This is a genomic window from Clostridium sp. AM25-23AC, from assembly GCF_003435125.1.
GTDB classification, from domain to species: domain Bacteria; phylum Bacillota; class Clostridia; order Lachnospirales; family Lachnospiraceae; genus Pilosibacter; species Pilosibacter fragilis.
In genome coordinates, this window is sequence record NZ_QWGI01000014.1 from 1 (window position 1) to 57340 (window position 57340).

Consider the following 57340-nt stretch of genomic DNA (forward strand, 5'->3'; position numbering starts at 1 on the left):
CTTATTAGCCACTACTGTTACAACGTTAGTATAGCACTTCATACGTTGAGTCCGGCGATTTAAAGGTTCTTGCAGTTATGAACGACAAACGTCTTGATTCCATTCCGGACGTTCCGACATGCCAGGAAGCTGGTTACGATGTAGTTCTTGGTACATGGAGAGGTCTTGGTGTTCCGAAGGATACTCCGGACGAGGTTGTTGACCAGCTCTATGAGATCTTCTCTCAGGCAGCACAGTCTGACGCATTCGTTGACTTCATGAACAAGTCCAACAACGTGATCGACGTTCTTGACGGCGCTACATTTGAGGAGCGTATCAAATCTGACCTTGAGACATACACAGCTCTGGTTACAGATCTTGGTCTGAAAGTACAGTAATGTAAACTGACTTAACGGGGAGTGGGAAACCCACTCCCCGGTTTTGTCTGCGAGGGCTTTCCCCAGGGAGACCTCTGTGAGACAGTTGTTTTAGAATGGAGTTTCAATATGAGAAAAGGAAATATTATCGCAGGTCTGATCTGCGCAGCTTTAGCTGTTTATGTGATCGTTACCTGTCTTGGCTATCCGAGAGCAGAAGCTTACGGTACAGGCGTTCCGGGTCCGGGACTCTGGCCGGGCATCATCGCAGCACTTCTTCTGATCTGTTCCGTAGGCCTTATCGTCGTTACCCTGATGATGAAAAAAGACCAGTTCCCGGAGCTTCCGATGTGGACACCGGGTACAAAACGTGTATACATTTCCATGGCGATCCTGCTTGTATACATGCTGGTATTATCTACACTTGGATTTATCATCCCGTCAGTGATCATGCTGTTCGCGTTCTGCCAGTGGTTCCATAAAGGCGCTTTCTGGAAAAACGCACTGATCTCCGTGATCGTAGTCCTGGCAATTTACTTTGTTTTCAAGAACTTCCTGAATGTGCCGATCGACTTCGGTATGTTCAGCATTTAAAGAAAGGGGTAGCAGAATGAGTTTCTTTTTAGAAGTATTTCAGAGCGCGTTCAGCCCCATGGTACTGTTCTACATGATCGCAGGCGTAGCAGCCGGAATCTGTATCGGAGCACTGCCGGGACTTACCGCAACTATGGGTGTAGCCCTTCTTCTGCCGCTTACATTCGGTATGGATGCCACAGCAGGTATCCTCATGTTACTTGGAATTTACGTGGGAGCAATCTATGGCGGATCTATTTCCGCGATCCTTTTACATACACCGGGTACACCGGCCTCTGCTGCAACCGCTATTGATGGATATCAGTTCTCCAAGCGCGGTGAGGCAGGACGTGCACTCGGTATCGCAACACTTTCCAGTTATGTGGGCGGTGTTGTCAGCGTTCTCTGCTTATGGCTCATCAGCCCGCAGCTTGCGAAGCTTGCATTAAAGTTCAGCTCTGCTGAGTTCTTCTTACTCGCGGTATTCGGACTCTGTATCATTGCCAACATCTCCGGCGAGAATATGGCAAAGGGCCTGATCTGCGGATTCTTAGGAATCTTAACAGCTACTGTCGGTATCGACAGCGTAACAAGCTACATCCGTTTCACAGACAACGCAAACCTTCTCTCCGGTATCCAGTACATTCCGGTCATGATCGGCCTCTTCGCGATGAGCCAGGCTTTCGAGACCATTGAGGATATCTACAGCACGGATGAGATCGATGCGAGCGTAACAAGACTTCTTCCGACAAAGGAGGATGTGAAGACGATCCTTCGTGTTGCTCCGGTTACGGGCCTCATCGGAACCATGATCGGTATCATCCCTGGTGCCGGTGCCGATATCGGATCCTTCGTTGGATACAACACTGCCCGCGGCATGTCCAAACATCCGGAACAGTTCGGTAAAGGAAGCCCGGAGGCAGTAGCTGCTTCTGAGGGTGGTAACAACGGTGTAACCGGTGGTGCCATGATCCCGATGCTGACACTCGGTGTTCCGGGTGATGCCGTAGCAGCTATCATGATCGGTGCGTTGACGATCCAGGGTCTTACCCCGGGACCGATGCTCTTTAAGACAAACAAGGTCCTCGTTTATACGATCTTCCTTGGAATGTTTGTGGCAAACACCATCATGGTACTCCTCGGATTCTCCTGCATCCGCCTTTTCACAAAGGTATTGAGCGTTCCGAAGACGATCCTTACACCGGTCATTTTCATCCTCTGCGTCGTAGGAAGCTACGCGATGAGAAGTAACTTCTACGATGTGGGAACGATGTTGATTGCAGGCGTGATCGGCTGGCTCATGGGTAAAGTAAAGATCCCGACAAGCCCGGCGATCCTCGGCCTGATCTTAGGGCCGATGGCTGAGAAGAATTTCCGTACCGCACTGTTAAAGTCCAGCGGTAACCCGGTCGTATTCTTCAACACCCCGATCTGCTGGTTCTTTCTTGCCCTGATCGCGTTCACACTGTTTGGTGCGATCCGCGGACAGTTAAAGAAGAAAACAAATTAAAAATTGTGAATTTTTAAGCCGCGTCTGCTCTCCGGTTTTGTGCCGGGGAGAGGGGCGGCTTTTGTAATAGAAAATTTTGAGGAATTTCCTGTATATGGCGAAAGGATGCCGGTTGACAGAAGGCAGGAAAGAATAATGGAAAGACATGGCGCATAAGATTTTGCAAGGCATAATTCGGCGGAGTAAGACATGAGAGGGCAGAAAAACGATGATGTTACCCGGACGGACTCCGCCGGGGTGTTTGCGGACGCATTGGGCGGGGAGACGCTTTTGACGCTCATCGGGACACGGGCGGTACATATTGAAAATTACAGGAGCATTCTTGTATACACGGATACGGAGATCAGAATCCAATGCAGGCACTATATTCTTTCTGTCTCCGGGAAAAAGTTAAAGATCTGCTATTACGATAAAGATGAGATGAAAATATCCGGCCGCCTGGAGGTGATCCGGTTTGAATAGATTTGAAAAATTGTGGGAGGGAAGCGTGAAAGTCCGGATCGATGGGAGAGGGATGGAGCGCTTTTTTAATATCGCGGCGCAGAGAGGGATCGTGATCGAAAAAATCGAGACAAAAGAGATCCCTGCTGCGGAATATGACGGCAATCGGCATGATCGATATGATAACCATGTTGAAAAGAAAGAATTGGAAAAAGAGGACAAGAAACAGGGGAAAACTGTCTGCTTCGAGATATCACCGAGAAACTTTAAACGTCTGAAGCCGATCGCCCGGAAAACAGATGTCCGTCTGCGGATCACGGAAAAGCACGGTTTTCCATTCTGGCTGATCCTGGGCCGCCGCAGAAGTCTCTGGGCCGGAGGTCTGGCAGCCTTTTTTCTGCTGATCTATCTTTCATCTTTTTATGTGTGGGACATTTCCTTTGATGGAAATCATCGTTTTACGGATGAGATGCTGCTGCATTTCATGGACACGATTCCGGTGCAGTGTGGGATGAGAAAAAAAGAGATTTCCTGTGGGGATCTGGAAAAACAGATCCGGAACGCGTTCCCGGAGATCGGCTGGGTATCCGCAGAACTGACCGGCACAAGGCTTACAGTCCATGTGCGGGAAAATGACGGGATCCTGAAGGCGGAGACCGGATCAGATGCGCCCTGTGAGCTCACAGCAGGATCAGATGGCACCGTGACAAAGATCATCGTCCGGAACGGGATTGTCAGGGTGAAAGCCGGGGACGAGGTGAAAACCGGGGATATCCTGGTCTCGGGGAAGCTTCCGATCTACGATGATTCCGAGACACTTGTGAAGACAAACTTAGTCCATGCGGATGCGGAAGTCTACGCAGAAACAACGAGAACGGTTACATGGAAGATCCCGGTTGTGGAGGAGATCCGTGCGGGAACAGGAAAGAAACGCATGGGCGTGTTCTTTAAATTTCTGGATACGGAATTCTGTTTCCTGATGCCGGACCTAAAAAAAGAAAGCAGCTGGGAACTTTTCATGGAAGAATCCCAGCTCAGATTTTCGAAAAATTTTTACCTTCCGGTCTACGGCGGGATCCTCGCTGCCAGGGAATATATTCCCTACGAAAAAGTCCTCACAAAATCAGAAGTTTCGGATTCTGCTGACCGGTATTTGAACGAATATATGCAAAATCTCACCGAAAAAGGTATACAAATCCTTGGTAGTGATGTTAAAATAGAGAGAAGTGAATCACACTGGAAGATTCATGGAACACTGACGGTGGTGGAGGACATCGCGAAAGAATCCCCCATGCCGGAAGATCAGGAGGAGATTCAGACAGTAGATGAGCATCATTGAGACAATCATAGACATTCCGGCAGAACATGAACGGAAAGTCTGCGGACAGTTTGACAGTTATCTGAAAAAAATCGAGCGGACACTTCACGTATCCATGGTGGCGCGGGACGGAGAGATCAAGGTCATCGGACCGGATCACGCAGTAAAGCGCGCAAAGAGCGTGTTTTCGACACTTCTGGAGCTCTCGAAGCGCGGCGAGGAGATCGGGGAACAGAACGTGGACTACGCTCTGGCGCTATCCTTTGACGATAAGGATACGGAAATGCTTTCCCTGGACCGCGATATCATCTGTCACACCATAAATGGAAAACCGGTAAAACCGAAGACTCTTGGACAGAAGCAGTATATCGATCTGATCCGGAAAAAGATGATCGTGTTCGGCGTGGGACCTGCGGGAACCGGAAAAACGTATCTTGGCATGTCCATGGCAATCCAGGCCTTTAAGAATGGAGAGGTGGGCAGGATCATCCTGACACGTCCGGCCATCGAGGCGGGAGAGAAATTAGGCTTCCTTCCGGGCGACCTTCAGAGCAAGATCGATCCGTACCTGCGCCCACTTTACGACGCCCTCTACCAGATCATGGGCGCGGACAGCTATCTTCACAATTCAGAGAAAGGCCTGATCGAGGTGGCGCCTCTCGCCTACATGCGCGGACGTACCTTAGATAACGCCTTTATTATCCTGGATGAGGCCCAGAATACGACCCAGGCACAGATGAAAATGTTCCTTACAAGGATCGGTTTCGGTTCCAAGGTCATCATCACCGGCGACCAGTCCCAGAAGGATCTGCCTGCAGGCCAGGTATCCGGCCTCGACGTGGCGCTTAAGGTACTGAAGAATATCAACGATATCGGAATCTGCCGATTCTCCAACGAGGACGTGGTAAGACATCCGCTTGTCCAGAAGATCGTAAAGGCATATGATGAATATGAAGGCCGTGAGAAACCGGAGAGAAGATCTTACACGGAACATGGAAAAAGCGGCCGGGAAGGACGGGAACAGAGATGACAGTGACAGTGGAGTACGAAGCGGAGGAAAAACTGGATCTTCCGTACGAAGAGATCATTAAAAACGTGATCGAGGAATCCCTGGATTATGTAGAATGCCCGTATGACGCGGAGGTGAATGTCCTCCTTACGGATAATGCCGGGATCCACCAGATCAACCTTGATATGCGCGGGATCGACAACCCGACAGACGTTCTGTCGTTCCCGATGTGCGATTTTGAGACACCGGGTGACTTTTCCCATCTTGAAGAAACACCGGAGGAATACTTTGACCCTGACACAGGGGAGTTACTTATGGGGGATATCGTAATTTCCGTGGACAAGGTGAAAGAGCAGGCTGAGAAGTATGGCCACTCTCAGACGAGAGAGCTGGCATTCTTAGTAGCGCACAGCATGCTTCATTTATCCGGCTACGACCATATGGAGGATGAGGAGCGGATCCAGATGGAGGACATGCAGAGAGAAATTCTGGAACGGAGGGGTTACAGGAGATGAGAAAACGGGGCAGAGCATTTATTATTGGTATTGGAATCATGATGGCAGCGGCAGCTCTTTCCGGGTGCGGAAAGAAGGCTGAGGAAGCAGCTGTGACAACGGAGGCGCCCACAGAGACGCCGGAAGAGACGAAGACCATCGTTCTTGAGACAGAACCGACGACGGAGGCGGAGACGGAGCCGGAAGGCCCGGAGGAGCGCAAAGAGGTCGACGGAAAGATCCAGAGTTACCTGACCGGTGAGATGGTGGACGTGGCGAAGGCCAACAGACGGCCTGTCGCGGTCATGATGAGCAATGATAAGGCATCCCTGCCTCAGTACGGCATCAACCGGGCAGATGTGGTCTACGAGGCGCCGGTGGAGGGCGATATGAACCGCTACATGGCGATCTTCGAGGACTATGATGATATCGAGCGGATCGGTTCCGTCAGAAGCTGCCGTACCTACTATACATATTTCGCGAGAGAGTACGATGCGATCTATGCCCACTACGGACAGAGCACCTTCGCAGTTCCGTATCTGAAAAATGTGGACAACATCAACGGTGTCGATGGCACAGGCGGAAATGCGTTCTACCGCACAAAGGACAAGAAGGCACCGCATAACGCCTATACAAGTGGCGCGAAATTAAATAAGACCATCGGCCAGCTGGGCTACCGCACTTCCTACAGCGATACCTACACGGGACATTTCCAGTTCTCGAAGAATGCGTATGTCCCGGCGGAATCCGACGCGAAGGACGCGTACAAGTTCTACCCGTCCTACACGATGAATAATCCGTGGTTCGAGTACAATGAGAGTGACGGAAAGTATCACCGTTTCCAGTACGGCGGAAAGCACAACGGCGACGGCGGGCAGATTGCGGTCAATAATGTCATTTTCCAGTATGTGGAGTGGGGACATTACGCCAGCACTGATTACCTCAATATCAATGTCCATAAGGGCGGAGCGGGTTATGTATTTACAGGCGGAAAGTGCGTTCCTGTGTCCTGGAAGAAGGACGGGGACTTCGGACCGACCCGCTACTATGACTCTGAAGGAAAGGAAGTCATGCTTAACAAAGGAAAGACCTGGATCTGCATTGTAGGCGCAGACAGGTACAGTAAAGCTGAGATTTATGGAAAGTAACAGACAGAAAAAGAAAAAGGAATCCAATTTCGTTGTCCAGGGAAGTATCCTGGCAGTGGCATCTATCGTCGTGAGGATCATCGGAATCGCTTACCGTATTCCGATGATCAACATCATCGGCGATGAAGGAATGGGATATTACGGAACAGCATTTAATGTATACAATATTGCACTGCTTCTCTCATCCTACAGCCTGCCCCTCGCTGTGTCGAAAATGGTTTCCGCGAGACTTGCGGGAAAGCAGTACCGGAACGCAGCGAGAATCTTACGCGCGGCGCTCTGTTATGCCACCATCGTGGGTGCCTTTGCGGCTGCGGTGATCTGGTTCGGTGCTGATTTCTTCGCGAAAGACGTATTTTTTATGCCCTATGCGGCATTCGCGCTAAGGACATTAGCCCCGACGGTATGGATCATGGCCTATCTCGGCGTGTTCCGCGGATATTTCCAGGGACAGGGCACCATGGTGCCCACCGCCTTTTCCCAGGTCTTTGAGCAGATCGTAAACGCCATCGTCAGCGTTGCGGCGGGAAGCTTCCTCTTTAACGAGGCGTTAAAGACAGAAGTGTTAAAGAATCAGACGGGAGACGGATATTCCAACGCCTGGGGCGCTGCCGGCGGCACCATCGGTACAGGTGCGGGCGCGTTTACCGCATTGATCTTCCTGCTGTTTTTATTTGCAGCCTGCGCAAAGATGAGAAAGCGCCAGATCAGGAGAGACCAGACGGAGATCCTGGAGAGCTACAGGGACATCACAAGAATCCTGTTCTTCACGGTAGTTCCGGTCATCTTGAGCTCCGCGATCTACAACTTAAACAGCGTGCTGGACAACGGAATCCTTGCGTACAATTTTAAGACTCTCGGACAGGGGGATGAGTTTGCCTCCATTTGGGGTGTGTATACAGGAAAATACCATCTGCTGATCAACGTGCCGATGGCGATCTCAAATGCCCTTTCTTCCTCTCTGATCCCGTCCGTATCAAGGGCGGTGGCTATGGGAGATAAGAAACTTGTGAGAGGGCGCGTGGCATCCGCGATCCGGTTCTCCTGTATCGTTGCGATCCCGTCTACGGTGGGACTCACGGTGCTTGCGGGACCGGTAAACAACCTTTTGTTCTCCGGGGATAATTCCCTGGCGATCCGGATGACGATTTACGGTTCCCTTGCGGTGGTATTCTACTCCGTGTCCACGGTCACAAACGCGATCCTTCAGGGCATCGATAAAATGCGCCTTCCGATCTTCCACGCGGTGATCTCCCTGGTGCTTCACCTGATCGCCCTGGAGATCATGGCTCTCGGATTCCACATGGGAATCTACAGCATGGTATTCTCGAATATCCTGTTCGCGCTCTTCATGGTCTTGATGAACGCGAGATCAATCCGGAAGCTTCTCGGCTACCGGCAGGAGATGAAGAAAACGGTGATCATTCCGGTGATCGCCTCCGCGGTGATGGGAATCTTCACCTTCGGTTCCTACCAGCTCGCGCATCTCGCGGTGAAGAGCAACGCGATTTCTACGTTGTTTGCGATGATGATCGCAGTAGTTGTTTATGGCGTGCTGCTTATTAAGCTTGGGGCATTGTCCGCGGCAGAGTTAAAGACGATGCCGGGCGGAACGAAGCTCCTGAGAGTGTTCAGAAAACTGCATCTGATGTAGAGGCGGAAAGTACAGAAATAAACCGGGACAGCTGACTGTCAGTGCATGGACAAAAATTTGGTTTTTATGTGTTTAAAAATAGAAAAGAAAGCAGATAATACTTTCAAAGGAGGAATATTCCTATGAAAAAGTATGTATCCTGCTTTCTTTTCTTTTTCTTACTGACATCCGCGAGCTTGATCACATTGTTTCTCATGACGGTCGGGGAGGAAGCCCAGAGGGCGGAAGAGGTACAGATGCAGGAATCTGTGGAGGAACCGGTATTTGCGAAGGAGACAAAAGAGGAGATCCATGTGGTCTTGAATATGGAGCAGGTTGAAAATCAGACCGTGGCGGAGGATGAGGAACGGTATTTCCTTGTGGCGGAGGAAGGTTATCTCATCGTTTATGATAAAGGACAGGAGACCACAGACCTCTTCACCCATATGCCCCTGGCGGAATTCCCGGCGGAGGAGCAGGAGCGGCTGATGACGGGGATCTGGTTTCCGACAATGGCTGAAATTTTCAGTTATCTGGAGTCTTACAGCAGTTAAAATTTCGCCCGGAAAGTCAATTTGAGGTACTTTTTGCCTGAAATGGGTAAGATGCGGAACAGTTACTACTTGAAATTTTTGCGTCAGGTCGATATACTAGTATAAAAATTGTGTAATTGCCTGGCAGGTCTGCGCATTTGCTGCGCTGACTGTGAGAAAACTTGGCGAAATTGTTTGATACTGGGGCAGTAGTCTTAAAGTCTGGAAATCGGTCTCAGATCACAGGAGAAACCGGAGACAGGGAGAAAAAGAATGGCGGAGAACTTTAGAGGACGGAAAGGAATCATTATCGGCGGCGGCGCATCGGGACTTATGGCTGCGATCACGGCGGCAGAGCAGGGCGCGGCTGTTACAGTAATCGAGCACACGGCCCGTCCGGGAAAGAAGATCCTGTCCACAGGAAACGGAAAATGCAATCTGACGAACCTCTATATGGATCCGTCCTTCTACCGGAGCGATGAAAAGGGCTTTTGGGGGACTGCGATCCGAAATTTCCCGCCGAAGGCAGCAGTCGCGTTCTTTCGGAATCTCGGAGTCCTGACCATGGACCGCGGCGGATATATCTACCCTATGTCCGGTCAGGCGCAGACGGTTCTGGATGCACTTTTAAGGGGTGCGAAAAGAGCCGGCGTTAAGATCGTCACCGGGTGCGAAGTGGAAAAGGCGGGAAGAAAAAAAGAACACTTTGAGGTCACAACGAATCTGGGAACCTTCACAGGGGATTTCCTGATCCTCGCCTGTGGATCGAAGGCAGCAAAGGCTACCGGATCCGACGGTAGCGGCTATGAGCTGGCGAAGCAGTTCGGACACCGGATCATAAAGCCTCTCCCGGCGCTCGTACAGCTCCGCTGTGAGGGAGATCTTCTCCCAAAAGCGTCCGGTGTCCGGGTGGATGCCCTTGTGAGCATCCAGACGGCGGATGGAAAGACGGCAGCAAAGGACCGCGGGGAACTGCAGATTACAGACTACGGAATCTCCGGCATTCCGGTATTTCAGGTGAGCCGGTACGCCGCAAAACTGCTGGACCAGAAAAAGAAAGTTCTGGCATCTTTAAATTTTCTGCCGGATCTTGATGAGACGAAGGTCCGGTATCTCTTGAGAGAACAGCGGGAAGTCCTTTCCGGGGAAACGGCGGAGGACTTTTTAAGCGGTATTTTTAATAAGAAATTAGCGTCGGTGCTTTTGAAGGCGGCGAAGATCCAGACGGACAAAAAAGCGGGTCTTCTGACATCGGAGGAGCTGGAACGTCTGGGTGCCACGATCCGGGAATTTAAGATCCCGGTGAAGGAGACAAATTCCTTTGAACAGGCCCAGATCTGCACCGGTGGTGTCGACACGGCAGAGATAGAAGTGGAGACCATGCAGTCGAAACGTGTTCCCGGCCTTTATATAGTCGGGGAGCTCCTGGATGTAGATGGAATCTGCGGCGGATATAATTTACAGTGGGCATGGTCCTCCGGGTACGCAGCCGGATGCCATGTGGCAGCAGGAATCGTTCCCGGGTATTTAAAAAACAGCCGTGCAGCAGGAAAAACGATGACGTTTTCCGGTGCGGAGGGAAACAGGACCCAGGGAAAACAGGAAAGGAAAAAACATACATATGATCCGGATCAATCAGCTCACACTTCCCGTGGACCACGGGGAAGAGGCCATAAAGAAAAAGGCGGCAAAGCTTCTAAAAGTCGATGAATCGGCGATCGGGGAGATCAGGATCGTCCATAGATCCATCGACGCGAGAAAGAAGCCGCAGCTGTTATTCAGCTATATTGTAGATGTGATGCTCGCGAACAGTAAAAGAGAAGGTACTGTCATCAAAAAGGCGGCGAACCAGAACATCCGGGCCGAAGGCTTCCGTCCATATGCGTACCCGGAGCACGGAACTGCGGAAATGAAAAAGCGCCCGGTGATCATCGGCGCCGGTCCTGCCGGAATGTTCGCGGCCCTGGCACTCTCCGAGAACGGCTGCGCTCCGATCCTTTTGGAGCAGGGAGATGCCGTGGAGGAGAGGACGAAAAGAGTAGAAGATTTCTGGAAGAACGGGGATGAGGCCCTGGATATCCGATCCAACGTCCAGTTCGGAGAGGGCGGAGCCGGAACATTCTCCGACGGAAAGTTAAATACACTGGTAAAGGATACCTCGGGAAGAAACGGGAAAGTTCTCTCCACGTTTGTGGAGATGGGAGCCGATCCTTCGATCCTTTACGACCATGCCCCACATATCGGAACAGATGTGCTGCGGGGTGTGGTTAAAAATATAAGAAACCGGATCATCGCCGGCGGCGGAGAGGTGCATTTCCGGACGGAAGTCACGAAAATTCTGGAAGAGAATGGAAGAGTCACCGGCGTGATGACTGCAGATGGCGCTGTGATTGAGACAGATCATGTGATCCTGTCCGTAGGACACAGTGCGAGAGACCTGTTCGCGGAGCTTGATCGGATGAAGGTCTTTATGGAACCGAAGCCGTTCGCGGTGGGACTCCGGATCCAGCACCCCCAGGCGCAGATCAATAAGAACCAGTATGGAATGGAGGACGCTGGAAAGCTCGGAGCGGCGCCCTATAAAGTGACGGCAAAGACCACCAGTGGCCGCGGTGTGTATTCATTCTGCATGTGCCCGGGCGGAATGGTGGTGAACGCGTCCTCAGAAAAGGGACATCTCGCTGTCAATGGAATGAGCAATTTTAAGAGAGACAGCGGTATCGCGAACAGTGCCCTGATTGTGGCCATCACCCCGGCGGATTTCCCGGAAGCAGGACCTTTGGGCGGCATCGCGTTCCAGAGAAGCCTGGAAGAGCGTGCGTTCGCCCTCGGCGGAGGAAAGATCCCGATCCAGCTCTACGGCGATTTCGCCGCGAACCGACCGACGGTGGCCCTGGGAGACGTAAATCCTGTGTTTTGCGGAGGTTTCTCCTTCGCGAACTTGCGGGAGCTGATGCCAGAGGCCTTAAACGGAGCGTTTCTGGAAGGAATGGAACAGTTCGGAAGACGGATCAAAGGGTTTGACCGTGCCGATGCTGTCCTTGCGGGAATCGAGAGCCGTACGTCATCACCGCTCAGGATCTGCCGCGATGAGAGCCTTCAGAGCAGTTTGAAAGGGCTTTATCCATGCGGCGAGGGAGCCGGGTACGCCGGGGGGATCACATCGGCGGCCATGGACGGCCTGAAGGTTGCGGAAGAGATCATAAAGCGATATGCGGCGGTCAGGTAGTCAAACGTAAACAGTCAGCAGTGCGTTAAATAGCACTGAGGATTCCGCTGAAAGGAGACTTTTCATATGACAGAGAGAGAATTATTAAAAGATAAAAAGAGAATCGTGATCAAGATCGGATCTTCTTCACTGACACACGCGGAGACAGGCGATCTGAATCTTGCAAAGATCGAGAAGCTTGTCCGCATCATCAGTGACATGAGAGGCATGGGAAAAGAAGTGATCCTTGTTTCCTCCGGTGCCATCGCCACAGGACGCCAGACTCTCGGCGGAAAGAAACCGGAGACGGTTGCCGAGAAACAGGCATACGCAGCTGTGGGCCAGGCACGTCTCATGATGGTGTACCAGAAGCTTTTCTCCGAGTACAACCAGACTGCGGCACAGATCCTGATCACAAAGGCGACGATCCTGGATGATACCTCCCGCACGAACGCGAAGAACACGTTCAATGAACTTTTAAAGCTCGGAACGGTGCCGATCGTAAATGAGAACGATACCGTATCTACATATGAAATTAAATTCGGTGATAACGACAGACTGTCTGCCATCGTTGCAGCCCTCGTGGAAGGCGACCTGCTATTCCTTCTCTCCGATATCGACGGCCTCTACACCGACGATCCGAAGAAAAACCCGGACGCGAAGTTCATCAGCCAGGTGGATGATCTTACCGATGAATTTATGGCTATGGGTAAGGGAACCACAGGAAGTGACGTGGGAACCGGTGGAATGGCGACGAAGCTCCATGCGGCAAAGATCGCGACGGAGAGCGGAGCCGACATGGTGATCGCCAACGCGGACGATCTGGAAGTTATGTGGCGGATCTTAAAGGGCGAGGAGATCGGAACGCTCTTTAAAGCGAATAAGAGCAGTGAATTTGCGCTGTTGGATTATATCCAGAGCATTCACGCGTAATATGGGCTCTGAAAAGAAACTGAGAGGACAAGAGAAACAAATATGAAACAGGAACAGATCGACAGAATCAATGAGCTTTACCATAAATCCCAGGCCGTAGGACTTACGGACGCGGAAAAAGAGGAACAGGCAGCTTTGAGAAAACAGTATGTTGCCGATATCAAGGCGAGCCTCAGAGGCCATTTAAACAATATCTCCATCGTTGAGAAGGATGGCTCCGTGACAGATCTTGGAAAGAAATACGGAAATGTTGGAAAAACAGAAAGCTGATCTTAGAAAAGAAATACGAGGCCAGTTAAGGTTACTGCCGGAGGAAGAAAAAGAGATCCTGGACCGCCAGATCGCGGAGCGGGTCCTGACTCTTCCCGCGGTCACTGATGCCGGGGCAGTTTACGGATATGCGTCTTTAAACTGGGAGACTGGGACTGCGGAGATCTTAAAAGAGCTTTGGAAGAAAAAATGCATTGTCTGCCTTCCAAGAGTCATGGGTGAGACGATGGAGTTTTTCGTGACTGACTCAGAGGATGATCTCACTGAGGGCGCGTTTCACATTATGGAGCCTAAGAACGGATGCCGGAGCGCAGAAGAGTACCATTCGGAAAAGATGGACCAGGAATTTCATCAGAAATCCAGGTATATTTTTTCGACAGCACCGATCCTGGTGCCGGGCATGGGATTTACGGAAAACGGCGTCCGCCTTGGAAAAGGCGGCGGATATTATGACCGGTATCTGGAGACGCATCCCGGTCATAAGACCATTGCCCTGGCATACGAGTTCCAGATCCTTCATGAGCTCCCGGCGGAGCCGTATGACAAGAGCGTGGATATGATCGTGACAGAAAAACGGGTGATCCGGTGCAGCATTAAGTAACAACATACAGACTGATATTTTTTGGACCGAAAATACCGTATGATACATTGCATGATCAGGCTCATAAATCAGGGAGGAAACAGTCATGTTAATAGAAATCGGACAGAAAGCAAAAGAAACTTCCTATATCCTCGGAAAAATGGGGACAGACTTAAAGAACGCGGGACTTCTGGCTGCGGCCCAGGAGATCTTGGATGAAGAGGATGAGATCTTAAAAGCCAACGCGGCGGATGTCGCAAAAGCGAAAGAAAGAGGAATGGCTCCGGGACTTGTGGACCGCCTGGAGCTGAACCACAAGCGGATCGAGGGAATCGTGGAGGGCATGCGCCAGGTCGTAGGTCTCGAGGATCCGGTGGGAGAGGTGATCTCCATGAAGAGGCGCCCGAACGGACTCTTGATCGGCCAGAAACGGGTGCCCTTCGGTGTTATCGGAATCATCTACGAGGCGAGACCGAACGTTACGGCAGATGCTTTTGCGCTCTGCTTTAAGACGGGAAACGCTGTGATCCTTCGCGGCGGCAGCGACGCGCTGGAATCCAACAAAGCCATCGTCACAGCGATCAGGAATGGTTTAAAGAAGGAAGGAATCCCGGAGGATGCCATCTCCCTGATTGAGGACACAAGCCATGAGACCGCGAGAGAGTTCATGCGGATGAACGGATATCTCGATGTCCTGATCCCGAGAGGCGGGGCAGGTCTGATCCGTACCGTTGTGGAGAACAGCACGGTTCCGGTGATCGAGACGGGTACCGGAAACTGTCATATCTATGTGGACGAGAGCGCGGATTTCGATATGGCGTTAGATATCATCTTTAATGCGAAGACCCAGAGGATCGGTGTCTGCAACGCCTGCGAATCCACCTTGGTACATAGAAAGATCGCAAAGGAATTCCTGCCGCTGATGAAAAAGCGTCTCGATGAGAAAAACGTGGAGATACGCGCTGACGAGGGGGCCCGCTCCATCGTGCCGGAATTTACGGCGGCCACAGAGGAAGACTGGGGAAAAGAGTACCTGGATTATATTCTTTCCTGCAAGATCGTGGACTCCGTGGATGAGGCTATCGCCCATATCAACCGGTACAATACGGGACATTCCGAGGCCATCGTGACAAAGGACTACGAGAACGCCCAGAAATTCTTAAATGAGGTGGATGCGGCGGCAGTTTATGTCAATGCCTCCACGAGATTTACTGACGGATTTGAGTTCGGCTTCGGCGCTGAGATCGGTATCAGCACCCAGAAGCTCCATGCGAGAGGACCGATGGGACTTCTGGCGCTGACATCCACGAAGTATATTATTTACGGGGATGGACAGATCCGCAAATAGAAATACAGGCTGTAAAGCATTCCGGCGGATTTCCGCTGACGTTGGTCATGGGCGGAGAAGTAAAAAACAACGTAACTGTTCAGTAGGTCTGCGCACTTGCTGCGCTGACCGTAAGAAAACATAGGCTGGAAGGCAAAAATCCCATCAGCGAAGCTGATCTGGAATGGATTTTTGCACGTAACTATGAAGGTACTGAATAGCTACAAAACAACAAGGTTGCATTTTCGGGGAATCTTGGGTATAATCATTCAGGACAGTTCAGCCAGGGACGTTTATGCCAAAAAGAGAACGGCTGAACATAAAGGTTTATAAAAATAGTTGGAGAAATATCAGAATGACAGATAAAAATATTATCGCAGGTGCCCCGACAGAGGAACCTGCGAGACAGCAGTACTTTATGGAACAGGTGAAGAAGCTCGTGGAGGCGGAGAGCGCGAAAAAAGGCCGTCCGCTCACCTGTTTTATCAACACCTTCGGGTGCCAGATGAATGCCAGAGACTCCGAAAAACTCCTTGGAATCTTAAAGGAAGCCGGTTATGAGGAGGGAACCGATGAGAATTCAGATTTCGTCCTCTACAATACATGCACCGTTCGTGAGAACGCGAACTTAAAGGTTTATGGCCGCCTTGGATATTTAAGCGGTGTAAAGAGAAAGAACCCGGATATGATGATCGCCCTCTGCGGCTGCATGATGCAGGAGCCGGAGGTAGTCGCAAAGATCAAGAAGAGCTACCGCCATGTGGACCTGATCTTTGGAACCCACAATATCTTCAAGCTTGCGGAGCTGCTCTACGAGCGCTTCATGGAGAAGAAGATGGTGGTCGATGTATGGGAAGGAACAAACGAGATCGTGGAGGAACTCCCGATCGAGAGAAAGTATCCGTTCAAATCTGGTGTCAACATCATGTTCGGCTGCAACAACTTCTGCAGCTACTGCATCGTGCCGTATGTGCGCGGACGCGAGAGAAGCAGAGAGCCGGAAGATATTATCAAGGAGATCGAGGGTCTTGTAGCTGACGGTGTCGTGGAAGTCATGCTTCTGGGACAGAACGTCAACTCCTACGGAAAGAACCTGGAACAGCCAATCACATTTGCGGAACTCCTGAGAAGAGTGGAAAAGATCGAGGGACTTGAGCGGATCCGCTTCATGACTTCTCATCCGAAGGATCTCTCCGATGAACTCATCGAGACCATGAAGAACTCCAAAAAGATCTGCAGCCATTTGCATCTTCCGCTTCAGTCTGGCAGCAGTGAGATCTTGAAGAGGATGAACCGCAAATACTCGAAGGAACAGTACCTCGCCCTGGTGGAGAAGCTCCGTGCGGCGATGCCGGATATTTCCCTGACCACCGATATCATCGTGGGATTCCCGGGAGAGACAGAGGAGGACTTCGAGGAGACCATGGATGTGGTGAGAAAAGTGCGTTACGACAGTGCTTTCACCTTCATCTACTCCAAACGTACCGGAACACCGGCGGCTGCTATGCCAAACCAGGTTCCGGAGGACGTGGTAAAGAACCGTTTCGACCGCCTGCTTAAGGAGGTCCAGGACATCGCGGCTGAGGTCGTAAAGCGCCACGAGGGAACAGTACAAAAAGTCCTTGTGGAGGAGATCGATACTCACGAGGCAGGCTTTGTGACAGGAAGACTTTCCAACAACACAGTCGTACATTTCGCTGGAGACGCATCTCTGATCGGAAAGATCGTTGATGTCTCCTTGGACGAGGCAAAGGGATTCTACTATATGGGATCTCTTGTAAAATAAGATGAAACACATGTGACGCCCGGAGCCGAGTGCTTCGGGCGCTGTGGGCATGTTAAGGAATAGGAGAAAAGACGTGGGACAGATTTCACCAATGATGACACATTATCTCGAAACAAAAAAACAGTATCCGGACTGTATCCTTTTTTACCGGTTGGGTGATTTCTACGAGATGTTTTTTGAGGATGCCAAGACGGTTTCAAGAGAACTGGAACTGACACTGACGGGAAAGGACTGCGGCCTGGAAGAGCGGGCACCGATGTGCGGTGTGCCATTCCACGCGGTGGAAGGTTATCTCACGAGACTTGTCCAGAAAGGCTATAAGGTCGCTATCGCGGAGCAGATGGAGGACCCGAAGCTCGCAAAGGGCCTCGTAAAGCGCGAAGTCATCCGCGTTGTGACACCGGGAACCATCACGAGCTCCCAGGCCCTGGATGAGACAAAGAACAACTACCTGATGGCGGTTGTGTATACTGGAAACAATTACGGAATTGCGACGGTCGACATTACGACCGGCGATTTTTTTGTTACAGAAGTGACGAGCGAGCGGGCACTGCTTGATGAGATCAATAAGTTCACACCGTCGGAGCTCGTGTGCAACGAGGCACTCTTTATGTCCGGGCTGGACATGGATGAGTTAAAAGAACGGTATCATTTTGCCGTGACCGCCCTGGAAAACAGGTTTTTCTCGGACGATGACTGCAGAAAGATCTTAAAAGAGCACTTCCATGTGATGAGTCTGGAAGGACTGGGCCTGGGCGACTACGAGAACGGAATGATCGCCTCCGGTGCTGTTCTTCAGTACCTCTATGAGACGCAGAAGAATGACCTGTCCCATCTGACGAAGATCACACCGTATACGACAGGTCAGTTCATGATGATCGACACCTCCACGAGACGAAATCTGGAGTTAGTTGATACCTTAAGGGAAAAACAGAAGCGCGGATCCCTGCTCTGGGTTCTCGATAAGACAAAGACGGCCATGGGAGCGAGACTTCTCCGTTCTTTTATTGAACAGCCGCTGATCGATAAAGAGGAGATCGAGCGCCGTCAGCAGGCCATCGAGGAACTGAACATGAACTATATTTCCAGGGAGGAGATCCGGGAATACTTAAATTCCGTCTACGACCTGGAACGCCTCATGGGCCGCATCAGTTACAAGACAGCGAACCCGAGAGACCTTCTCTCCTTTAAGAATTCCCTGGAGATGCTGCCGTATATCAAAGATATTCTCGGAGAATTCTCCTGCGAGCTCTTAAAAAAGATGAATGAGGACCTGGACCCGCTCCGGGACCTCTATGAGCTGATCGACCGCTCCATTGTCGACGAGCCGCCGATCACGGTCCGCGAGGGAAACATCATCAAGGACGGATACAGCGAGGAAGCCGACAAGTACCGGAAGGCGAAGACTGAGGGGAAGGCATGGCTGGCGGATCTTGAGACGGAGGAGAAGGAAAAGACAGGGATTAAAAATCTGAAGATCAAGTACAACAAGGTGTTCGGCTACTATTTTGAGGTGACGAACTCCTTCAAGGACTTAGTTCCGGAGTACTTTATCCGTAAACAGACGCTGACAAACGCAGAGCGGTACACCACAGACCGCCTGAAAGAGCTGGAAGACATCATCATGGGCGCGGAGGACCGCCTCTACACCTTAGAGTATGACCTGTTCTGCGACGTGCGTGATCAGATCGCGGCGGAAGTCCTGCGGATCCAGAGTACCGCGAAGGCTATTGCGGGCATTGACGTGTTCACATCCCTGTCCACGGTGTCCATGAGAAATAACTATGTGAAGCCGAAGATCAACGAAAAAGGCGTTATCAACATCAAGAACGGACGCCATCCGGTGGTTGAGAAGATGATCAAGGACAGTCTGTTTGTCGCAAACGATACATATCTGGACAATGGAAAGAACAGGATCTCCGTCATCACGGGACCGAACATGGCCGGTAAGTCCACCTATATGAGACAGACAGCCCTCATCGTCCTCATGGCACAGATCGGAAGCTTTGTCCCGGCGGACGAGGCTAACATTGGAATCTGCGACAGGATCTTTACGAGAGTCGGCGCCTCCGATGACCTGGCTTCCGGCCAGAGTACGTTTATGGTTGAGATGACAGAGGTGGCGAATATCCTGAGAAACGCCACAAAGAACAGTCTTCTTGTCCTCGATGAGATCGGCCGAGGTACGAGTACCTTCGATGGCCTGTCCATTGCCTGGGCGGTCATCGAGCACATCAGCAACCCGAAGATCCTCGGCGCGAAGACATTGTTTGCGACTCATTACCATGAGCTCACGGAACTTGAGGGAACCATAAGCGGAGTTAACAACTACTGTATCGCCGTTAAGGAACAGGGGGACGATATCGTGTTCCTCAGAAAGATTGTAAAGGGCGGAGCAGACAAGAGTTACGGAATCCAGGTAGCGAAGCTTGCGGGAGTACCGGAGCCGGTCATCGCCCGTGCGAAGGAACTCGTGGAGGAGCTTGCCAGTGCCGACATCACGGCCCAGGCAAAGGAGATCGCCCAGATGAGTGCGTCCCCGCAGCACAAGGCGGTGGCAAAGCCGGACGAGGTGGATCTCAACCAGATGTCGATCTTCGATACGGTGAAGGATGACGATATCATAAAGGAACTCGGGGATCTGGAGCTTTCCAGCATGACCCCGATCGATGCGTTGAATACGCTGTACAGACTGCAGACGAAGCTTAAGAACCGCTGGCAGTAATGATACGAAAAAACCTTGTGGGTGCGGGTTTTCGCATGAAACGGCATGAAAGACAAATACCAGCGAGGGTAAAATATGAAAGAGAGGGAGAGAGACTATGCCGATTCAGGTGCTGGATCAGAGTACGATCAACCAGATCGCTGCGGGAGAGGTTGTGGAGCGGCCTGCTTCCGTGGTGAAAGAGTTAATGGAAAACGCCATTGATGCCGGTTCCACGGCGATCACCGTGGAGATCCGTCAGGGCGGTATCGGGTTTATCCGGATCACGGACAATGGATGCGGGATCAAGAAGGAAGAGCTTCCGTTAGCGTTTCTTCGCCACTCCACCAGTAAGATCCGGACAGCGGAAGATCTGCTCACGGTCTCTTCCCTTGGATTCCGTGGCGAGGCACTTTCCAGTATCGCGGCCGTCTCTCAGGTGGAACTGATCACAAAGACCTCTGGCAGCCTCACGGGATCCAGATACAGGATCGAAGGCGGCGAGGAGAAAGGCCTTGAGGAGATCGGTGCGCCGGACGGAACCACATTTATCTCCAGGAACCTCTTTTTCAACACACCTGCCAGACGGAAATTTTTGAAGACGGAGACCACGGAAGGGGCACACGTGACAGATCTCGTGGAAAAGATCGCCCTGTCCCACCCAGAGATCTCCATCCGGCTTATCGTGAATAACCAGAGCCGTCTCCACACCTCGGGGAATCACAACCTGAAAGACATTATCTACACCGTCTACGGGAGGGAGATCGCGGCAAACCTTCTCCCGGTGGAGGTGTCAAACGGAATCGTGAAGATCTCCGGATTTATCGGAAAGCCGGTGATCGCCCGGGGAAACAGAAATTTTGAGAATTATTTCATCAACGGGCGGTACATTAAGAGCGGACTCGTGTCCAAGGCCATCGAGGACGGGTACAAGAGCTATATGATGCAGCACAAATATCCCTTCACGCTGCTGCACCTCACCGTGGAGCCGGAGTTTATCGATGTGAACGTACATCCGTCAAAGATGGAGCTTCGCTTCAAGGACGGTGAGAACATGTACCGGGTGATCTGCCAGGCGGTGGTGGACGCCCTTTCCGGGAAAGAATTGATTCCGAACGTGAGCCTCATGTCGGAGCGGGAAGAGCGCGAGCTTGAGAAAAAAGAGACTGCCGCGGCGGGAAATCCGATCCCGGGAAGCGGGATGAGTGAGCCCGTAAAGAACGCCCGCGGTCCGGAACCTTTTGAGCACCGGCGCATGGAAGCCATGGGCATCCGCGAGGAACGACCGGCCTACGGGGAGAAGAAGCAGAAGAGCGAATGGATCCTGCCGCCGAAACCGCTGACAAGGGAACTGCCGCCGGAACGCGCACAGGCACAGCAGCCAAACGAGACAGGAGCGGCAGCGATGCCTGCGGATTTGGAAGAGAAAGCTCCGGAGACGACAGGTGCGGCTTTGGCTGCGAAGAAAGCGGTCCCGGCTGAGAAAGAAGCACCTCTGGCAAAGAAGGAAGCGCCTCCTAAGCAGATGGAGATGTTCGACAACCGCCTTCTCTCGGAAACCGCGAGAAAGCGCCACCGTCTGATCGGTCAGGTTTTCGAGACTTACTGGCTTGTGGAGTACGACGGCAGTCTCTACATTATCGACCAGCATGCCGCCCACGAGAAGGTCCTCTTCGAGAAGAACTTCGCGTCCCTAAAGACGAGGGAATACACCTCCCAGCTCGTGAGCCCGCCGATCATCCTGACACTTTCCTTACAGGAGGCGGATCTCTTAAAACGCCACATGAAGGTGTTTACGGACATTGGCTTCGAGATCGAGCCTTTCGGCGGAAACGAGTACGCGGTGCGGGCGGTGCCGGACAATCTGTTCTCCCTGGCGAAAAAGGACCTTCTGATGGAACTCATCGACGGACTCTCCGATGAGAGTATGGGAAAGAATGTGGAGTCCATCTACGACCGGATCGCCACCATGTCCTGCAAGGCGGCGGTAAAGGGAAACAACGAGCTGTCCTTCGCCGAAGCGGATAAGCTCATCGATGAACTGTTAAAACTGGAGAATCCATATAACTGCCCGCACGGAAGACCGACGATCGTCGCGATCAGCAAATATGAGATGGAAAAGAAATTCAAGAGGATCATATAATGAAAAAGCCTTTGATCATAATCACCGGGCCGACGGCGTCCGGAAAGACCGCCCTGTCGGTGGAACTCGCGAAAAAGGTCGGCGGCGAGATCATCAGCGCCGATTCCATGCAGGTGTACCGCCACATGGATATCGGTTCCGCAAAGGTGACGAAGGAGGAGATGGACGGTGTCAGACATCACCTGATCGATGTTCTGGATCCGTGGGATGAATTTAACGTGGTCGTTTTCCAGAGACTCGCAAAGCAGGCCATGGAGGAGATCTACGCCGCCGGACATATCCCGATCATCGCTGGAGGCACCGGCTTTTATATCCAGGCACTGGTGAACGATATCGATTTTACGGAAAATGACAGTGATACGGGATACAGGGAAGAATTGGAGTGTCTGGCGGCAGAAAAAGGCGCGTCCTGCCTTCACGATATGTTAAAGGAAGTGGACCCGGAGTCCGCAGAGGCGATCCACGAGAACAACGTGAAGCGTGTAATCCGCGCCCTGGAGTTTTACAAGAAAACCGGGACAAAGATATCCGAACATAACGAGGCGGAGCGGCAGAAAGAATCGCCATACAACTTCGCTTACTATGTACTGAACATGGATCGCGAACGCCTGTATCAGAGGATCGACCTGCGGGTGGATCTCATGATGAAGAACGGCCTGCTGGCGGAAGTGGAAAAGTTGAAGGAGATGGGCTGCACGAGAGATATGGTGTCCATGCAGGGGCTTGGATACAAAGAGATCCTGGATGCCCTGGATGGAACGATCTCCTTAGATGAGGCGGTCTACATCATTAAGCGCGACACCAGACACTTCGCGAAGCGCCAGCTCACCTGGTTTAAGAGAGAAAAAGAAGTTACCTGGGTGGATCAGGGAAACTTTGATTTTGATAGAGAAAAGATCCTCGTGTGGATGCTTGAGGATCTGCGCGAAAGAAACATTATGGCAGTTAGAAAAAAGGAGAAATCATGGAACTTATAAAGATGTACGGAGAGCTTGGAATCTCTGAGAAGGTTTTAAATTATGGAAGAGAGATCGAGAAAAGCCTGCACGACCGTTTCGAGGCCATCGATAAGACAGCAGAATACAATCAGTTAAAGGTCATTAAAGCCATGCAGGAGGCGAGAGTCAGCGATATCCATTTCGCCGGAACTACGGGATACGGCTACAATGACCTTGGACGTGACACGTTGGAGGAAGTCTATGCGAAGGCATTCCACGGCGAGGACGCCCTTGTCCGCCCACAGCTGATCTCCGGAACCCATGCGCTTACCATTGCTCTTTCCGGAAATCTCCGCCCGGGTGATGAGATCCTTTCCCCGGTAGGAAAACCGTACGATACTTTAGAGGAAGTCATCGGAATCCGTGATTCTGTCGGTTCCTTAAAGGAGTTCGGCATTACCTACAGCCAGGTGGATCTTCTTCCGAACGGTGATTTCGACTTTGAGAACATCAAAAAAGCTATCAATGAGCGAACAAAACTCATCGAGATCCAGCGCTCCAAGGGATATGCCACAAGACCAACCTTATCCGTAAAGCGTATCGGCGAGCTGATCTCCTTTATCAAGTCTATCAAGCCGGATGTGATCTGCATGGTAGATAACTGCTACGGCGAGTTCGTGGAGGAGATGGAGCCGACAGATGTGGGAGCGGACATGATCGTCGGTTCCTTAATTAAGAACCCGGGCGGCGGACTTGCCCCGATCGGCGGCTATATCGTCGGACGGAGGGACTGCGTGGAGCGGGCGGCATACCGCCTGACAGCTCCGGGTCTCGGAAAAGAGGTTGGTGCCAGCCTCGGTGTCAGCCAGTCTCTCTACCAGGGACTTTTCCTGTCTCCGACCGTTGTTGCGGGTGCATTAAAGGGCGCGATTTTCGCAGCAAACGTGTACGAGAAGCTGGGCTTCGGCGTCGTTCCGAACGGCACTGAGAGTCGTCACGATATCATCCAGGCCATCACCTTCGGAACACCGGAAGGCGTCATCAAGTTCTGCGAGGGCATCCAGGCGGCAGCGCCGGTGGACAGCTTCGTGACTCCGGAGCCGTGGGCGATGCCGGGATACGATTCTGATGTCATCATGGCAGCAGGAGCGTTCGTTCAGGGGTCCTCAATCGAACTTTCCGCAGATGGTCCGATCAAGCCGCCGTACGCGGTATACTTCCAGGGCGGACTCACATGGTATCATGCGAAGCTCGGTATCTTAATGTCCCTTCAGAAGTTAGTGGATGCAGGGATCGTGACACTGTAAGAGTGTGAACTTTTTCTTAACTCATTGTTTTTGGGCGTGAAATATGCTAAAATTTCCTGCATAGGCGAAACAAACAGCCGCCGGGACTGACGATCATGCGCAGTTCCAGCGATCGAGAGGAATGAAACAGTATGAAGAGTAAAAGTTCCTGGGCGCTGCTTCTCCTTCTGCTTTCCGGAATCGTTCTGGGAGGCTTTATCGGGGAGATGACAGCGAAGGTGCCGGGACTTTCCTGGTTGAATTTTGGAGAATCCTTTGGTCTTAACGATCCACTGATCCTTAACCTCGGGATCCTCGTGATCACGTTCGGACTCAGCATCCGGATCACGATGGCGAGCATCATCGGCGTGATCATTGCAATTTTAATTTACCATTTTCTGTAGGAAAAGGGGACATCTGCCGTATCGTGTACTTGGAGAGACAGGAAAGGCGGAATGTCAGTATGGAAAAGAAAAATGGAAAGACAATGAAGGGGCTTCCGATCTCAGAACGCCCCTATGAGAAGGTGCTGGAGAAAGGTCCGGTATCCCTCTCGGACGCGGAGCTTCTCTCCGTGATCCTGCGCTCCGGGACGAAAAATATCCCGGTGCGGGACATGGCGGAGGAAATCTTAAATGCCGGAAATCCGCCGGGACTCGCAGGACTTCTCCATGGAACAGTGGAAGACTATAAGGAGATCCGCGGTGTCGGTGAGGTGAAGGCGATCCAGCTTGCCTGTATCGGAGAACTCTCCGCCAGAATCTGGAAGGCGGCGGCATCGGAGAAGACCATCGTCTTTGACGCACCGTCGAAAGTGGCGGCTTTTTATATGGAGGAAATGCGCCATTTAGAGCAGGAGAACTTAAAGCTTCTGCTTCTGAACACGAAAAATATTCTGTTGAGGGACATCACAGTCTCCAGGGGAACGGTGAACGCATCCTGCGCGACACCGCGGGAGATCTATATCGAGGCGCTGCGCTTCAGGGCCTGCGGGATCATCCTGCTCCACAACCATCCCAGCGGGGACCCGGCACCCAGCCGGGAAGACTGCCTCTTCACAGAACGGGTCCGGGAAGCAGGGAGTCTTGTGGGAGTCCCGCTTTTAGACCATATCATTATCGGAGATAATTCCTATGTGAGCCTTAGAGAACGGGGAATTTTTGAAACATGAAAAACAATACGAAATATTTTCTATTTGGACTGTCGCTTCTCTGCGTCTGCATGATCGGAATCACGACCATCAAGGGAAGCATCTTAAACCCGCTGAGAACCGCGGTGGGCTATGTGCTGGTGCCGATCCAGTCCGGCGTGAACCGGGTTGGCGGCGGCCTCTACAATGAACTGAGCAGTGTCGGAAAGCTTAAGACGGCACTGGCGGAGAATGAGACCTTAAAGACGAGAGTGGATGAACTGACGGAAGAGAACACGAGACTCCGCTCCGAACAGTTTGAGTTAGAGCGTTTAAGAAGCCTCTACGAGCTGGATCAGGAGTACATGCAGTACCATAAGATCGGTGCCCGGATCATCGCAAAGGACTCCGGCTCCTGGTTTTCCGTATTTCGCATCGACAAAGGGTCTGATGACGGAATCAAGGAGGACATGAATGTCATCGCAGGCGGCGGTCTTGTTGGCATCGTCACAGACGTGGGCGCGAACTACGCCACGGTCCGCTCCATCATTGATGATTCCAGCCGTGTGAGTGCCATGGCACAGCAGTCCGGGGACTCCTGCATCGTGGCAGGTGATCTGCAGCTCTTTAAAGAGGGCCGCTTAAAGCTTTCTTACATGGAAAAGGACGATGATATCAAGGACGGCGACATGATCGTCACCTCTAATATCAGCGGAAAGTTCCTGCCGGGAATCCTAGTGGGATATGCCACGGACATCACGGTAGACTACAATGACAACCTGACAAAATCGGGATACCTGATTCCTGCCGCGAGGTTCGACAGACTTCAGGAGGTCCTGGTGATCACAGACTTAAAGGATGCGGGGCCGGAGATCAATGAATAGCAATATGAAACGGATCATCGTAAACTTTGTTCTGGTGATTCTGGCATTTATCGTGCAGACGTGTATTTTTCCGCTGCTGCCGTTCCTGGCGGTATACCCAAACCTCATGGTGATCCTGGTGTTCTCCTTTGGATTTATCAGGGGAAGCGCATGGGGGATGGGCTACGGTCTGATCGTAGGACTTTTGATGGATCTGTCATCCGGAGGTCCTTTGGGGTTCCATACGCTTGTCTTTATCTGGATGGGCTATGTAAACGGAATCTGTACAAAATACTATTATGAGGACTATATTACGCTGCCGCTGGTGCTTTCGGCGCTGAACGAAGTATTTTATAATTTCTATCTTTATGTATTCGGCTTTCTGGTGCGGGGAAGATTGAATTTCGGTTATTATTTTATCAATATTATCCTGCCGGAGACGATCTTCACCGTTGTGACAACACTGATCCTGTACCGGCTGTTCCTGTATATCAGCCGCAAACTGGAAGAGATGGAAAAAAGGAGAGACACAACGATTGTTTAACGATTTTTCTGAGATCCTGAAAGAGTTTTTGAAAAAGCTGCTGTCGTCAAGACTTGTGATCCTGTCGGTGGTATTTGTGGGCCTTTATGCGATCCTGGGCATGCGCCTGTTCAAGCTGCAGATCATTGAGGGAGAGCAGTTCCAGGAAAACTATATGGCAAAGACGGAGAAAAAGATCAGTCTTACCGGTACCCGTGGAAATATTTATGACAGAAACGGGAATGTTCTTGCATATAATAAACTGTCGTACAATGTGACGCTTCAGGATAACGGAGATTACAAGAGATCCAATGACAGAAACCGGATGCTTTTAGAGCTTGTCCGGATTTTGAACCGCCATGGCGAGAGCGTGGAAGGTGATTTTTCCATTGGATATGATTCCTCCGGCGAGATGATCTTCACGACAACCAGTGAGACGGCAAGAAGACGTTTCCTGAGCGATTACTACGGATTAAAAAAGACGGACGAGCTGGATGACGCGGAAGGAAAATATCCTTCCGATGTGACGGCGAGGGAAGTCTTTGACGACAGGGTGAAGTACTACGGTCTTGACCAGCTGAAGGATGACAACGGAGCTCCTATCGAGTTCACCGACGAGGAAGCTCTCGGGATCATCAACATCCGCTACACGATGGGACTCACTGCATACCGGAAATATGAGTCCACGACGATCGCCTCCGATGTCAGCAAGGAGACCATGACGGATATCCTGGAAAACTCCGGAAACTTAAAGGGTGCAGAAATCGAGGAATCTACGATCCGTGTATACAATGATAGTGTATATTTTGCGCCGATCATCGGCTATATCGGAAAAGTCTGGGATGATGAGCTCGGAAAACTGCGGGAGACGAACCCGGATTACGAGCTGACAGACCTTGTGGGTAAGACCGGAATTGAAGCGTCCATGGAGACGGAACTTCAGGGCAAGAAAGGTTCCCAGACCATGTATGTGGACAGTATGGGACGGATCCTGGAGGTTGTTAAGAGGACGGAGCCGGAGGCCGGACATGACATCTACCTGACGTTGGACCGTGATCTTCAGATCGGTGTGTACCATATTCTGGAACAGCAGCTCGCCGGTATCATCACGGACAAGCTTGTAAACCGTGACCTGGATGACAACGATTACAAGAAAGCGGCGAATATCCCGATTCCGGTGAAGGATGTTTACTATCAGCTGATCAACAACAATGTTCTGGATCTTTCTGCGTTCTCCGCGCCGGAGGCATCCCAGACAGAGAAAAATATTTACGCGAAATACAGTCAGTCGAGAGAGCAGATCCTGGCTCAGATCAGGAGCGAGCTCACGGACGGATCCGCAAGAAAGATGGTGGACCTGCCGGAAGATATGTTTGCCTATATGCAGTATATCTACACGCTGCTTTCCGAACGTCAGATCATCAAGACGGATAAGATCGACCAGGAGTCCGACACCTACAAGGCATGGAAAGACGATTCCATCAGCCTCAGGGATTACCTGTACGATGGAATCGCTGAGAGCTGGATCGACACGACAAAGTTAAAGATCGAGTCCAGATATTCCGACGCGGACAGCATTTACCGGACCATCGTGGATTATGTGCTGGATGACCTGCAGAACGATGCGGCCTTCACAAAGAAGATCTTCCGGTATCTCGTAAACAACGGCACCGTATCCGGAAAGGAACTCTGCCTCGCCCTCTATGACCAGAATATCCTGGCATACGACGAGAATGAAGTCCGGATGCTGGAGGCGGGAGGAGACGAGTACGCGTTCCAGTTTATCAGAAAGAAGATCTCCGATATCGAGATCACACCGGCCCAGCTGGCTCTGGATCCGTGTTCTGCCAGCGCGGTCATCACGGACGTCCACACCGGTGAGGTGCGGGCGCTGGTGACATACCCGAGCTACGACAATAACAAGTTCTCCGGAACTGTGGATGCGGAGTATTACAATAAGTTAAATAATGACCAGTCCCTGCCACTCTTCAACAATGCCACTCAGGCACAGAAAGCGCCGGGTTCCACCTTCAAACCGATCATCGCGGTAGCGGCTTTGGAGGAGGGAGTCATCGGATTAAACGACACGGTGAACTGTACCGGCATCTATAAGGAGATCTCACCGGCGTTGAGATGTTGGATCTATCCGGGACAGCATGGACCTCTCGATGTGGTCCACGGTATCCAGAACTCCTGCAACGTGTTCTTCTCCGAGATGGGACACCGTCTCTCCATGGACGAGAACGGCAACTATTCACCGGAGCTCGGTATCGAGAAGATCCGGAAATACGCGTCACTGTTCGGTCTGGATGAGACATCTGGAATCGAGATCGCTGAGAGAGAGCCGCAGATGACAACGGAGAAGCCGGAGGCGTCCTCCATCGGACAGGGTAAGAACTCTTACTCTAACGTCCAGCTTTCCAGATATATCACGGCTGTGGCCAACAAGGGAACAGTCTTCAAACTGAGTCTTCTCGATAAGATGACAGATTCTCAGGGAAATCTCTTAGAAGATTTCACTCCGGAGGTCCGCTCTGTCATCGATGTGAAGGATTCCACATGGAACGCGGTCCACACCGGTATGCGCCGGGTTATCTCCGACGGTTCCGCGAGAAAGATCTTCAGCGATCTTGAGGTGGATATCGCCGGCAAGACAGGTACCGCCGAGGAGATCAAAAACGGACACCGCATCAACCATGCGTTCTTCGTTTCCTTTGCACCATACCAGAATCCCGAAATCGCGGTGACGGTAAATATTCCCTATGGATATTCGTCATCCAACGCGGCGACGGCCGCGAAAAATATATATCGTTTCTACTACGGATATACAGACCTGAATTACATTCTGAATAACAGTGCGTTGAACTCTTCGAACGTAGAGATCGGAGACTAATCCACGCACTGCACAAACAAAAAGCTGCAGCCCGGCGAATCTGCCGGGCTGTAAGGCGTTGACGGACCGGCGGTCTGGTTTACCTGCCGAAGTTACATAAAGGGGGATTTCAAGATGAAAGATGCTGTCGTAATCAAGGGAAATAAAGCGGGAATGACGGTCTATCTGGAGAAAGACCTGGATTTTGATGAGGTTCTTCAGGCAATCGCAAAGAAATTCAAGGCGACGGCGAAATTCTGGGGAGCTGCCCAGATGACACTGACACTGGAAGGACGGGATCTGACACCGGAGGAGGAGTACCGCGTCGTTCAGACTATCACGGATAATTCTGATATCGAGGTGCTGTGTCTTCTCGACACGGACGGAAACAGGACAAAGAAGTGTGAGAAAGCGCTGAACGAGAGGTTGATGGAGCTGTCGTCCCTCACGGGACAGTTTTACAAGGGAAATCTCCGGGACGGGGATGAACTGGAATCGGAAGCCAGTATCGTCGTGATCGGTGACGTGGAAAAGGGAGCGAAGGTCAGCGCGAAAGGAAATATCGTCGTCTTAGGGGCGCTCCGCGGAGCGGCTTACGCAGGTGTCTGCGGGAATGAGGACGCGGTGATCGTCGCCTTCGAGATGGCACCGATGTCTGTGCGGATCGCCGGGCTTTCCCTGAAAAAAGCCGGGAACGGACGTCACCTGGGACGGGGGCCGATGATGATCCTGTCTGAAAACGGGAAAGTTGTAGAGGAGCCGATCAAGAAGAGCTTTCTGAGCGCACTGAATTTTATTTAAGCCAAATGCCTAACCGTCCTTGCGTGCAGGCACGCAGTCCGTTTAGTTGCTTGACAACCTTTAACTGTAAATTTTTTATAAACTCTATTTTTTACTGGAATTTTTTGCTTTTTTCATGTAAAATATATTTTGTGGATTTATGTCCAGGCAGCGCCATTCTCAGATAATAGAACCGCTGCGGTACATTACAACTGAATACAGGAGGATATTCTTATGAGTGAAGTCATTGTTGTTACATCCGGAAAAGGGGGTGTTGGCAAGACGACGACCTCAGCGAATGTCGGTACAGGACTTGCCATGCTTGGGGAAAAAGTAATTCTGATCGATACAGATATCGGTCTGAGAAACCTCGACGTGGTGATGGGACTGGAGAACCGCATCGTCTACAACCTTGTGGACGTCGTGGAGGGAAACTGCCGTCTGAAGCAGGCACTGATAAAAGACAAAAGATATCCAAACCTGTTTTTACTTCCGTCCGCCCAGACCAGGGACAAGTCTTCCGTGACTCCCGGCCAGATGCGAAAGCTGGTGGATGACCTGAGAGAAGAGTTTGATTATGTACTGTTAGACTGTCCTGCCGGAATCGAGCAGGGATTTAAGAATGCCATCGCCGGAGCGGACCGTGCCTTTGTGGTGACGACTCCCGAGGTGTCAGCAATTCGTGACGCTGACCGGATCATCGGTCTTCTGGAAGCAGAGGAGATCTCAAAGATGGATCTCATCGTAAACCGGATCCGGATGGATATGGTCCGGCGCGGGGATATGATGTCAATGGAGGACGTGACGGATATTCTCGGAATCCCAATCCTCGGCGCGATCCCGGACGATGAGGAGATCGTGATCTCCACGAACCAGGGGGAACCTCTGGTGGGAATGAATTCCTTTGCCGGACAGGCTTATCTTAATATCTGTAAGCGGATACTTGGTCAGGAGGTGCCGCTTATGGGGCTTGAGAAAAATAAAGGATTCTTCCATATGTTTAGCGGTCTCTTAAAACGGGCATAAATGAAGAAGAGGCTATTCCATATCCTGACAGGAAGAAATTCCGGAAACATAGCAAAAAAACGGCTTGAATTTCTGCTGATCGCAGACCGGGCCGGATGTACGCCGGAGATCCTCGAGATGTTAAAAAACGACATGATAAAAGTCATATCAAGATATATGATGATCGATCCGGAGCAGCTGGAGGTCAAGGTGATCCATATGGACCACAAAAGGGTGGGAGAGAAGCTCCCTGTCCTGTACGCCAGCATCCCGGTTCGTGAACTGCTAGTTAAGGGGACATTTTAATACATGTTTTCAGAATACAATTTTAAAAACTTCAATTTCCGCCTGCTGTTCTATGCCCTGGCATTAAACGCCATCGGGCTTCTCGTGATCAACAGCGCGGTAAACGGAGACAGAAGCTATATCAACCGCCAGTTGATCGGCCTTTTCGGCGGACTGGTGATCATGCTCTTCCTGGCTCTGACAGATTACCACAAACTGATGCGCTGCACCGGCGTGATCTACCTTGGATGTGTGGCGATCCTTCTCGCGATCATCGTTGCGGGACAGTTCGGAGGAGCCGGAACCGGTGCGAGACGCTGGATCACGCTTCCTGTTATCGGACGTTTCCAGCCGTCGGAATTTGTTAAGATCGGTCTGATCATTTTCTTCTCCTGGTTTCTGCAGCGAAATCAGGAGAAGATCAATAATCTCCGCACGTTGATCATCGTCGGAGCGTTTGCTGCTGTTCCGCTGCTTCTAATTATGAAGCAGCCGGATCTGTCCACGAGTATCGTTATCATGTTTATCATCGTATGCCTGATCTTTGTCGCGGGACTCAGCTACAAATGGATCGTCGGCGCTGCCGCCGTCGTGATCCCGGGGCTGGCCCTCACGGTATTTCTCGCCGAGCGGGGCGCTGTGCCGTTTCTGACAGGATACCAGGTAAACCGAATCCTTGCCTTCGTCAATCCTGGAAAATACGCGGACCTGAATGTCCAGCAGGATAACTCAAAGATGGCCATCGGATCGGGAATGCTGTATGGAAAGGGCCTGCTCAATGAAACGGCCATTTCCGTAAAGAACGGAAATTTCTTATCGGAGGAACACACCGATTTTATTTTCGCCGTGATCGGCGAGGAGATGGGCTTTGTGGGCTGCATGCTTGTGCTGGTCCTGTATCTTCTCTTTGTATTTGAATGCCTGCGAATGGCAGGGAGAACGAGAGACCTGACTGGAAAGCTTCTCTGTACGGGAATAGCTGCTCTCGTTGGATTCCAGGCATTTACAAACATTGCGGTTGCCACCGGAATTTTCCCGAACACCGGGCTTCCGCTTCCGTTTATCAGTTATGGTGTAAGTTCTCTGGTAAGTCTTTATATCGGCATCGGCGTTCTCTTAAACGTCGGACTGCAGCAAAATAAACTAGAATTCTAGGAGGTATTGTTATGAATGTTGGACTGATCGCTCATGATTCCAAAAAGAAACTGATGCAGAACTTCTGTATTGCGTACAAGGGAATCTTAAGTAAACATAACCTCTATGCGACCGGAACCACCGGCAAACTCATCGAGGAAGTCACAAACTTAAATATCCATAAATTTCTGCCGGGGCATCTTGGCGGAGAGCAGCAGATGGGAGCACAGATCGAGAACAACGATATGGATCTCGTGATTTTCTTAAGAGATCCGCTGTCCCCGAAGTCCCATGAGCCGGATGTCAACAAGGCTGTGAGACTCTGCGATATCCACAATGTCCCGTTAGCGACAAACCTCGCTACGGCGGAACTTCTGATCAAGGCCTTGGACCGCGGCGATCTGGAATGGCGCGAGATGTATAAGTAATGGGAAAGAAGATAAGATGGATCCCGGGAATCGTGGGACTCTGCCTGGTTCTTGGCGCGTCTGGCTGCGCGAAGTCCGCAGGTGCAGGAAGCTCCTACGCCCTGGATCAGAGGATCGGGACGTTTGCCGCCTCCGGAAGCGGAAGGACGGCGGATGGATTTGCGGCAGATCTGGCGGTAGTGACAGATGAAACGAGCGTGGATGAGACGCTCACAGCGGAGTCTGCCGGAGTGTTTCCGTTAGACGGCGGAAATGCTGTTTTCGCACAGGATGTCTTTGAACGGAGAAACCCTGCCAGCACGACAAAGGTCATGACGGCACTTATTGCTTTAAAATATGGGAATCTTGATGATGTGGTGACGGTTCCCCAGGAGTCGGTGATCACGGAGATCGGTTCCTCCATGGCGGGAGTCGTTCCCGGAGACAAGCTGACACTGGAGCAGCTTCTTTACGGCCTTCTGATCCCATCTGGAAACGACGCGGCGAATGCTATCGCGGTCCACATGGGCGGATCCATCGAGGGCTTTGTGAAGATGATGAATGAAGAGGCTGTACGGATCGGTGCAACAGGGACGCATTTTGCGAATGCCAACGGTCTGACGAATGCGGATCACTATATGACCGCCTATGATCTCTATTTGATGTTCCATGAGGCGTTAAAGTATGAGAAGTTCCGGGATATTATCGGGACGAAGACATACACGGGGACCTATAAAGGGGCGGACGGATCGGACAAGACCGCATCCTGGAGTGTCAGCAACTACTATATGCTCGGAAAGAAAGAGATGCCGGATGGCCTCTCCGTATTCGGCGGAAAGACCGGAACCACCCAGGCGGCGGGCTACTGCCTGATCATGGGGGAGAGGGACGCGGACGGAAAAGAGTACGCATCCGTTGTAATGCACGCGGACAGCCGCGATGCCCTCTATTCGGATATGTCGACGATCATTGAGAAGATCGACCGATAGCGGAAAACAGGAAGAAAAAAGCGTGAATGAACAGGATATGAAAGTTTTCGGGGGATTCGGAGGCTTTCGTGTCCTGTTTTTTGCTCCCGGCATCCGTAAAGAACTGTCGGCGGCAGATTCTGCAGGTGTTGGAAGTACATTCTGCTTTTGTATGAAATTATTTCGAAATTTAGAAATAATGGTTGCAAATTTTCAGCAAATAGTCTATAATAAATTTACAAACAAGAGATTTTTTATACAAAATATATAAAATCCAAGGAGGAGTGCATTATGGTTCAGATCATCGCAGGACGGAAGGGAAAAGGAAAAACTAAATATTTACTTGATATGGCTAACACAGCTGTGAAAGAGGCAAAAGGTTCAATCGTTTACCTTGATAAGAGCTCGAAACATATGTACGAGCTTAACAATAAGATCCGCTTAATCAACGTAGCGGAGTTCTCTGTAAGTACGGCTGAAGGCTTTATCGGTTTCATCTGCGGAATTATTTCCCAGGATCACGACCTCGAGGCTATGTATCTCGACAGCTTCTTGAAGCTCGCTGGTCTTGAGGGAGAAGATATCACTGCAACTCTCGCAGAACTGGATCAGATCAGTGCAAAATACCATGTAAACTTTGTATTAAGCGTATCCATGGATGGTGAAGAACTTCCGGAATCTGCAAAAGATATGGTACTGGTAGCTTTATAAAATAATCGCTCCTTCCTATATAAGAGTACATAAACACCTGCCTGACGGCGGGTGTTTATGTTTTATGGAAAAATGAAAAGCCCGGTTTAACGGGATATTTCCAGATCAGAGGACATATATTGCCAGGTGTCTGAAAAGAAAAATTAAAAATAAATAAAACGTCAAGCAAAAACACTTGACAACCATCTCCGTTTATAGTATGATATCGCAGGTGACCTGATATGGAAAAAATTGTAGCACAGGGTCTTCTATATGATTTCTATGGAGAGCTCTTAACGGAGCACCAGCGGCGTGTATATGAAGATGTGGTATTTAATGACATGTCCCTCAGCGAGATCGCCGAAGAACAGGGAATCAGCAGACAGGGCGTGCATGACTTGGTGAAGCGCTGTGACAAGATTCTTTCCGGATACGAGGAAAAACTGAAGCTTGTCGAGAAATTCAACCAGACAAAGAAAATGGTAGAAGAGATTAAGGAACTGGCTGGCCAATATAAAAAGGACGGCGACCGATCCCTGATCGACAGGATCGAAGCGATTTCCGAAGAGATCGGGAAGCTGTAAGTCAGAGGGAGAGTTTTCATGGCATTTGAAAGTTTAGCCGATAAATTACAGAATGTCTTTAAAAACTTAAGAGGCAAAGGAAGACTGACAGAGGCAGATGTAAAAGCTGCCCTGAAGGAAGTCAAGATGGCTCTCCTGGAAGCCGATGTAAGTTTTAAAGTTGTTAAACAGTTTATCAGTTCTGTACAGGAGCGTGCGATCGGACAGGATGTCTTAGAGAGCCTGACTCCGGGACAGATGGTAATAAAAATCGTAAATGAGGAGCTCGTAAAGCTTATGGGTTCCGAGACCACAGAGATTGCCTTAAAGCCCCAGAATGAGATCACCGTGATCATGATGATCGGACTTCAGGGTGCAGGTAAGACAACGACTACGGCAAAGCTTGCCGGAAAGTTTAAGGCGAAGGGCAGAAAGCCGCTCCTTGCGGCCTGCGACGTTTACCGTCCTGCTGCGATCAAACAGTTACAGGTAAACGGTGAGAAAGTCGGAGTTCCGGTCTTCACGATGGGTGATAACCAGAATCCGGTGAATATCGCGAAAGCCGCTGTGGAACATGCCAGAAAAGAAGGCATGAATCTCGTATTCCTCGATACGGCAGGACGTCTTCAGATCGACGAGTCCATGATGGATGAGCTCGTCAATATCAAGGAAGCCGTTGAAGTCGACCAGACGATCCTCGTTGTCGACGCGATGACCGGTCAGGATGCAGTAAATGTAGCCGGAAGCTTCAATGATAAGATCGGCGTCGACGGCGTAATCTTAACAAAGCTTGACGGTGATACACGAGGCGGTGCGGCGTTATCGATCCGTGCCGTGACGGGAAAACCGATCCTCTACGTCGGTATGGGCGAGAAGCTCTCCGATCTGGAACAGTTTTATCCGGACCGTATGGCTTCGAGAATCCTTGGAATGGGTGATATCCTTTCCCTGATTGAGAAAGCCGAGTTTGAGGTGAGCGAAGAGAAGGCAAAAGAAATGAGCCAGAAACTTCGCAAAGCAGAATTTGATTTTAACGATTTCCTGGATCAGATGCGCCAGATCAAAAAAATGGGCGGCATGAACAGCATCTTAAACATGATGCCGGGAATGTCTCAGATGAAGGGAAATGTTGAAATAGACGAGAGATCCATGGATAAAGTGGAGGCGATCATTCTCTCTATGACGAAGGGGGAGCGGGCGAATCCGTCCCTCTTAAATCCGTCGAGAAAACAGAGGATTGCAAAGGGAGCCGGCGTAGATATTGCCGAGGTGAACCGGATCGTCAAACAGTTTGAACAGTCGAAAAAGCTTATGAAGCAGCTTCCCGGAATGATGGGAGGCGGCAAGCGGAAAGGGCTTGGCGGACTGGGCGGGATGCTTGGAAAGATGAAATTACCTTTCTAAATACCGCAATTTATGATAAGAAGGCAAATGCGATTCTCGCATGGCTGATAAACGAAAAAACCAAGGAGGTGAAATTGTCATGGCAGTTAAGATGAGATTAAGAAGAATGGGTCAGAAGAAGGCTCCTTTCTATAGAATTATCGTTGCAGATTCCCGTTCCCCGAGAGACGGTCGCTTCATCGAAGAGGTTGGATACTACGATCCGAACACAGAGCCGAGCACCATCAAATTCGACGAGGAAGCAGCTAAGAAGTGGTTAGGAACAGGCGCTCAGCCGACTGAGACTGTTGCTAAGCTCTTAAAGGCAGCCGGTATCCAGTAATCGAGGTGGATTCAATGAAGGAATTGGTAGAAGTTATCGCCAAAGCGCTGGTTGATAATCCAGATGAAGTCGTTGTTACGGAATCTGAAAAAGAAGAAGAGATCGTCATTGAGCTTAAGGTTGCCCCGACCGATATGGGAAAGGTGATCGGAAAGCAGGGAAGGATCGCGAAAGCCATCCGCTCCGTTGTGAAGGCAGCTTCTTCCAAGATGGATAAGAAAGTGATTGTTGAAATTCAGTAATCGTGAGGGACTGTGGACAGGATTTTTCCCGGCTGCAGTCCCCTTTCTGTCATTAAGGAGACAATATGGAAAAATATCTTCGCGTAGGCGTCATTACCTCCCCGCACGGCGTGCGCGGCGAGGTGAAGGTCTATCCGACCACAGATGATGTGATGCGCTTTAAAAAATTAGATAAAGTGATTCTGGATCTCGGAAGAGGAGAGACACGGGAGTTAAAGATTCGTCAGGTGAAATTCTTCAAAAATATGGTCATCCTGAAATTTGATGGCGTGGACACCATGAACGAGGTGGAAGGCTGGCGTCAGAAGGATCTTCTTATTACAAGAGATCAGGCGATCCCGCTGGAGGAGGATGAGTTCTTTATCACAGACCTCATCGGACTTAACGTTGTCACAGACGAGGGAGAGACACTTGGAACTTTGACGGATGTCATGGAGACCGGAGCGAATGATGTGTACTGCGTGAAGACACCGGAGGGAAAAGAGCTTCTTCTCCCGGCGATCCGCGACTGCATCCTGGACGTGGATCTCGACAAGGAAGAAATGCTTGTTCATGTTCTCCCGGGACTTCTCGATCTGTAGGGGAGGTATCGATGAACTTTCATGTACTTACCCTGTTCCCGGAAATGATCATGAACGGTCTGGAGACGAGTATTCTCGGCCGCGCGGCTGCAAAGGGAATCGTATCATTTGAGGCAGTGAACATCCGTGATTATACGCTGGAGCGCCACGGCAAGGTGGATGATTATCCATACGGAGGAGGAGCCGGGATGGTCATGCAGGCAGAGCCGATTTACCGCGCTTACGCGGCTCTTGTGGAGAAGATCGGAAAGAAACCACGTGTGATCTATATGACACCGCAGGGTCAGACCTTCAACCAGAGCATCGCGGAAGATCTTGCGAAGGAGGAAGATCTGGTGTTCCTCTGCGGCCATTATGAAGGCGTGGATGAGCGTGTCCTCGAGATGATCGCTACAGATTATCTCTCCGCAGGAGATTATGTCCTTACGGGCGGTGAACTGCCGGCGATGATGATGATCGACTGCATCTCAAGACTTGTGCCGGGAGTGCTGAACAATAACGTATCTGCGGAGTTTGAGACGTTCCATGATAATCTTCTGGAGTATCCCCAGTATACCCGTCCGGAAGTATTCATGGGCAAAAAGGTGCCGGATATCCTGCTTTCCGGCCACCACGCGAATGTGGAGAAGTGGCGCAGGGAACAGTCCATTATCCGAACGTTAAAGAACCGGCCGGAGCTTCTTGAGGATGCGGTCCTGTCGAAGAAGGAGCAGAAGTTTCTCGACGAACTGTTGAGACAGCAGGAATTGGAGAACGCCCAGAAGGTCAAAAATAAAGAGAAAGCATCGGCGGAACATGACGGGGAAGAGACCGCCTGATCCGTGCAGCAGCTGGAAAAATGAGACTTTCGCTCCACAAATATTGGTTACAGTTCAGCCATTACATCTTCTTGTTTTCATATTCATGAAAACAAGAAGCTTGGTGGTTCCACCATATGCTGATTTGGATGAAAAAGTGCTTATGCAAGCAAGCTTGTAACACACTTTCTCATTCAAACCAGCGCATGGCTGAACTGTAACAAATATTGTGCGATTTTTGAGAAAACCGCTTGCATTTTGGCTGACGGTATGGTAAAATACAAAACTGTGGTATCCGAAAGACGGGGAAATCCTGTCGATACGGAGGCTTAAATCATAAGAGATGGTCCGCTGCCGCAGGAAAAGATGATGCGGGTAAGAACATCGAATACTTTAAGGAGGTTCATATCAATGAACGACATTATCAAGAATATCGAAGCTGCACAGTTAAAAGAGTCTGTACCGAGCTTCAACGTAGGTGACACTGTAAGAGTATCCGCTAAGATCAAAGAGGGAAACCGTGAGAGAATCCAGGTTTTCGAGGGTACAGTTATCAAGAGACAGAACGGCGGCGTTAGAGAGACTTTTACAGTAAGAAAGAACTCCAACGGTATCGGCGTTGAGAAGACATGGCCGCTTCATTCCCCGTCTGTTGAGAACGTTGAGGTTGTTAGAAGAGGTAAAGTTCGTCGTGCGAAACTTTACTACTTAAGAACAAGAGTAGGTAAGGCAGCAAAGGTTAAAGAATTAGTAAAATAATTCATAACTGTACAGAGAGTCAGTAGATCAAAGGGGCAATGAAAATTGTCCCTTTGTTTTTAATGTAACAGGAAATTCCGAGGAATTCCCTGTTACATTAAAAGGCACTAACGTGCCAAGGATGCGCACTCGCGCGAAGATGTAGATTGTCGCAAGCGACCGCGCGAGGCGCGAGAATGTGCCAAGGCACATTCTTTTTATATGAAAGTGTTGTTAAGCGGATGACCAGACTGCGTACTTGCGCGCAAGGATGGGCAGACATTTGACAGCCAAGCCGATATAAGTAAGCAGGGCGATAGCCCGGATTACGAATTTTGGCGGCAATTGTGGGAGTGACTTAGTCACGGAACAATTGCCTTTCAGAGAGGGGGTCTCGCCATGGAATTTTTTGAGGAAAAGGAATCGAACAGACTTCACCGGCTTACGGAATGGGCGGTCGACTGCGCAGTCATGGTTGCCCTTGCGTGTTATCTTGTGTTTTGTTTTGGAAGCAGGATTGAGATGAATGGAAGTTCCATGAAGCCCGTGCTGGAATCCGGAGATGTGGTATTGATGAACCGCCTGTCCTACGATATCGGGAAACCGAACCGGCTTGATGTCGTTGTGTTTGAGCGGGAAGGGCAGCAGCCTGGAATCAAGCGGATCATCGGACTTCCGGGGGAAACGGTCCAGATCAAAAACGGGTCCATCTATATCAATGGGGAACTCTTAAAGGCGCAGGACGGTCTTGGTGAGGCCACGATCGCCGGGGCAGCCGAATATCCGGTGGAGCTTGGGGAGGATGAATATTTTCTCCTGGGAGACAACCGGGAATCAAGTGAAGACAGCCGGTTTTCCGGCATTGGAAATATAAAACGGGAAAATCTCATCGGACGCGTCTGGCTGCGGTTTCAGCCATTTTCCAGACTTGGTTTCGTCCGATAGCAGGAAAGGACGGAGACAATTACTATGAATATACAGTGGTATCCAGGCCATATGACAAAGGCGAAACGCGCCATGAAAGAGGACGTGAAGCTTGTAGACCTCGTGATCGAGCTCGTGGACGCGCGCGCGCCGTTAGCCAGCCGCAACCCGGATATTGACAGTCTCGCAGCTGGAAAAGGCCGTGTGATCCTTTTAAACAAGGCAGATCTCGCTTCTGAGAAGGCAAACGCGGTGTGGATCACTTACTTTGAGAGTCAGGGTTTCCAGGTCATGAAGATCGACGCGAGGGCGAAGGCAACCTTAAAGCAATTGAATGCCCTGATCCAGGAGGCATGTAAGGAGAAGATCGAGCGCGACAGAAGACGCGGAATCTTAAACCGCCCGGTGCGCGCCATGGTGGTGGGGATCCCGAACGTGGGAAAATCCACCTTCATCAACAGCTTTGCCGGAAAGGCGGCTGCGAAGACCGGAAATAAGCCTGGCGTCACAAAAGGAAACCAGTGGATCCGCTTAAACAAGCAGGTGGAGCTTCTTGACACCCCAGGGATCTTATGGCCGAAATTTGAGGACCAGAGAGTGGGACTTTTACTGGCATTTTTAGGTTCCATCAACGACGAGATCCTGGAAAAAGATGAGCTGGCATCCGAGCTTGCGGACTATCTTAGGAATATCACTCCGGGACTCTTAAAAGAGCGCTATGGAATCGAGGAGGACGGAAAGAAGCCGTATGAGCTTCTCGATGAGATCGCGGCAGCCCGCGCATGCCTGACGAAAGGCGGGGTGAATGATCTCACGAAGGCTGCGAGACTGCTGCTCGATGAATTCCGGGGTGGAAAGCTTGGAAGGATTACGCTGGAGATGCCGGAAAAGAAGGAAGAAGCGGAATAATATAAAACTCTGAAAATGCAGAGGTGTGCAGATATTTCCCGGAAATATTCAGATGATGACTGTTTTGATGAAATGAAAGGGGAGAAGCTGCGCATGCAGGCAGAGAAATTATGTGAGGATAAGGAGCTGGGCAGAATATGGCAAGACGGGTGCTGACGGGAGAAAAACTTGAGAAGGAACTGGAACGTCTCTCTCTTATGCGGGAATTCGAGAGACAGTATGAGGACTGCGCATTCATCTGTGGAATCGATGAGGCAGGCCGTGGACCTCTTGCGGGTCCTGTAGCAGCCGGTGCGGCGATTCTGCCGAAGGATTGCCAGATCCTTTATCTGAATGACTCAAAGAAGCTCTCTGAGAGCCGACGGGAGGAACTATTCCTGGAGATCAAGGAGAAAGCCATCGCCTGGTCGGTGGGGATCGTGGGTCCGGAGCGGATTGATGAGATCAACATCTTGCAGGCAACCTACGAGGCGATGCGACAGGCCATCTCGAAGCTCGATCCGGTGCCGCAGGTCCTCTTAAACGACGCGGTGACGATCCCGGGCGTTGCGATTCCCCAGGTGCCGATCATCAAGGGCGACGCGAAGAGCGTTTCTATCGCGGCAGCCAGCATCCTCGCAAAGGTGACCAGGGACCATATGATGGAGGAGTACGATAAAGATTATCCGGAGTATGGTTTCGCGAAGCATAAAGGATACGGAACTCCGGCGCATATCACGGCGCTCAAGGAGTTTGGTCCGACACCGATCCACAGACGGACGTTTATTACCAAATTCGTATAAATTGGCAGGCTCGAGGATCAGGTGTAAAGAGAGAATAAAAATGTTTATGCGGCTGCAGGAGATGAGCTGTATGACTGCATTGTCATAAATCGGGGGATGAGCGTGACAAAGAATAATCGGGCAACAGGCAGCATCTATGAAGAAAAGATCGCTGCCTTTTTAAAACAGAACGGATTTATGATCCTGGAGAGGAATTACCGCTGCAAGCAGGGCGAGATCGATATTATCGCGAAGGATGGAAAATATTTCGTGTTTATCGAGGTGAAATTCCGCGCCAGCGGCTCGGCTGGTTTTTCACTGGAAGCCATCGACCACAGGAAGGCCATGCGGATCCGGAATGCAGCGGTGTATTATCTGTTTTCCCATCAATTTCCGGAGGAGACTCCGTGCCGGTTTGATGCGGCGGGGATCGATGGGGAAGAGATCACATATATCAGAAACGCTTTTTAATGAAATAGTCTTATGTTTTTTGCATGAGATATCTCGGAAAGGGGAAAATTTATGAATCAGTGGATCAGAAAAACAGATGCGGCGGATCATATGAGAGAAGTGACAAAGAGCGGTGTCACATATCTGACATTTCCGGTACTTGATGCCACGGGAATCGTTACTCACGCGTTCTCCACGAGAATGGGCGGTGTCAGCGAGGGCTGGTATTCGACCATGAATTTTTCCTTTACCCGCGGTGATAACCGGGAACATGTGCTGGAGAATTACAGCAGGATGGCGGCGGCTCTCGGTGTAGACCGGGAAAAAATGGTCTTAACCTGGCAGACCCACACGACAAATATCCGAGTCGTCTCCGCGGATGATCTCGGAAAAGGCGTTGTGAAGGACCGGGACTACCGGGATATCGACGGACTTCTGACGAACATGCCGGGCGTGACGCTTGTGACATTTTTTGCGGACTGTGTCCCGTTATATTTTGTAGATCCGAAACACCATGCCATTGGTCTCGCACATTCCGGCTGGCGAGGAACCGTGAACCGCATGGGGGAAAAGATGATACATGCGATGAAGCAGGAATACGGAACTGCCCCGGAAGACCTGATCTGCTGCGTGGGACCGAGTATCTGCAGCGACTGTTATGAGGTCGGGGAAGATGTGGCGGACAGCTTCCGTGATGCATTTTCGAAAGAGGATTGTGAACACATTGTCTTCCCGTCTAAGAGCGGCGTGATCGGGAAGCGTCAGCTGGATCTCTGGGAGGCAAATCGCCGGATCCTGATGGAAGCCGGAGTGCCGTCAAAGAATATTTCCGTCACAGATATCTGCACAAAGTGCAACCCGGATAAGCTGTTTTCCCACAGGGCGATGGGGGAGAAACGAGGGAATCTCTGCGCGTTTCTTGCACTTAAAGAGAGATAAAAAGTCTCGAAGCCGCTGATATTGAATTGCAGGCAGAGCTGACGACAGCACGAAGTGGTTGAATTGCAAGAAAACGACATTTCACACAAAACCTTCCAGTGTATTATTTTTCAGGACGATCATACTAGGAACGTACCATCAAACATGCCCGATGCGAAAGCAGTAAAAGGCATTACACTAAAAGGAGGCGTATCTTATGTCTAACACAAGCAGTTCTTCTAACCGTGTAGTAGTTCCGGAAGCAAAGGAAGCGATGGACAAATTCAAAATGGAGATCGCGGATGAGCTCGGAGTACCGCTCACAAACGGCTACAACGGCAATCTGACTTCTTACCAGAACGGCAGCGTCGGCGGCTATATGGTCAAGAAGATGATCGAAGAGCAGGAAAAGAAGATGGCAGGTAAATAAAGCCTGAGCATCCGGAAAGCCTTCGCAGGAAAGACGGGACCTCATCAGTTCCATCTGCCCTGTGAGGGCTTTTTCCGTGTCACGATTCACGCCTTGCCGCAGACAGTAACTGAGTATGTTACAGCAAAAAATACTTGTATAATAGAAAAAATGCGATTATAATGGGTATGCTTTCTTACGGTCAGCGCAGCAAGTGCGCAGACATGCAGAACAGTTACGAATAATTGCAATATTCAGAGGTTGAAATATGAGAGTGATTGCAGGCAGCGCGAGACGGCTGCTTTTAAAGACGGTGGATGGAATGGAGACAAGACCCACCACGGACCGGATAAAAGAGACCCTGTTCAATATGCTTCAGAATGACCTTTACGGGGCAAGATTCCTGGATCTTTTCGCGGGAAGCGGCGCGATCGGGATCGAGGCATTAAGCCGCGGGGCGAAGGAAGCGGTCTTTGTCGATAAGGGTGACGGACAGATTTCCTGCATCCGGGAGAATTTAAAGACAACCCACCTGGAAGAAAAGGCCAGGGTCATGTCTGCGGATGTGACAGAGGCAGTTCGGAGACTTGACCGGGATGGAAAGTCGTTTGACTTTATCTTTATGGATCCACCGTACCGGATGGATCTTCCGAAAAAAGTCCTTGAGGCATTAAAGGATACCTGTCTCGCGGACGAAGAGACGCTGATCATCGCTGAGGAAGCTCTTGACGTGGATTTTTCCTGGGCTGGTGCACTCGGGTATGAGATCGTGAAGATCAAAGAATATAAGACGAATAAACATGTTTTCCTTAAGATTAAGAAAGTGTAATGAAGTGACCAGTACGAATGACAGATCACAGGCTGGAAATTGCCAGAACAAAGCCAGAAAAAACACATAAAATGAGGAGATAAACCGCAGCAGCCTGCGGCATAGACAAAAATCATGAAGACAGCAATCTATCCGGGAAGTTTTGACCCGGTCACACTGGGACATATCGACGTTATCAAGAGGGCATCAAAATTATTCGATCATCTGATCATCGGCGTTCTCAATAATCGCGCGAAAACGCCATTGTTTTCTGTGGAAGAACGTGTTAAGATGTTAGAAGAGGTCACAAAAGACATTCCGAACGTGGAGGTAAAGAGCTTTGCGGGACTTACCGTTGACTTTGCAAAGGAATGCAACGCCAACGCCGTTGTCCGTGGACTCCGCGCGATCACTGACTTCGAATATGAACTCCAGATCGCCCAGTTAAACCGCGTGATGGATACCAGCATAGACACAGTATTTCTGACCACGAGCCTTGAGTACGCGTACTTAAGTTCCAGTACCGTAAAGGAAGTTGCGGCTTACGGCGGGGATATTTCGAATTTTGTAACACCTTATGTGGCGGATGAAGTACATAAGAGACTGCGTGAGAGACAAGGCAGTCAGGTGTAAGGGAAAGGAAAAGGAAACGACATGAGCAGAATTGAACAGTTAATCAATGAAATTGAGGAATATATCGACAGCTGTAAATTTCAGCCGTTATCTACAACAAAGATCATCGTAAACAAAGAGGAGCTGGACGAGCTTTTAGTGGAGCTTCGCTTAAGAATCCCGGATGAGATCAAGCAGTATCAGAAGATCATCAGCAACCAGGATGCGATCCTCTCTGATGCCCACAGCAAGGCAGACGCAATGCTCGCAGAGGCAACGGCCCAGACAAACGAGCTTGTAAACGAGCACGAGATCATGCAGAGAGCTTACGCCCAGGCAAATGAGATCATCGAGCAGGCCCAGGCCCAGGCCCAGACTATCGTTGACAACGCAGTCGCTGACGCAAACAGTGTCCGTCAGGGATCTATCCAGTACACAGATGATATGTTAAAGAGCCTTCAGACAATTATGAACCACACAATGGAAGGCGCCCAGGGCCGCTTCGACGCGTTCATGAACTCCATGAAGTCCAGCTACGATATCGTTTCCTCCAACAGAAAGGAACTTTCCTCCGGAATCATCACAGAGAAAGAGGAAGACGCTGCGCCGGAGATCGATGGTAAGAACGCTTAATGCAGTCAGTCTGTACAGAATCGCTGATGGAAACAAAACGAATTTAAAATATGGAAAAACGCAGAACACCGGTGAGGACTGCCATGACGGCAGCTGTCAGGGAGGCGTGGACAATTTTCCAGAGAAGATACTGCCGGATGGAGAGTCCGGCAGTTTTTTCGTGTACAGAATTCTGCCGGCCGCCGCAGGAGATCGTCCTGCCGGCGGATCCCGATGAGGATCGGTGTATCCGGATCACTGCATTTGTCTGCGACATGGCGGAAAAGCCGCCGAAAGAGAATATGGCAGCAGCTGCGATAGCGGAATATGGATATGTAAGAGAATCGCTGACAGTACGGATCCCCGTTGTGATCTCCATTGCGCCAGAGAAAAACAGACGGGCTGGGGCTGGAATCTCAGGAGTATTCCGGATCACAAGGATCAAAATGGAATAAAAGATCAGGTAGCCGCCGATCTTTACAAGAATCTCTGCGGAATTCAGGATCGCGGCATCCAGGGAAAGTGCAGAACTGGACGATTTATCTGATCGTGTGTGCTTTGAAGAAAACGCATTGGCGGAATTCGGAGTTGGATGTTGTTGGGAAATACCGGAATTTTCCGGGATGGATTCAGGACTAAAAGGAGCGTGATAAATGAAGTGTGCCGGGATAGCGAGCAGCAGGAGCGGCATGTAAATGGCAAAGACAAAGCACAAAAGCGGTAACTGAGCGGCAAACATGGGATAAACGAAACCTGCGAGAAACATGGGACTCGGGTGATTACAGAGGGCGAAGAGAAACTTTGCCTCGCTGGAGCTGAGCCGCCTTTCCGCGAGAAAGTCTGCGCACGTTTTTGCGCCCATAGGGCAGCCGCAGAGGAGCCCTGTGAGGAGAACATACCATCCGTCTGCTGACAGCCCGCAGAAACGGAAAACCACCGTAAACGGCTGCATAAGCCAGGAGATCCCGCCGGAGGCAGAGAGAATGGAGGACAGAACCATAAATGGAAACAGCGCCGGTACCACTGCAGAATACCACAAAAGAAGTCCTGCTGCTGCACCTTTTGTCACAAGGCCCGCGTGAAAGATCATAAAAAGCAGGGAGAAAAGAGCCAGGATTGATGTCTTTATCATAAATACTCCTAATGAGGATATTTAGATCAGGTTTACCGGGTGCCCCAGATAGTTACAGTTCAGCCATTACATCTTCTTGTTTTCATATTCATGAAAACAAGAAGCTTGGTGGTTCCACCATATGCTGATTTGGATGAAAAAGTGCTTATGCAAGCAAGCTTGCAACACACTTTCTCATTCAAACCAGCGCATGGCTGAACTGTAACACCAGATAAACTCTTTCTATTATTTTCATTGTACTTTCACCGGAATTTTGATATGATAAAGATAGTGTGCTTTTTTATTTAAAAGTCCATATTTTCCGGGAATTCTGCATTTCCCAATAGAATGAATACGGACTGGACCAGAAAAGCACGGGATTCGGAAGGAGAGAAATACTTGGAAAAAGCAATCCGGTTGGATAAATATCTGGCTGATATGGGAAAAGGGACGAGGACGGAGCTCAAGGAGATGATTCGGAGAGGACGGATCACGGTGAACGGTGTGATCGTAAAAAAGCCTGAGACGAAGATAAAGAAAGGCGAAGACACGATCTGTCTTGACAATGCGCCGGTAGAATACGTGGAACTGGAATATTACCTTTTAAATAAACCTCAGGGCGTGATCTCCGCGACGGAGGACCGCCGCAGAAAGACCGTGGTGGATCTTATCGATGAAAAAAGCCGAAAAGACCTGTTCCCGGTGGGACGCCTGGATATCGATACAGAAGGTCTGCTTCTCATCACAAACGATGGGGCGCTGGCCCACCGTCTTCTCTCACCGGGACATCACGTGGATAAGGTGTATGAGGCGAGATGCGAGGGCTTTGTCCCAGATGAGGCGGTAGATAAGTTCCGGGAAGGAATGACGCTTGCGGACGGACTTTCCTGTATGCCTGCGGAGCTGGAGATCTTAGAGAGAAGAGCGGAGGACCGGAAGACGGGGACAGCGGCGGAGAGTCTCGTGCGGCTCACGCTTCACGAGGGGAAATTCCATCAGGTTAAGCGCATGATGGAGGAGACCGGCTGTCCGGTGCTTCACTTAAAACGCTTGTCTATGGGGCCGCTGAAGCTCGATGATGCTTTAAAGACCGGGGAATACCGGAAACTGACGGATAAAGAACGGGAGTTGTTGGAAAACTTATGATAAAGAATTTTTTGGAAAATAAAAAGGCGATGCTTTTTGATCTGGATGGGACTCTGGTGGATTCCATGTGGATGTGGGAGGCGATCGATATCGAATTTTTGGGAGCTTACGGCTATGAATGCCCGGACGATATCCAGAGAGCGATCGAGGGAATGAGCTTTTCGGAGACGGCGGTATATTTTAAGGAGCGGTTTGATCTCCCGTTAAGTCTTGACGAGATCAAGGCAGTCTGGACCCGGATGTCGATCGACAAGTACCGTCATGAAGTACCCTTGAAGCCGGGTGTGCTGGAATTTTTAAAATACTGTAAGGAGAACGGGATCCGCACAGGAATCGGGACCAGCAACGGAAGCGAGATCGTAGATGCGGTCCTGACATCTTTGAAGGTGAAAGAATACTTTGATGCGGTGGTGACAGCCTGTGAGGTGGCTCACGGAAAGCCGGAGCCGGATATCTACCTCGAAGTCGCAAAACGTCTTGGTGTGCAACCGGAGAACTGCCTCGTGTTTGAGGATATCCCGGCGGGGATCATGGCAGGCAAAGCGGCGGGGATGCCGGTGATCGCCATGGAGGATGATTTTTCGGCAGATCTGATGGATGAGAAGAGAGCGCTTGCGGATGCGGTGATCTCCGATTACAGAGAATTACTATAGTTTTTATAAGATTGGCTCATTTGCCGGTTCAACGATAAAATGAATAAGGACATAACATATGATACATGATTTTCTCCCGGTATGCCGGGCAGATATGGAAAAAAGAGGCTGGGACCAGTGCGATTTCGTCTATGTTTGCGGAGACGCCTATGTGGACCATCCGTCCTTCGGTTCCGCAATCATCAGCCGTGTGCTGGAATCCTACGGATACAAGGTCGGGATCATCGCCCAGCCGGACTGGAAGGACAAAGAGAGCATCCAGGTTCTCGGAAGACCGCGTCTCGGCTTCCTCGTGAGCGCCGGAAATATGGACTCCATGGTAAACCATTATTCCGTCTCAAAGAGACGCCGCGATAAGGATTCCTACACGCCGGGCGGTGTTATGGGAAAGCGGCCGGATTACGCGGCAGTGGTCTACTGCAACCTGATCCGTTCCGTTTATAAGGATATTCCCATCGTGATCGGCGGGATCGAGGCGAGTTTACGGCGCCTGGCCCACTATGATTACTGGTCGAACAAGGTGAAGCACTCGATTCTTGTGGATTCCCAGGCAGACCTGATCTCCTACGGAATGGGCGAGAAGTCTATCGTTGAGATCGCGGACGCGCTGAACTCCGGTCTTGATGTGAAGGATATCACATTTATCGACGGAACTGTCTATAAGACGGACAGTCTGGATTCCGTATACGATGCGGTTACCCTGCCGTCCTATGATGAGATCAAAACAGATAAGAGACGTTATGCGGAAAGCTTCAATATCCAGTATAAAAATACGGATGCCTTCTCGGGAAAACGTCTTGTGGAGCAGTACCGGGACAACCTTTATGTTGTCCAGAACCCACCGGCAAAACCGCTTTCTGTTCAGGAGATGGATGATGTCTACGCACTTCCTTATATGAGGCGGTGGCATCCGTCCTACGATGCGGCAGGCGGGATCCCGGCGTTCTCGGAGGTGAAATTCAGCCTGATCAGCAACCGTGGCTGCTTCGGCGGCTGCAGCTTCTGTGCGCTGACGTTCCATCAGGGGCGTATTATTCAGGTACGAAGCCACGAATCGATCATCGATGAGGCGAAATACCTGACAAAGGAACCTGATTTTAAGGGATACATCCACGATGTGGGCGGCCCGACGGCGAACTTCCGCTTTCCGGCCTGCAAAAAACAGCTGAAATACGGAGCATGTCCTGGAAAACAGTGCCTCTTCCCGAAGCCGTGCGAAAACCTGATCGCGGATCATACGGATTATATCGCCCTCTTAAGAAAACTCCGGGCGCTGCCGAAGGTGAAGAAGGTATTTATCCGTTCCGGCATCCGTTTCGACTATGTGCTTGCGGACAAGAAGAAAGATTTCTTAAAGGAACTCTGCATGTACCATGTCAGTGGACAGCTGAAGGTTGCACCGGAACATGTCTCGGATCAGGTGCTGAGACTTCTCGGAAAGCCGGAGAATTCCGTCTATGAGAAGTTTGCTCAGGAATATAAAAAGATGAATGAGAAGCTGGGATTAAAGCAGTATCTCGTTCCATACCTGATGTCCTCCCACCCGGGTTCCACCTTGAAAGAGGCGGTGGAGCTTGCGGAACACTTAAGGGATCTTGGATACATGCCGGAGCAGGTACAGGATTTTTACCCGACACCGTCGACGATCTCTACATGTATGTACTATACAGGGCTGGATCCGCGGACGATGGAACCGGTCTATGTGCCGACGAACCCGCATGAGAAGGCGATGCAGCGTGCCCTGATCCAGTACCGGAATCCGGACAACTATGATCTTGTAAAAGAGGCACTGATCAAGGCCGGAAGAGAGGATCTCATCGGATTTGACCAGAAATGCCTGATCAAGCCAAGGAAGATAACGAAGGACATCGCAGATAGAAAAAAAGTCGGAACGAGGACCGGAAAAAAGCCCGGGAACGGGAAAACGGAAGGAAAAGGCCGCCAGGTCTTATCCGGCAGGGCAAAGGGAATGGCCGGACAGACCGGTGGGAGAAGACCGAAGCCGAAGCAGGGAGGACGAAAGAAATAACGGCGTTATCCTGCGCGGATCTGTAAAAAGATGAGCATTGATACAGCTCGACCATATTTTTAGAAAGGCAGATTTCATGAGTGGAAAAAAGATTGCGATCGTGACCGGCGCGTCGTCGGGAATGGGAAGGGAGATGGTGTATCTCCTTGCGGATCACTTTGCGGCACTGGAGGAGATCTGGGTCATCGCCAGACGAAAGGACCGCTTGGAGGAGCTCGTTGGAAAGGTTCCTGTGTCCTTGCGGATCCTGCCGTTCGATCTTTCAGACGAGGAAGACCTTTGCATGCTTTCCGGACTTTTAAAACAGGAACAGCCGAATGTGAAGATCCTCGTAAACGGCGCGGGATACGGAAAGACAGGTGCTGCGGGAACGATCCCGGGCGCCCTCTCCACCGGAATGGTGCGGTTAAACGATGAGGCGCTGGTGGCGGTGACGGAGATGGTACTTCCGTATATCTCAGGGAACAGCCGGATCATCCAGTTTGCCTCCGCAGCGGCGTTTATGCCGCAGCCGGGATTCGCGGTCTACGCCGCGTCAAAGTCCTTTGTGCTGAGCTACAGCAGGGCTCTGGCTGCCGAGTTAAAAAAGAGGGAGATCTATGTGACAGCGGTTTGTCCGGGACCGGTCGAGACGGAGTTTTTCGGGATCGCTCTCAATGGGGGAAAGCTTGCACCTATCAAGAAACTCACGATGGCAGATCCGAAAAGAGTAGTGAAAAAAGCTCTCCTGGACAGTATGAAGGGCAAACGGATCTCGGTATATGGTCCGTGGATGAAAGCATTCTATGTTCTCTGCCGGATCGTTCCGCATGAGATTCTGATGGGGTTTATCAACTGGTAACCTCCGGCTGCGGGACAGAGCACTGAAAATTTATAAAGTATAGCAGAAAAGAGGGAAAAACTTGAAATTACGACTGGAAAAAGGAACTTACCGTTACCGTACTGCCCATAAGAAACGTCAGCTTTTCTTTGTGGTGTTGTTTATTCTGGCGATCATTGCGCAGCTTATTTTAAGAAACTTTATCACGGCGCAGATCTATAAAAATCTTGTCACGATCAGTGCGATCCTCACGGTTCTGCCGATGGCAAACCTCGCATCCCCTCTGGTGGTTGCGGCGAGGATCCCGGAGGTCCCGGAGAAATTTCACGACGCGTGTGTTCCATACGAGGAGAAATTTCCGATCTTATACGATCTGATCATTACATCGAATGACCTGATCATGCCGGTGGACGCTGCGGTTGTCCATCCGACCGGGGTCTACCTCTATTGTCCGAACAAAAACGTAGACAGGAGGAAGGCGGAAAAATTCTTAAACGAGATGCTGGTGGGCTGGAAGCTGGACGGAAACGCGAAGGTCATGAACGAGGAGAAAAAGTTCCTACGGAGGCTTTCTGAGCTTAAGACCGTCACAGAGGAAGAGGATGACGGAAGCGCTCCACATGTTTTAAAGTTATTAAAGAGTCTGTCCATGTAGGGGAATAAAAGATGAGAGAGATCGTGATTGAAAAGAACGAGGCGGGACAGCGACTGGATAAATTTCTCGCGAAGTACATGAATGAGGCGTCGAAGAGCTTTTTCTATAAGATGATGCGCAAGAAGAACATCACGCTGAACGGGAAAAAGTGTGAGGGAAATGAAAAACTCGCCGAAGGCGATGTCGTGAAGCTGTTTCTTGCGGAGGACACCATCGAAAAATTTTCCAGTGTTCAGGTGCAGGAGGTAAAGAAAGTAGATCTCGATATTCTCTATGAGGATGACGAGATCATTCTGGTCAACAAACCGGCGGGTATGCTGTCGCAGAAGGCTAAGGAGACCGATGAGTCTCTGGTGGAGTATCTGATCGATTATCTTTTGGGGAGCGGCAAGCTCACGGAGCGCGGGCTTCGCGCGTTCCGCCCTTCGGTCTGCAACCGTCTGGACCGGAATACCAGCGGTATCGTGGCAGCAGGAAAGTCTCTGGCGGGTCTTCAGATGCTTTCCGGCGTGTTTAAAGACCGCTCGATCCACAAGTATTATCAGTGTCTTGTATCTGGCGAGATCCGGGACGTGAAGACGGTGGACGGCTGGCTTTTAAAGGATGAGAAGAAGAATCAGGTGCGGATCCTCACGGAGGCGGAGGCAAAGCGCTTTGGAGGAAGAGGCGGAGACGAGGAGCCGAAACGGATCCGGACAAAATATGAGCCGATCGCAACGGATGGAAGGTTTACGCTGCTTAAAGTGACACTTCTGACAGGACGTTCCCATCAGATCCGCGCCCATTTAGCGTCTCTTGGGCATCCGATCGTAGGGGATTTCAAGTACGGCGGAGTTTCGAAAGTCAACCCATCAGGGCGGACCGTGAAGTATCAGCTCTTACATTCTTACCGTCTGGAGTTTCCGAAACTTGCGGAACCGTTTGTCTATCTATCCGGGCGGGTGTTTGAGGCGCCGCTGCCGGGATATTTTGGTTCGGTACTGAAAGAGACAGGGATCAGGTCGCCATAAAATCTGGCAGCACCGGACAGACATGTGACAAACAGCTGGTTGACATAAAAAACTTATGTAAATCACTCAAAAATATTTGCATTGATGATAAGGAACAACTATGGGAACATGGAAAACCAGGGGCCTTCGTGGCTCCACGCTGGAAGATCTGCTCAACCGGACCAATGACAGCTACCGGGAAAAGAAGCTGGCTCTGATCCAGAAGATCCCGACCCCGATCACGCCGATCGAGATCGACAAAAAGAGCCGTCATATCACGCTGGCGTACTTCGACATGAAAAGTACGGTCGACTATATCGGTGCGGTTCAGGGGATTCCGGTCTGCTTTGACGCGAAGGAATGCGCGGTGAGTACGTTCCCACTCCAGAATATCCACCCGCACCAGATCGCATTCATGAAGGAATTTGAAGCCCAGGGCGGAATTGCTTTCATTATCCTCTCCTTCACAGCGGAGAACGAGATCTATTATGTCCCTTTTGATGTGGTGAACCGTTTCTGGGTACGGATGGAAGAGGGCGGAAGAAAAAGCTTTACCTATGATGAGGTGGTGCCGGAAGCGTACAGGATCCGGAGCCACCGGGACATGTATGTCCATTACCTGGAAGGGATCCAGCAGGATCTTGACCGGAAGGAAGAAAAAGGAGGAGACAGCGAATGATTGAGATGGTCATATGGCTCGTTGTGATCGCGGCGTTCGTGTTCCGGGCGTTAAAAAAGAACGGGACACTGGACGAACTCTTTGCGGGTGCAAAGAAGCGGAAAGAAAATAAGGCAGAGCGCGTGGTGTACGAACAGCCGGAGGAAGGTTCCGGGAAGAAGGAGAAGAAGAAGAAGGGGCCGGGGATCCGGGTCCCGAAGCACACAGGTCTTGCGGTGACTGCGGTTGTGATCGTCCTCGCGGCGGCAGTGCTTTCCTTCGACAGCTTCTATACTCTTTCCGAGGAGGAGATGGCGGTGGTCACCACGTTCGGAAAACCGGCAGTGGAGGAGGCATCAGGTCTTCACTTTAAAATTCCGGTGATCCAGCGCGTGACTAAGGTTTCCAAAGCCATCACGGGTATGCAGATCGGCTACACGACGGACCCGGCCCGGGCGGACGGCGCCTCCATAGACAATCCGGTATCTATCGAGAACGAGAGCCTGATGATCACAAAGGATTTCAATCTGACAAACGTGGATTTCTATGTGGAATACATGGTCACAGATCCGGTTCAGGCGGTGCGCCACAGAAGTGTGTACGAGTCTATCATCAAGAACCTGGCTCAGAGCTATATCCGCGATACCGTCGGCGTTTATAATGTTGATGATGTGATCACTACCGGAAAGACTCAGATTCAGGAGCGGATCAAAGAGCAGCTCACAAACCGTCTTGTCGAGGAAAATATCGGATATGGAATCTACAACGTGTCGATTCAGGATACGGAAATGCCGAGAGATGATGTGGCGAATGCGTTCAAGGCGGTTGAGGATGCGAAACAGGGCATGGAGACGGCGATCAACTCCGCAAAGAAATATCAGTCTGAGAACATTCCGGAGGCGAAGGCAAAGGCCGATAAGCTTTTGCAGGATGCCGAGGCATACAAGGAACAGCGGATCAACGAGGCAAACGGACAGGTGGCGCGTTTTGAGGACACATACGCGGAGTATGTGAAGTACCCGCTGATCACAAAAAAGCGTATGTTCTATGAGACTATGGAGGAAGTTCTTCCGGATCTCAAGGTCATCATCACCGGCGGAAACGGCACACAGACGCTGCTGCCGTTAGAACCATTTTCAGAGGCAGTTTCCGGCAGCGCAGCACAGACGGGAGGAGGGAACTAAATGAAAAAGACAGGAAAAAGAATCATAGGAATCGTTGTTCTTCTTCTGATCGTTGTTCTGCTTCAGGGAAGTATGGTGAGCACATACAATGACGAGTATAAGCTCATTCTCCAGTTCGGAAAAGTGGTCCGGGTGGTCGAGACGCCGGGTCTCAGCTTTAAGATCCCGTTTCTTCAGACAACACAGTCGATTCCTAATTATGAGATGATCTATGACCTTATTCCGAGTGAGGTTAATACAAGGGATAAAAAGGTGATGGTAACGGATTCCTTTGCATTGTGGAGTGTTACAGATCCGCTGGCATACCTTTCCAGACTCGGAGCGAACAAAGCAAATGCGGAAAGCCGAATTTCCGTCGTTGTATATAATGCTGTAAAAAATGTCATTTCCTCCACGGATCAGGCAGATGTGATCTCCGGCCGTGACGGAAAGCTGGCAGAGATGATCACAGAAAAGATCGGTTCTTCTCTGGACAGCTACGGAATCAAGGTAAAAAAGGTGGAGACGAAGCTTTTAGACCTCCCGGATTCCAACAAGGAGGCTGTTTACCAGCGTATGATCTCCGAACGGCAGAATATCGCTGCCGGATATATCGCAGACGGTGAGTACCAGTCCAATGTCATCAAGAACAGTACGGATAAAGAGGTCTCCATCATCATCTCCGAGGCGCAGGCCCAGGCGGAGAAGATCCGGGCGGAAGGCGAGGCAGAGTATATGAGGATCCTTTCCGGCGCGTACAATGACGAGGGAAAGGCCGATTACTATAATTATATCCGCAGTCTGGACGCGTTAAAGGCGAGTCTCAAGGGAGATAATAAGACGATCATTCTGGATGAAAATTCAGAGCTTGCGAAGATCCTCAGGGGAAACTATTAAGGAACGGCCAGGATAAAACCGCAGCAGCGGAAAATTCCTGTGAAGCAGTGATGCTGTGGATCCGGAACGATCCGGACGAAGCAGGCTGCTGCGGGACATAACCGCGGTCAGTAAAAAAGATCGTGGATGTCTGATAAATAATGATACGGTAAAGGAGAAGGGTTATGTCAAAAGTAGTTGATTATTTCCTCAAGTATGTAGCATTCGATACGCAGTCCGCAGAGGATGCGGGGACAGTTCCGAGTACGGAAAAACAGTTCGCGCTGGCGAAGCTTCTGTCCGAACAGTTAAAGAATATCGGGGTGAAGGACGTCTCCATGAGTGAGCACGGCTACGTGTACGGAACGATTCCGGCAAACGGGGATTATAACTGCCAGACCGTCGGCTTCCTCGCGCATATGGACACTTCACCGGATTGTCCGGATGAGAATGTCCGCCCGCAGCTCGTCAAACACTACGACGGAAAGGATATCACTTTAAATAAGGCGCTCGGAGTGAAGATGACAACAAAGATGTTCCCATTCTTAAAAAACTATGTGGGACAGGATCTGATCACCACCGACGGAACGACACTGTTAGGTGCAGATGACAAGGCGGGAATTGCCGAGATCATGACCATGGCAGAGACACTTCTGACACATCCGGAGATCCCGCACGGAACCATCAAGATCGCTTTCACACCGGACGAGGAAGTCGGACACGGTGTTGACTTCTTTGATGTTCCCGGCTGGGGCGCAGATGTGGCTTACACCGTTGACGGCGGCGCCTGGGGCGAGATGGAGTATGAGACCTTCAACGCGGCATCCATGAAAGTCACGATCCATGGAAGCAACATTCATCCGGGCAGCGCGAAGAACAAGATGAAAAACTCGATCCTGATCGGTCTGGAATTCCAGTCAATGCTGCCGGAGAACGAAAAGCCGCAGTATACGGAAAAATATGAGGGATTCTTCCATCTGAACAACATCGGCGGAAATGTCGAGAACACGACTCTTCACTATATTGTCCGTGACCATGATATGGCGCGGTTTGAGGAACGGAAAGCACTCGGAAAGAAGATCGGTGCGTTCTTAAACGAGAAGTACGGTGAGGGAACTGTTCAGGTGGAGATCGCAGACACCTACTACAACATGGCAGAGAAGATCCGCCCGCATATGTATTTGATGGATATCGCGGCGGAGGCATTTAAGGAGCTCGGCGTCGAGACACCGGTCGTAAATCCGGTCCGTGGCGGTACTGACGGATCCAGACTTTCCTACATGGGACTTCCATGTCCGAACCTCTGTACCGGCGGACATAACTATCATGGAAAGTATGAGTTCA

The 57340-nt window shown here is 50.7% G+C and carries 60 protein-coding genes and 1 pseudogene (1 of these 61 cut by a window edge); 60 read left to right on the plus strand and 1 reads right to left on the minus strand.

The window, feature by feature from the left end; genetic code table 11:
• Window positions 1–50: 50 nt before the first annotated feature.
• From DW677_RS09730 to DW677_RS09975, 50 genes and pseudogenes are all read left to right on the plus strand, one after another.
• Window positions 51–377: pseudogene (locus tag DW677_RS09730) on the plus strand (tripartite tricarboxylate transporter substrate-binding protein); the annotation flags it as partial.
• Window positions 378–485: 108 nt separating this feature from the next.
• Window positions 486–950 carry a tripartite tricarboxylate transporter TctB family protein gene (locus DW677_RS09735; RefSeq protein WP_021904345.1) on the plus strand — a complete coding sequence of 155 codons (465 nt, stop codon included), beginning with the start codon at window positions 486–488 and terminating at the stop codon, window positions 948–950.
• A gap of 16 nt (window positions 951–966) precedes the next feature.
• Window positions 967–2439, plus strand: a complete 1473-nt coding sequence (locus DW677_RS09740) for a tripartite tricarboxylate transporter permease (protein WP_015554307.1) — start codon at window positions 967–969, stop codon at window positions 2437–2439.
• 189 nt (window positions 2440–2628) lie between these two features.
• Window positions 2629–2901 carry a YabP/YqfC family sporulation protein gene (locus tag DW677_RS09745; RefSeq protein ID WP_015554308.1) on the plus strand — a complete coding sequence of 91 codons (273 nt, stop codon included), beginning with the start codon at window positions 2629–2631 and terminating at the stop codon, window positions 2899–2901.
• Window positions 2894–4219, plus strand: coding sequence for a sporulation protein YqfD (locus tag DW677_RS09750; protein WP_117469483.1), 1326 nt, complete (start codon window positions 2894–2896; stop codon window positions 4217–4219). Before DW677_RS09745 ends, DW677_RS09750 begins: the two co-directional genes overlap by 8 nt.
• A complete protein-coding gene (locus DW677_RS09755; RefSeq protein WP_117567071.1) occupies window positions 4206–5228 on the plus strand; it encodes a PhoH family protein in 1023 nt (340 codons plus the stop codon). Before DW677_RS09750 ends, DW677_RS09755 begins: the two co-directional genes overlap by 14 nt.
• Window positions 5225–5722, plus strand: a complete 498-nt coding sequence (ybeY, locus tag DW677_RS09760) for an rRNA maturation RNase YbeY (protein WP_021904350.1) — start codon at window positions 5225–5227, stop codon at window positions 5720–5722. The genes DW677_RS09755 and ybeY overlap by 4 nt, the downstream gene beginning before the upstream one ends.
• Complete coding sequence (locus DW677_RS09765; RefSeq protein ID WP_117469484.1) at window positions 5719–6849, plus strand: DUF3048 domain-containing protein; 1131 nt, start codon at window positions 5719–5721, stop codon at window positions 6847–6849. Before ybeY ends, DW677_RS09765 begins: the two co-directional genes overlap by 4 nt.
• Complete coding sequence (locus DW677_RS09770; RefSeq protein WP_117471767.1) at window positions 6839–8503, plus strand: polysaccharide biosynthesis protein; 1665 nt, start codon at window positions 6839–6841, stop codon at window positions 8501–8503. The genes DW677_RS09765 and DW677_RS09770 overlap by 11 nt, the downstream gene beginning before the upstream one ends.
• A gap of 122 nt (window positions 8504–8625) precedes the next feature.
• Complete coding sequence (locus DW677_RS09775) at window positions 8626–9036, plus strand: hypothetical protein (RefSeq protein WP_015554313.1); 411 nt, start codon at window positions 8626–8628, stop codon at window positions 9034–9036.
• Window positions 9037–9288: 252 nt separating this feature from the next.
• A complete protein-coding gene (locus DW677_RS09780) occupies window positions 9289–10725 on the plus strand; it encodes an NAD(P)/FAD-dependent oxidoreductase (RefSeq protein WP_117567073.1) in 1437 nt (478 codons plus the stop codon).
• A complete protein-coding gene (locus DW677_RS09785) occupies window positions 10637–12244 on the plus strand; it encodes an FAD-dependent oxidoreductase (RefSeq protein WP_015554315.1) in 1608 nt (535 codons plus the stop codon). The genes DW677_RS09780 and DW677_RS09785 overlap by 89 nt, the downstream gene beginning before the upstream one ends.
• Window positions 12245–12310: 66 nt before the next feature.
• The gene (gene proB, locus DW677_RS09790) at window positions 12311–13156 is read left to right on the plus strand and encodes a glutamate 5-kinase (RefSeq protein WP_015554316.1); all 846 of its coding nucleotides are present in this window, start codon (window positions 12311–12313) and stop codon (window positions 13154–13156) included.
• 42 nt (window positions 13157–13198) lie between these two features.
• Window positions 13199–13426: a DUF896 domain-containing protein gene (locus tag DW677_RS09795; protein WP_015554317.1), complete on the plus strand. Its 228-nt coding sequence runs from the start codon at window positions 13199–13201 to the stop codon at window positions 13424–13426.
• Complete coding sequence (locus DW677_RS09800) at window positions 13404–14027, plus strand: 5-formyltetrahydrofolate cyclo-ligase (RefSeq protein WP_117513527.1); 624 nt, start codon at window positions 13404–13406, stop codon at window positions 14025–14027. Before DW677_RS09795 ends, DW677_RS09800 begins: the two co-directional genes overlap by 23 nt.
• Before the next feature lie 85 nt (window positions 14028–14112).
• Window positions 14113–15354, plus strand: coding sequence for a glutamate-5-semialdehyde dehydrogenase (locus DW677_RS09805; protein ID WP_021904356.1), 1242 nt, complete (start codon window positions 14113–14115; stop codon window positions 15352–15354).
• Window positions 15355–15688: 334 nt separating this feature from the next.
• On the plus strand, window positions 15689–17119 hold the full coding sequence (gene miaB / locus DW677_RS09810; RefSeq protein WP_117567075.1) for a tRNA (N6-isopentenyl adenosine(37)-C2)-methylthiotransferase MiaB: 1431 nt from the start codon (window positions 15689–15691) through the stop codon (window positions 17117–17119).
• A gap of 91 nt (window positions 17120–17210) precedes the next feature.
• Window positions 17211–19844 carry a DNA mismatch repair protein MutS gene (gene mutS, locus DW677_RS09815; RefSeq protein ID WP_181968338.1) on the plus strand — a complete coding sequence of 878 codons (2634 nt, stop codon included), beginning with the start codon at window positions 17211–17213 and terminating at the stop codon, window positions 19842–19844.
• A 97-nt stretch (window positions 19845–19941) separates the two neighbouring features.
• Window positions 19942–21966 carry a DNA mismatch repair endonuclease MutL gene (gene mutL / locus DW677_RS09820; RefSeq protein ID WP_117513525.1) on the plus strand — a complete coding sequence of 675 codons (2025 nt, stop codon included), beginning with the start codon at window positions 19942–19944 and terminating at the stop codon, window positions 21964–21966.
• Window positions 21966–22943, plus strand: coding sequence for a tRNA (adenosine(37)-N6)-dimethylallyltransferase MiaA (gene miaA, locus DW677_RS09825; protein ID WP_117471774.1), 978 nt, complete (start codon window positions 21966–21968; stop codon window positions 22941–22943). The genes mutL and miaA overlap by 1 nt, the downstream gene beginning before the upstream one ends.
• Window positions 22931–24211: a methionine gamma-lyase family protein gene (locus tag DW677_RS09830; protein ID WP_015554322.1), complete on the plus strand. Its 1281-nt coding sequence runs from the start codon at window positions 22931–22933 to the stop codon at window positions 24209–24211. The genes miaA and DW677_RS09830 overlap by 13 nt, the downstream gene beginning before the upstream one ends.
• 131 nt (window positions 24212–24342) lie before the next feature.
• Window positions 24343–24594: a DUF4321 domain-containing protein gene (locus DW677_RS09835; protein WP_015554323.1), complete on the plus strand. Its 252-nt coding sequence runs from the start codon at window positions 24343–24345 to the stop codon at window positions 24592–24594.
• Window positions 24595–24653: 59 nt separating this feature from the next.
• A complete protein-coding gene (gene radC / locus DW677_RS09840; RefSeq protein WP_117513520.1) occupies window positions 24654–25361 on the plus strand; it encodes a DNA repair protein RadC in 708 nt (235 codons plus the stop codon).
• Window positions 25358–26203: a rod shape-determining protein MreC gene (mreC, locus tag DW677_RS09845; RefSeq protein ID WP_015554325.1), complete on the plus strand. Its 846-nt coding sequence runs from the start codon at window positions 25358–25360 to the stop codon at window positions 26201–26203. Before radC ends, mreC begins: the two co-directional genes overlap by 4 nt.
• Window positions 26196–26726, plus strand: coding sequence for a rod shape-determining protein MreD (gene mreD / locus DW677_RS09850; protein WP_021904363.1), 531 nt, complete (start codon window positions 26196–26198; stop codon window positions 26724–26726). The genes mreC and mreD overlap by 8 nt, the downstream gene beginning before the upstream one ends.
• Window positions 26719–29598: a penicillin-binding transpeptidase domain-containing protein gene (locus DW677_RS09855; protein WP_117483164.1), complete on the plus strand. Its 2880-nt coding sequence runs from the start codon at window positions 26719–26721 to the stop codon at window positions 29596–29598. Before mreD ends, DW677_RS09855 begins: the two co-directional genes overlap by 8 nt.
• 114 nt (window positions 29599–29712) lie before the next feature.
• Complete coding sequence (locus DW677_RS09860) at window positions 29713–30378, plus strand: septum site-determining protein MinC (protein ID WP_117469548.1); 666 nt, start codon at window positions 29713–29715, stop codon at window positions 30376–30378.
• Window positions 30379–30591: 213 nt separating this feature from the next.
• Window positions 30592–31383: a septum site-determining protein MinD gene (minD, locus tag DW677_RS09865; protein ID WP_015554328.1), complete on the plus strand. Its 792-nt coding sequence runs from the start codon at window positions 30592–30594 to the stop codon at window positions 31381–31383.
• The gene (minE, locus tag DW677_RS09870) at window positions 31384–31668 is read left to right on the plus strand and encodes a cell division topological specificity factor MinE (RefSeq protein WP_015554329.1); all 285 of its coding nucleotides are present in this window, start codon (window positions 31384–31386) and stop codon (window positions 31666–31668) included.
• Between the two features lie 3 nt (window positions 31669–31671).
• Window positions 31672–32802 (plus strand): FtsW/RodA/SpoVE family cell cycle protein, encoded by a 1131-nt coding sequence (locus tag DW677_RS09875; RefSeq protein ID WP_117469550.1) that lies wholly within the window; start codon window positions 31672–31674, stop codon window positions 32800–32802.
• An 11-nt stretch (window positions 32803–32813) separates the two neighbouring features.
• The gene (locus tag DW677_RS09880; protein ID WP_021904367.1) at window positions 32814–33209 is read left to right on the plus strand and encodes a methylglyoxal synthase; all 396 of its coding nucleotides are present in this window, start codon (window positions 32814–32816) and stop codon (window positions 33207–33209) included.
• Window positions 33209–34177, plus strand: coding sequence for a serine hydrolase (locus tag DW677_RS09885; protein ID WP_117567076.1), 969 nt, complete (start codon window positions 33209–33211; stop codon window positions 34175–34177). The genes DW677_RS09880 and DW677_RS09885 overlap by 1 nt, the downstream gene beginning before the upstream one ends.
• A 22-nt stretch (window positions 34178–34199) precedes the next feature.
• Window positions 34200–34427: a hypothetical protein gene (locus DW677_RS09890; RefSeq protein WP_117469552.1), complete on the plus strand. Its 228-nt coding sequence runs from the start codon at window positions 34200–34202 to the stop codon at window positions 34425–34427.
• A gap of 20 nt (window positions 34428–34447) precedes the next feature.
• Window positions 34448–34867 (plus strand): hypothetical protein, encoded by a 420-nt coding sequence (locus tag DW677_RS09895; RefSeq protein WP_015554333.1) that lies wholly within the window; start codon window positions 34448–34450, stop codon window positions 34865–34867.
• 221 nt (window positions 34868–35088) lie between these two features.
• Window positions 35089–35430: a YlxM family DNA-binding protein gene (gene ylxM, locus DW677_RS09900; protein ID WP_015554334.1), complete on the plus strand. Its 342-nt coding sequence runs from the start codon at window positions 35089–35091 to the stop codon at window positions 35428–35430.
• Between the two features lie 18 nt (window positions 35431–35448).
• Window positions 35449–36813 (plus strand): signal recognition particle protein, encoded by a 1365-nt coding sequence (gene ffh / locus DW677_RS09905; protein ID WP_117469553.1) that lies wholly within the window; start codon window positions 35449–35451, stop codon window positions 36811–36813.
• 79 nt (window positions 36814–36892) lie between these two features.
• A complete protein-coding gene (gene rpsP / locus DW677_RS09910) occupies window positions 36893–37135 on the plus strand; it encodes a 30S ribosomal protein S16 (protein ID WP_015554336.1) in 243 nt (80 codons plus the stop codon).
• Window positions 37136–37149: 14 nt separating this feature from the next.
• Window positions 37150–37377: a KH domain-containing protein gene (locus DW677_RS09915; protein WP_015554337.1), complete on the plus strand. Its 228-nt coding sequence runs from the start codon at window positions 37150–37152 to the stop codon at window positions 37375–37377.
• Window positions 37378–37442: 65 nt separating this feature from the next.
• Window positions 37443–37958 carry a ribosome maturation factor RimM gene (rimM, locus tag DW677_RS09920; RefSeq protein ID WP_015554338.1) on the plus strand — a complete coding sequence of 172 codons (516 nt, stop codon included), beginning with the start codon at window positions 37443–37445 and terminating at the stop codon, window positions 37956–37958.
• An 11-nt stretch (window positions 37959–37969) separates the two neighbouring features.
• Complete coding sequence (gene trmD, locus DW677_RS09925; RefSeq protein WP_117471778.1) at window positions 37970–38776, plus strand: tRNA (guanosine(37)-N1)-methyltransferase TrmD; 807 nt, start codon at window positions 37970–37972, stop codon at window positions 38774–38776.
• A 390-nt stretch (window positions 38777–39166) separates the two neighbouring features.
• Window positions 39167–39514 carry a 50S ribosomal protein L19 gene (gene rplS / locus DW677_RS09930; protein ID WP_015554340.1) on the plus strand — a complete coding sequence of 116 codons (348 nt, stop codon included), beginning with the start codon at window positions 39167–39169 and terminating at the stop codon, window positions 39512–39514.
• A 378-nt stretch (window positions 39515–39892) separates the two neighbouring features.
• On the plus strand, window positions 39893–40438 hold the full coding sequence (gene lepB / locus DW677_RS09935) for a signal peptidase I (RefSeq protein WP_015554341.1): 546 nt from the start codon (window positions 39893–39895) through the stop codon (window positions 40436–40438).
• Between the two features lie 24 nt (window positions 40439–40462).
• Window positions 40463–41326, plus strand: a complete 864-nt coding sequence (ylqF, locus tag DW677_RS09940) for a ribosome biogenesis GTPase YlqF (protein ID WP_117469555.1) — start codon at window positions 40463–40465, stop codon at window positions 41324–41326.
• 137 nt (window positions 41327–41463) lie between these two features.
• Window positions 41464–42108, plus strand: coding sequence for a ribonuclease HII (locus DW677_RS09945; protein ID WP_117469556.1), 645 nt, complete (start codon window positions 41464–41466; stop codon window positions 42106–42108).
• A 102-nt stretch (window positions 42109–42210) separates the two neighbouring features.
• Window positions 42211–42558: a YraN family protein gene (locus DW677_RS09950; protein WP_345941750.1), complete on the plus strand. Its 348-nt coding sequence runs from the start codon at window positions 42211–42213 to the stop codon at window positions 42556–42558.
• Between the two features lie 51 nt (window positions 42559–42609).
• Window positions 42610–43476: a peptidoglycan editing factor PgeF gene (gene pgeF / locus DW677_RS09955; protein ID WP_117567077.1), complete on the plus strand. Its 867-nt coding sequence runs from the start codon at window positions 42610–42612 to the stop codon at window positions 43474–43476.
• Between the two features lie 196 nt (window positions 43477–43672).
• Complete coding sequence (locus DW677_RS09960) at window positions 43673–43885, plus strand: alpha/beta-type small acid-soluble spore protein (protein WP_117469559.1); 213 nt, start codon at window positions 43673–43675, stop codon at window positions 43883–43885.
• Between the two features lie 247 nt (window positions 43886–44132).
• On the plus strand, window positions 44133–44693 hold the full coding sequence (gene rsmD, locus DW677_RS09965) for a 16S rRNA (guanine(966)-N(2))-methyltransferase RsmD (protein WP_117469560.1): 561 nt from the start codon (window positions 44133–44135) through the stop codon (window positions 44691–44693).
• Between the two features lie 114 nt (window positions 44694–44807).
• Window positions 44808–45305: a pantetheine-phosphate adenylyltransferase gene (gene coaD, locus DW677_RS09970; protein WP_015554446.1), complete on the plus strand. Its 498-nt coding sequence runs from the start codon at window positions 44808–44810 to the stop codon at window positions 45303–45305.
• 21 nt (window positions 45306–45326) lie between these two features.
• On the plus strand, window positions 45327–45917 hold the full coding sequence (locus tag DW677_RS09975; protein WP_117567079.1) for a vacuolar family H+-ATPase subunit H: 591 nt from the start codon (window positions 45327–45329) through the stop codon (window positions 45915–45917).
• A gap of 43 nt (window positions 45918–45960) precedes the next feature.
• Here DW677_RS09975 and DW677_RS09980 read toward each other — a convergent pair whose 3' ends face one another.
• The gene (locus tag DW677_RS09980; RefSeq protein ID WP_117567081.1) at window positions 45961–47028 is read right to left on the minus strand and encodes a hypothetical protein; all 1068 of its coding nucleotides are present in this window, start codon (window positions 47026–47028) and stop codon (window positions 45961–45963) included.
• A gap of 378 nt (window positions 47029–47406) precedes the next feature.
• Between DW677_RS09980 and DW677_RS09985 the strand changes: the two genes are divergently transcribed.
• From DW677_RS09985 to pepT, 10 genes are all read left to right on the plus strand, one after another.
• Window positions 47407–48153, plus strand: a complete 747-nt coding sequence (locus tag DW677_RS09985) for a pseudouridine synthase (RefSeq protein WP_343220151.1) — start codon at window positions 47407–47409, stop codon at window positions 48151–48153.
• Entirely contained in the window at window positions 48150–48806 is a 657-nt protein-coding gene (locus DW677_RS09990) for an HAD family phosphatase (protein ID WP_117567083.1), read from the plus strand. The genes DW677_RS09985 and DW677_RS09990 overlap by 4 nt, the downstream gene beginning before the upstream one ends.
• A gap of 58 nt (window positions 48807–48864) precedes the next feature.
• Complete coding sequence (locus DW677_RS09995) at window positions 48865–50835, plus strand: YgiQ family radical SAM protein (RefSeq protein WP_117567085.1); 1971 nt, start codon at window positions 48865–48867, stop codon at window positions 50833–50835.
• A 76-nt stretch (window positions 50836–50911) separates the two neighbouring features.
• Window positions 50912–51676, plus strand: coding sequence for an SDR family NAD(P)-dependent oxidoreductase (locus DW677_RS10000; RefSeq protein WP_117567087.1), 765 nt, complete (start codon window positions 50912–50914; stop codon window positions 51674–51676).
• Between the two features lie 61 nt (window positions 51677–51737).
• Window positions 51738–52310, plus strand: a complete 573-nt coding sequence (locus DW677_RS10005; protein WP_242992144.1) for an O-linked GlcNAc transferase-like protein — start codon at window positions 51738–51740, stop codon at window positions 52308–52310.
• An 11-nt stretch (window positions 52311–52321) separates the two neighbouring features.
• Window positions 52322–53320, plus strand: a complete 999-nt coding sequence (locus tag DW677_RS10010; RefSeq protein ID WP_117567089.1) for an RluA family pseudouridine synthase — start codon at window positions 52322–52324, stop codon at window positions 53318–53320.
• Between the two features lie 100 nt (window positions 53321–53420).
• Entirely contained in the window at window positions 53421–53978 is a 558-nt protein-coding gene (locus DW677_RS10015; RefSeq protein WP_015554454.1) for a Holliday junction resolvase RecU, read from the plus strand.
• On the plus strand, window positions 53975–55141 hold the full coding sequence (gene hflK / locus DW677_RS10020) for an FtsH protease activity modulator HflK (RefSeq protein ID WP_015554455.1): 1167 nt from the start codon (window positions 53975–53977) through the stop codon (window positions 55139–55141). Before DW677_RS10015 ends, hflK begins: the two co-directional genes overlap by 4 nt.
• Window positions 55142–56017 carry a protease modulator HflC gene (locus DW677_RS10025; protein WP_015554456.1) on the plus strand — a complete coding sequence of 292 codons (876 nt, stop codon included), beginning with the start codon at window positions 55142–55144 and terminating at the stop codon, window positions 56015–56017.
• A gap of 164 nt (window positions 56018–56181) precedes the next feature.
• Window positions 56182–57340: the 5' portion of a peptidase T gene (gene pepT / locus DW677_RS10030; RefSeq protein WP_117483149.1), read on the plus strand. Its footprint extends 83 nt past the window's final position; the window shows 1159 of its 1242 coding nt (coding positions 1–1159); its start codon is at window positions 56182–56184; the stop codon falls past the right edge of the window.

What these genes read in the sequence shown, in the direction of transcription:
- coaD (WP_015554446.1), top strand. Translation starts at nt 44,808, where the DNA reads ATGAAGACAGCAATCTATCCGGGAAGTTTTGACCCGGTCACACTGGGA.
- minE (WP_015554329.1), top strand. Translation starts at nt 31,384, where the DNA reads ATGAAGAAGAGGCTATTCCATATCCTGACAGGAAGAAATTCCGGAAAC.
- pgeF (WP_117567077.1), top strand. Translation starts at nt 42,610, where the DNA reads ATGAATCAGTGGATCAGAAAAACAGATGCGGCGGATCATATGAGAGAA.
- minD (WP_015554328.1), top strand. Translation starts at nt 30,592, where the DNA reads ATGAGTGAAGTCATTGTTGTTACATCCGGAAAAGGGGGTGTTGGCAAG.
- ylqF (WP_117469555.1), top strand. Translation starts at nt 40,463, where the DNA reads ATGAATATACAGTGGTATCCAGGCCATATGACAAAGGCGAAACGCGCC.
- DW677_RS09975 (WP_117567079.1), top strand. Translation starts at nt 45,327, where the DNA reads ATGAGCAGAATTGAACAGTTAATCAATGAAATTGAGGAATATATCGAC.
- DW677_RS09755 (WP_117567071.1), top strand. Translation starts at nt 4,206, where the DNA reads ATGAGCATCATTGAGACAATCATAGACATTCCGGCAGAACATGAACGG.
- mutS (WP_181968338.1), top strand. Translation starts at nt 17,211, where the DNA reads ATGATGACACATTATCTCGAAACAAAAAAACAGTATCCGGACTGTATC.
- DW677_RS09770 (WP_117471767.1), top strand. Translation starts at nt 6,839, where the DNA reads ATGGAAAGTAACAGACAGAAAAAGAAAAAGGAATCCAATTTCGTTGTC.
- DW677_RS09805 (WP_021904356.1), top strand. Translation starts at nt 14,113, where the DNA reads ATGTTAATAGAAATCGGACAGAAAGCAAAAGAAACTTCCTATATCCTC.
- DW677_RS09835 (WP_015554323.1), top strand. Translation starts at nt 24,343, where the DNA reads ATGAAGAGTAAAAGTTCCTGGGCGCTGCTTCTCCTTCTGCTTTCCGGA.
- DW677_RS09990 (WP_117567083.1), top strand. Translation starts at nt 48,150, where the DNA reads ATGATAAAGAATTTTTTGGAAAATAAAAAGGCGATGCTTTTTGATCTG.
- DW677_RS10025 (WP_015554456.1), top strand. Translation starts at nt 55,142, where the DNA reads ATGAAAAAGACAGGAAAAAGAATCATAGGAATCGTTGTTCTTCTTCTG.
- rimM (WP_015554338.1), top strand. Translation starts at nt 37,443, where the DNA reads ATGGAAAAATATCTTCGCGTAGGCGTCATTACCTCCCCGCACGGCGTG.
- DW677_RS09830 (WP_015554322.1), top strand. Translation starts at nt 22,931, where the DNA reads ATGGAACTTATAAAGATGTACGGAGAGCTTGGAATCTCTGAGAAGGTT.
- DW677_RS09860 (WP_117469548.1), top strand. Translation starts at nt 29,713, where the DNA reads ATGAAAGATGCTGTCGTAATCAAGGGAAATAAAGCGGGAATGACGGTC.
- DW677_RS09785 (WP_015554315.1), top strand. Translation starts at nt 10,637, where the DNA reads ATGATCCGGATCAATCAGCTCACACTTCCCGTGGACCACGGGGAAGAG.
- mreC (WP_015554325.1), top strand. Translation starts at nt 25,358, where the DNA reads ATGAAAAACAATACGAAATATTTTCTATTTGGACTGTCGCTTCTCTGC.
- DW677_RS10015 (WP_015554454.1), top strand. Translation starts at nt 53,421, where the DNA reads ATGGGAACATGGAAAACCAGGGGCCTTCGTGGCTCCACGCTGGAAGAT.
- DW677_RS09895 (WP_015554333.1), top strand. Translation starts at nt 34,448, where the DNA reads ATGGTTCAGATCATCGCAGGACGGAAGGGAAAAGGAAAAACTAAATAT.
- DW677_RS09960 (WP_117469559.1), top strand. Translation starts at nt 43,673, where the DNA reads ATGTCTAACACAAGCAGTTCTTCTAACCGTGTAGTAGTTCCGGAAGCA.
- ffh (WP_117469553.1), top strand. Translation starts at nt 35,449, where the DNA reads ATGGCATTTGAAAGTTTAGCCGATAAATTACAGAATGTCTTTAAAAAC.
- DW677_RS09980 (WP_117567081.1), bottom strand. Translation starts at nt 47,028, where the DNA reads ATGATAAAGACATCAATCCTGGCTCTTTTCTCCCTGCTTTTTATGATC.
- proB (WP_015554316.1), top strand. Translation starts at nt 12,311, where the DNA reads ATGACAGAGAGAGAATTATTAAAAGATAAAAAGAGAATCGTGATCAAG.
- DW677_RS09745 (WP_015554308.1), top strand. Translation starts at nt 2,629, where the DNA reads ATGAGAGGGCAGAAAAACGATGATGTTACCCGGACGGACTCCGCCGGG.
- DW677_RS09915 (WP_015554337.1), top strand. Translation starts at nt 37,150, where the DNA reads ATGAAGGAATTGGTAGAAGTTATCGCCAAAGCGCTGGTTGATAATCCA.
- DW677_RS09775 (WP_015554313.1), top strand. Translation starts at nt 8,626, where the DNA reads ATGAAAAAGTATGTATCCTGCTTTCTTTTCTTTTTCTTACTGACATCC.
- DW677_RS09875 (WP_117469550.1), top strand. Translation starts at nt 31,672, where the DNA reads ATGTTTTCAGAATACAATTTTAAAAACTTCAATTTCCGCCTGCTGTTC.
- DW677_RS09765 (WP_117469484.1), top strand. Translation starts at nt 5,719, where the DNA reads ATGAGAAAACGGGGCAGAGCATTTATTATTGGTATTGGAATCATGATG.
- rplS (WP_015554340.1), top strand. Translation starts at nt 39,167, where the DNA reads ATGAACGACATTATCAAGAATATCGAAGCTGCACAGTTAAAAGAGTCT.
- lepB (WP_015554341.1), top strand. Translation starts at nt 39,893, where the DNA reads ATGGAATTTTTTGAGGAAAAGGAATCGAACAGACTTCACCGGCTTACG.
- ybeY (WP_021904350.1), top strand. Translation starts at nt 5,225, where the DNA reads ATGACAGTGACAGTGGAGTACGAAGCGGAGGAAAAACTGGATCTTCCG.
- miaB (WP_117567075.1), top strand. Translation starts at nt 15,689, where the DNA reads ATGACAGATAAAAATATTATCGCAGGTGCCCCGACAGAGGAACCTGCG.
- DW677_RS09795 (WP_015554317.1), top strand. Translation starts at nt 13,199, where the DNA reads ATGAAACAGGAACAGATCGACAGAATCAATGAGCTTTACCATAAATCC.
- rsmD (WP_117469560.1), top strand. Translation starts at nt 44,133, where the DNA reads ATGAGAGTGATTGCAGGCAGCGCGAGACGGCTGCTTTTAAAGACGGTG.
- hflK (WP_015554455.1), top strand. Translation starts at nt 53,975, where the DNA reads ATGATTGAGATGGTCATATGGCTCGTTGTGATCGCGGCGTTCGTGTTC.
- DW677_RS09945 (WP_117469556.1), top strand. Translation starts at nt 41,464, where the DNA reads ATGGCAAGACGGGTGCTGACGGGAGAAAAACTTGAGAAGGAACTGGAA.
- trmD (WP_117471778.1), top strand. Translation starts at nt 37,970, where the DNA reads ATGAACTTTCATGTACTTACCCTGTTCCCGGAAATGATCATGAACGGT.
- rpsP (WP_015554336.1), top strand. Translation starts at nt 36,893, where the DNA reads ATGGCAGTTAAGATGAGATTAAGAAGAATGGGTCAGAAGAAGGCTCCT.
- DW677_RS10010 (WP_117567089.1), top strand. Translation starts at nt 52,322, where the DNA reads ATGAGAGAGATCGTGATTGAAAAGAACGAGGCGGGACAGCGACTGGAT.
- ylxM (WP_015554334.1), top strand. Translation starts at nt 35,089, where the DNA reads ATGGAAAAAATTGTAGCACAGGGTCTTCTATATGATTTCTATGGAGAG.
- DW677_RS09995 (WP_117567085.1), top strand. Translation starts at nt 48,865, where the DNA reads ATGATACATGATTTTCTCCCGGTATGCCGGGCAGATATGGAAAAAAGA.
- mreD (WP_021904363.1), top strand. Translation starts at nt 26,196, where the DNA reads ATGAATAGCAATATGAAACGGATCATCGTAAACTTTGTTCTGGTGATT.
- DW677_RS09885 (WP_117567076.1), top strand. Translation starts at nt 33,209, where the DNA reads ATGGGAAAGAAGATAAGATGGATCCCGGGAATCGTGGGACTCTGCCTG.
- mutL (WP_117513525.1), top strand. Translation starts at nt 19,942, where the DNA reads ATGCCGATTCAGGTGCTGGATCAGAGTACGATCAACCAGATCGCTGCG.
- DW677_RS09780 (WP_117567073.1), top strand. Translation starts at nt 9,289, where the DNA reads ATGGCGGAGAACTTTAGAGGACGGAAAGGAATCATTATCGGCGGCGGC.
- miaA (WP_117471774.1), top strand. Translation starts at nt 21,966, where the DNA reads ATGAAAAAGCCTTTGATCATAATCACCGGGCCGACGGCGTCCGGAAAG.
- DW677_RS09740 (WP_015554307.1), top strand. Translation starts at nt 967, where the DNA reads ATGAGTTTCTTTTTAGAAGTATTTCAGAGCGCGTTCAGCCCCATGGTA.
- DW677_RS10000 (WP_117567087.1), top strand. Translation starts at nt 50,912, where the DNA reads ATGAGTGGAAAAAAGATTGCGATCGTGACCGGCGCGTCGTCGGGAATG.
- DW677_RS09800 (WP_117513527.1), top strand. Translation starts at nt 13,404, where the DNA reads ATGTTGGAAAAACAGAAAGCTGATCTTAGAAAAGAAATACGAGGCCAG.
- DW677_RS09735 (WP_021904345.1), top strand. Translation starts at nt 486, where the DNA reads ATGAGAAAAGGAAATATTATCGCAGGTCTGATCTGCGCAGCTTTAGCT.
- DW677_RS09880 (WP_021904367.1), top strand. Translation starts at nt 32,814, where the DNA reads ATGAATGTTGGACTGATCGCTCATGATTCCAAAAAGAAACTGATGCAG.
- radC (WP_117513520.1), top strand. Translation starts at nt 24,654, where the DNA reads ATGGAAAAGAAAAATGGAAAGACAATGAAGGGGCTTCCGATCTCAGAA.